General features: G+C 68.4%; 57 protein-coding genes and 2 tRNA genes (1 of these 59 running past the window's edge). 37 read left to right on the top strand and 22 right to left on the bottom strand.

All coding sequences use genetic code 11. From position 1 onward, the window contains the following. Positions 1–90 precede the first annotated feature (90 nt). The 7 genes from ACWAT3_RS03145 to ACWAT3_RS03115 all read left to right on the top strand — a co-directional run bounded on the left by ACWAT3_RS03145 (position 91) and on the right by ACWAT3_RS03115 (position 5,905). Complete coding sequence (locus ACWAT3_RS03145; protein WP_460795787.1) at positions 91–813, top strand: FadR/GntR family transcriptional regulator; 723 nt, start codon at positions 91–93, stop codon at positions 811–813. Next, entirely contained in the window at positions 810–1,475 is a 666-nt protein-coding gene (locus tag ACWAT3_RS03140) for a YoaK family protein (protein WP_460795786.1), read from the top strand. The genes ACWAT3_RS03145 and ACWAT3_RS03140 overlap by 4 nt, the downstream gene beginning before the upstream one ends. Before the next feature lie 29 nt (positions 1,476–1,504). Continuing rightward, on the top strand, positions 1,505–2,284 hold the full coding sequence (locus ACWAT3_RS03135; RefSeq protein ID WP_460795784.1) for a fumarylacetoacetate hydrolase family protein: 780 nt from the start codon (positions 1,505–1,507) through the stop codon (positions 2,282–2,284). Further along, on the top strand, positions 2,281–3,549 hold the full coding sequence (locus ACWAT3_RS03130) for an MFS transporter (RefSeq protein ID WP_460795782.1): 1,269 nt from the start codon (positions 2,281–2,283) through the stop codon (positions 3,547–3,549). The genes ACWAT3_RS03135 and ACWAT3_RS03130 overlap by 4 nt, the downstream gene beginning before the upstream one ends. Positions 3,550–3,727: 178 nt before the next feature. Then, entirely contained in the window at positions 3,728–5,233 is a 1,506-nt protein-coding gene (gltX, locus tag ACWAT3_RS03125) for a glutamate--tRNA ligase (RefSeq protein ID WP_460795781.1), read from the top strand. 89 nt (positions 5,234–5,322) lie between these two features. Continuing rightward, positions 5,323–5,394 (top strand) — tRNA-Gln (locus ACWAT3_RS03120). A 61-nt stretch (positions 5,395–5,455) separates the two neighbouring features. After that, positions 5,456–5,905 carry a VOC family protein gene (locus ACWAT3_RS03115; protein ID WP_460795779.1) on the top strand — a complete coding sequence of 150 codons (450 nt, stop codon included), beginning with the start codon at positions 5,456–5,458 and terminating at the stop codon, positions 5,903–5,905. Positions 5,906–6,247: 342 nt separating this feature from the next. Here ACWAT3_RS03115 and ACWAT3_RS03110 read toward each other — a convergent pair whose 3' ends face one another. Next, on the bottom strand, positions 6,248–6,451 hold the full coding sequence (locus ACWAT3_RS03110; protein WP_264157619.1) for a cold-shock protein: 204 nt from the start codon (positions 6,449–6,451) through the stop codon (positions 6,248–6,250). Between the two features lie 293 nt (positions 6,452–6,744). Here ACWAT3_RS03110 and pepN point away from each other — a divergent pair, with 293 nt between their 5' ends. After that, entirely contained in the window at positions 6,745–9,231 is a 2,487-nt protein-coding gene (gene pepN / locus ACWAT3_RS03105; protein WP_460795777.1) for an aminopeptidase N, read from the top strand. Here pepN and ACWAT3_RS03100 read toward each other — a convergent pair. Both ACWAT3_RS03100 and ACWAT3_RS03095 read right to left on the bottom strand, forming a co-directional pair. Continuing rightward, positions 9,203–10,105 carry an aminoglycoside phosphotransferase family protein gene (locus tag ACWAT3_RS03100; protein ID WP_460795776.1) on the bottom strand — a complete coding sequence of 301 codons (903 nt, stop codon included), beginning with the start codon at positions 10,103–10,105 and terminating at the stop codon, positions 9,203–9,205. The two genes, pepN and ACWAT3_RS03100, sit on opposite strands and share 29 nt — an antisense overlap. A gap of 1 nt (position 10,106) precedes the next feature. Further along, entirely contained in the window at positions 10,107–10,745 is a 639-nt protein-coding gene (locus ACWAT3_RS03095; RefSeq protein WP_460795774.1) for an MBL fold metallo-hydrolase, read from the bottom strand. Between the two features lie 152 nt (positions 10,746–10,897). Here ACWAT3_RS03095 and ACWAT3_RS03090 point away from each other — a divergent pair. Further along, a tRNA-Glu gene (locus ACWAT3_RS03090) sits at positions 10,898–10,970 on the top strand. A gap of 172 nt (positions 10,971–11,142) precedes the next feature. On the opposite strand, the gene ACWAT3_RS03085 is transcribed toward ACWAT3_RS03090, so the two are convergent. From ACWAT3_RS03085 to ACWAT3_RS03065, 5 genes are all read right to left on the bottom strand, one after another. After that, complete coding sequence (locus ACWAT3_RS03085; protein WP_460795772.1) at positions 11,143–12,393, bottom strand: MFS transporter; 1,251 nt, start codon at positions 12,391–12,393, stop codon at positions 11,143–11,145. A 1-nt stretch (position 12,394) separates the two neighbouring features. Next, entirely contained in the window at positions 12,395–12,931 is a 537-nt protein-coding gene (locus tag ACWAT3_RS03080; RefSeq protein WP_460795771.1) for an ArsR/SmtB family transcription factor, read from the bottom strand. Between the two features lie 59 nt (positions 12,932–12,990). Continuing rightward, positions 12,991–14,079 (bottom strand): DUF4349 domain-containing protein, encoded by a 1,089-nt coding sequence (locus tag ACWAT3_RS03075; protein ID WP_460795769.1) that lies wholly within the window; start codon positions 14,077–14,079, stop codon positions 12,991–12,993. Then, positions 14,076–14,633, bottom strand: a complete 558-nt coding sequence (locus ACWAT3_RS03070; protein WP_460795767.1) for an RNA polymerase sigma factor — start codon at positions 14,631–14,633, stop codon at positions 14,076–14,078. The genes ACWAT3_RS03075 and ACWAT3_RS03070 overlap by 4 nt, the downstream gene beginning before the upstream one ends. A gap of 70 nt (positions 14,634–14,703) precedes the next feature. Beyond that, a complete protein-coding gene (locus ACWAT3_RS03065) occupies positions 14,704–15,333 on the bottom strand; it encodes a TIGR00645 family protein (protein ID WP_460795765.1) in 630 nt (209 codons plus the stop codon). Positions 15,334–15,526: 193 nt separating this feature from the next. Between ACWAT3_RS03065 and ACWAT3_RS03060 the strand changes: the two genes are divergently transcribed. From ACWAT3_RS03060 to ACWAT3_RS03030, 7 genes are all read left to right on the top strand, one after another. Then, complete coding sequence (locus ACWAT3_RS03060; protein WP_460795763.1) at positions 15,527–16,543, top strand: TerC family protein; 1,017 nt, start codon at positions 15,527–15,529, stop codon at positions 16,541–16,543. 161 nt (positions 16,544–16,704) lie between these two features. After that, positions 16,705–18,162 carry a 3-isopropylmalate dehydratase large subunit gene (gene leuC / locus ACWAT3_RS03055; RefSeq protein ID WP_460795762.1) on the top strand — a complete coding sequence of 486 codons (1,458 nt, stop codon included), beginning with the start codon at positions 16,705–16,707 and terminating at the stop codon, positions 18,160–18,162. A 2-nt stretch (positions 18,163–18,164) separates the two neighbouring features. Next, positions 18,165–18,800, top strand: a complete 636-nt coding sequence (leuD, locus tag ACWAT3_RS03050; RefSeq protein ID WP_460795761.1) for a 3-isopropylmalate dehydratase small subunit — start codon at positions 18,165–18,167, stop codon at positions 18,798–18,800. Positions 18,801–18,874: 74 nt separating this feature from the next. Continuing rightward, positions 18,875–20,239, top strand: a complete 1,365-nt coding sequence (gene murA / locus ACWAT3_RS03045) for a UDP-N-acetylglucosamine 1-carboxyvinyltransferase (RefSeq protein ID WP_460795759.1) — start codon at positions 18,875–18,877, stop codon at positions 20,237–20,239. Between the two features lie 5 nt (positions 20,240–20,244). Then, the gene (locus tag ACWAT3_RS03040; protein WP_460795757.1) at positions 20,245–21,000 is read left to right on the top strand and encodes a lysophospholipid acyltransferase family protein; all 756 of its coding nucleotides are present in this window, start codon (positions 20,245–20,247) and stop codon (positions 20,998–21,000) included. After that, on the top strand, positions 20,990–22,132 hold the full coding sequence (locus tag ACWAT3_RS03035; protein ID WP_460795755.1) for an NAD(P)H-dependent glycerol-3-phosphate dehydrogenase: 1,143 nt from the start codon (positions 20,990–20,992) through the stop codon (positions 22,130–22,132). The genes ACWAT3_RS03040 and ACWAT3_RS03035 overlap by 11 nt, the downstream gene beginning before the upstream one ends. Further along, positions 22,032–23,120, top strand: coding sequence for a D-alanine--D-alanine ligase family protein (locus ACWAT3_RS03030; RefSeq protein WP_460795754.1), 1,089 nt, complete (start codon positions 22,032–22,034; stop codon positions 23,118–23,120). The genes ACWAT3_RS03035 and ACWAT3_RS03030 overlap by 101 nt, the downstream gene beginning before the upstream one ends. Before the next feature lie 6 nt (positions 23,121–23,126). On the opposite strand, the gene ACWAT3_RS03025 is transcribed toward ACWAT3_RS03030, so the two are convergent. Further along, positions 23,127–23,636 carry a DUF3515 family protein gene (locus ACWAT3_RS03025; RefSeq protein ID WP_460795752.1) on the bottom strand — a complete coding sequence of 170 codons (510 nt, stop codon included), beginning with the start codon at positions 23,634–23,636 and terminating at the stop codon, positions 23,127–23,129. Between the two features lie 23 nt (positions 23,637–23,659). Between ACWAT3_RS03025 and thiL the strand changes: the two genes are divergently transcribed. Then, a complete protein-coding gene (thiL, locus tag ACWAT3_RS03020; RefSeq protein ID WP_460795750.1) occupies positions 23,660–24,655 on the top strand; it encodes a thiamine-phosphate kinase in 996 nt (331 codons plus the stop codon). Here thiL and rsmD read toward each other — a convergent pair. Further along, positions 24,625–25,200 (bottom strand): 16S rRNA (guanine(966)-N(2))-methyltransferase RsmD, encoded by a 576-nt coding sequence (gene rsmD, locus ACWAT3_RS03015; RefSeq protein ID WP_460795748.1) that lies wholly within the window; start codon positions 25,198–25,200, stop codon positions 24,625–24,627. The two genes, thiL and rsmD, sit on opposite strands and share 31 nt — an antisense overlap. A 51-nt stretch (positions 25,201–25,251) precedes the next feature. On the opposite strand from rsmD, the gene ACWAT3_RS03010 reads away from it, so the two are divergent. The 6 genes from ACWAT3_RS03010 (at position 25,252) to mutM (ending at position 30,350) form a co-directional block, all read left to right on the top strand. Next, positions 25,252–27,423 (top strand): ATP-dependent DNA helicase RecG, encoded by a 2,172-nt coding sequence (locus ACWAT3_RS03010; RefSeq protein ID WP_460795746.1) that lies wholly within the window; start codon positions 25,252–25,254, stop codon positions 27,421–27,423. A gap of 61 nt (positions 27,424–27,484) precedes the next feature. After that, positions 27,485–27,982 (top strand): pantetheine-phosphate adenylyltransferase, encoded by a 498-nt coding sequence (coaD, locus tag ACWAT3_RS03005; protein WP_460795744.1) that lies wholly within the window; start codon positions 27,485–27,487, stop codon positions 27,980–27,982. Between the two features lie 83 nt (positions 27,983–28,065). Then, on the top strand, positions 28,066–28,563 hold the full coding sequence (locus ACWAT3_RS03000; protein WP_460795877.1) for a YceD family protein: 498 nt from the start codon (positions 28,066–28,068) through the stop codon (positions 28,561–28,563). A 2-nt stretch (positions 28,564–28,565) separates the two neighbouring features. After that, complete coding sequence (gene rpmF / locus ACWAT3_RS02995; RefSeq protein ID WP_429456420.1) at positions 28,566–28,775, top strand: 50S ribosomal protein L32; 210 nt, start codon at positions 28,566–28,568, stop codon at positions 28,773–28,775. Between the two features lie 17 nt (positions 28,776–28,792). After that, a complete protein-coding gene (gene rnc, locus ACWAT3_RS02990; RefSeq protein ID WP_460795742.1) occupies positions 28,793–29,485 on the top strand; it encodes a ribonuclease III in 693 nt (230 codons plus the stop codon). After that, the gene (mutM, locus tag ACWAT3_RS02985; protein ID WP_460795740.1) at positions 29,478–30,350 is read left to right on the top strand and encodes a bifunctional DNA-formamidopyrimidine glycosylase/DNA-(apurinic or apyrimidinic site) lyase; all 873 of its coding nucleotides are present in this window, start codon (positions 29,478–29,480) and stop codon (positions 30,348–30,350) included. Before rnc ends, mutM begins: the two co-directional genes overlap by 8 nt. Before the next feature lie 18 nt (positions 30,351–30,368). Here mutM and ACWAT3_RS02980 read toward each other — a convergent pair whose 3' ends face one another. From ACWAT3_RS02980 to ACWAT3_RS02960, 5 genes are all read right to left on the bottom strand, one after another. Then, on the bottom strand, positions 30,369–31,688 hold the full coding sequence (locus ACWAT3_RS02980; protein ID WP_460795738.1) for an FtsX-like permease family protein: 1,320 nt from the start codon (positions 31,686–31,688) through the stop codon (positions 30,369–30,371). Then, entirely contained in the window at positions 31,685–32,380 is a 696-nt protein-coding gene (locus ACWAT3_RS02975; protein WP_460795736.1) for an ABC transporter ATP-binding protein, read from the bottom strand. The genes ACWAT3_RS02980 and ACWAT3_RS02975 overlap by 4 nt, the downstream gene beginning before the upstream one ends. A gap of 101 nt (positions 32,381–32,481) precedes the next feature. Continuing rightward, a complete protein-coding gene (locus ACWAT3_RS02970) occupies positions 32,482–33,558 on the bottom strand; it encodes a GNAT family N-acetyltransferase (protein WP_460795734.1) in 1,077 nt (358 codons plus the stop codon). Beyond that, the gene (locus ACWAT3_RS02965) at positions 33,555–34,649 is read right to left on the bottom strand and encodes a GNAT family N-acetyltransferase (protein WP_460795733.1); all 1,095 of its coding nucleotides are present in this window, start codon (positions 34,647–34,649) and stop codon (positions 33,555–33,557) included. The genes ACWAT3_RS02970 and ACWAT3_RS02965 overlap by 4 nt, the downstream gene beginning before the upstream one ends. A 13-nt stretch (positions 34,650–34,662) precedes the next feature. Beyond that, positions 34,663–34,938 carry a hypothetical protein gene (locus tag ACWAT3_RS02960; RefSeq protein WP_460795731.1) on the bottom strand — a complete coding sequence of 92 codons (276 nt, stop codon included), beginning with the start codon at positions 34,936–34,938 and terminating at the stop codon, positions 34,663–34,665. A gap of 544 nt (positions 34,939–35,482) precedes the next feature. On the opposite strand from ACWAT3_RS02960, the gene smc reads away from it, so the two are divergent. Further along, positions 35,483–39,022 (top strand): chromosome segregation protein SMC, encoded by a 3,540-nt coding sequence (gene smc, locus ACWAT3_RS02955; protein ID WP_460795729.1) that lies wholly within the window; start codon positions 35,483–35,485, stop codon positions 39,020–39,022. Positions 39,023–39,027: 5 nt separating this feature from the next. On the opposite strand, the gene ACWAT3_RS02950 is transcribed toward smc, so the two are convergent. After that, the gene (locus ACWAT3_RS02950) at positions 39,028–39,684 is read right to left on the bottom strand and encodes a hypothetical protein (protein WP_460795728.1); all 657 of its coding nucleotides are present in this window, start codon (positions 39,682–39,684) and stop codon (positions 39,028–39,030) included. Positions 39,685–39,717: 33 nt separating this feature from the next. Between ACWAT3_RS02950 and ftsY the strand changes: the two genes are divergently transcribed. Further along, a complete protein-coding gene (gene ftsY, locus ACWAT3_RS02945; protein ID WP_460795726.1) occupies positions 39,718–40,593 on the top strand; it encodes a signal recognition particle-docking protein FtsY in 876 nt (291 codons plus the stop codon). Between the two features lie 42 nt (positions 40,594–40,635). After that, the gene (locus ACWAT3_RS02940; RefSeq protein WP_460795725.1) at positions 40,636–41,136 is read left to right on the top strand and encodes a DUF2004 domain-containing protein; all 501 of its coding nucleotides are present in this window, start codon (positions 40,636–40,638) and stop codon (positions 41,134–41,136) included. A gap of 8 nt (positions 41,137–41,144) precedes the next feature. On the opposite strand, the gene lipA is transcribed toward ACWAT3_RS02940, so the two are convergent. Further along, positions 41,145–42,137: a lipoyl synthase gene (gene lipA / locus ACWAT3_RS02935; protein WP_460795723.1), complete on the bottom strand. Its 993-nt coding sequence runs from the start codon at positions 42,135–42,137 to the stop codon at positions 41,145–41,147. Further along, complete coding sequence (gene lipB / locus ACWAT3_RS02930) at positions 42,134–42,772, bottom strand: lipoyl(octanoyl) transferase LipB (protein WP_460795721.1); 639 nt, start codon at positions 42,770–42,772, stop codon at positions 42,134–42,136. Before lipB ends, lipA begins: the two co-directional genes overlap by 4 nt. Before the next feature lie 88 nt (positions 42,773–42,860). On the opposite strand from lipB, the gene ACWAT3_RS02925 reads away from it, so the two are divergent. The 4 genes from ACWAT3_RS02925 (at position 42,861) to ffh (ending at position 45,738) form a co-directional block, all read left to right on the top strand. Next, complete coding sequence (locus ACWAT3_RS02925; RefSeq protein WP_460795720.1) at positions 42,861–43,448, top strand: TetR/AcrR family transcriptional regulator; 588 nt, start codon at positions 42,861–42,863, stop codon at positions 43,446–43,448. A 67-nt stretch (positions 43,449–43,515) separates the two neighbouring features. Next, positions 43,516–43,794: a hypothetical protein gene (locus ACWAT3_RS02920; protein ID WP_460795719.1), complete on the top strand. Its 279-nt coding sequence runs from the start codon at positions 43,516–43,518 to the stop codon at positions 43,792–43,794. 179 nt (positions 43,795–43,973) lie between these two features. Continuing rightward, on the top strand, positions 43,974–44,162 hold the full coding sequence (locus ACWAT3_RS02915; RefSeq protein ID WP_460795718.1) for an RNA polymerase sigma factor: 189 nt from the start codon (positions 43,974–43,976) through the stop codon (positions 44,160–44,162). Between the two features lie 13 nt (positions 44,163–44,175). Continuing rightward, positions 44,176–45,738, top strand: coding sequence for a signal recognition particle protein (gene ffh, locus ACWAT3_RS02910; protein WP_460795716.1), 1,563 nt, complete (start codon positions 44,176–44,178; stop codon positions 45,736–45,738). 10 nt (positions 45,739–45,748) lie between these two features. Here the strand turns inward: ffh and ACWAT3_RS02905 are convergent, their stop codons facing one another. Continuing rightward, the gene (locus tag ACWAT3_RS02905; RefSeq protein WP_460795715.1) at positions 45,749–47,449 is read right to left on the bottom strand and encodes a glycerol-3-phosphate dehydrogenase/oxidase; all 1,701 of its coding nucleotides are present in this window, start codon (positions 47,447–47,449) and stop codon (positions 45,749–45,751) included. A gap of 86 nt (positions 47,450–47,535) precedes the next feature. On the opposite strand from ACWAT3_RS02905, the gene ACWAT3_RS02900 reads away from it, so the two are divergent. Then, positions 47,536–48,501, top strand: a complete 966-nt coding sequence (locus tag ACWAT3_RS02900; RefSeq protein ID WP_460795714.1) for a sugar-binding transcriptional regulator — start codon at positions 47,536–47,538, stop codon at positions 48,499–48,501. Positions 48,502–48,599: 98 nt separating this feature from the next. Further along, positions 48,600–50,096, top strand: a complete 1,497-nt coding sequence (gene glpK, locus ACWAT3_RS02895; protein ID WP_460795712.1) for a glycerol kinase GlpK — start codon at positions 48,600–48,602, stop codon at positions 50,094–50,096. Positions 50,097–50,109: 13 nt separating this feature from the next. Here the strand turns inward: glpK and ACWAT3_RS02890 are convergent, their stop codons facing one another. Next, the gene (locus tag ACWAT3_RS02890; RefSeq protein WP_460795711.1) at positions 50,110–51,255 is read right to left on the bottom strand and encodes a glutamate--cysteine ligase; all 1,146 of its coding nucleotides are present in this window, start codon (positions 51,253–51,255) and stop codon (positions 50,110–50,112) included. Positions 51,256–51,466: 211 nt separating this feature from the next. On the opposite strand from ACWAT3_RS02890, the gene rpsP reads away from it, so the two are divergent. Genes rpsP through trmD form a run of 4 tightly spaced genes read left to right on the top strand, consistent with a single transcriptional unit; the run spans position 51,467 to position 53,456 of the window. Next, the gene (gene rpsP / locus ACWAT3_RS02885) at positions 51,467–51,898 is read left to right on the top strand and encodes a 30S ribosomal protein S16 (RefSeq protein WP_460795710.1); all 432 of its coding nucleotides are present in this window, start codon (positions 51,467–51,469) and stop codon (positions 51,896–51,898) included. Positions 51,899–51,904: 6 nt separating this feature from the next. Further along, positions 51,905–52,135 carry an RNA-binding protein gene (locus tag ACWAT3_RS02880; RefSeq protein ID WP_264157661.1) on the top strand — a complete coding sequence of 77 codons (231 nt, stop codon included), beginning with the start codon at positions 51,905–51,907 and terminating at the stop codon, positions 52,133–52,135. Position 52,136: 1 nt separating this feature from the next. Beyond that, on the top strand, positions 52,137–52,736 hold the full coding sequence (gene rimM / locus ACWAT3_RS02875) for a ribosome maturation factor RimM (RefSeq protein ID WP_460795708.1): 600 nt from the start codon (positions 52,137–52,139) through the stop codon (positions 52,734–52,736). A gap of 18 nt (positions 52,737–52,754) precedes the next feature. Further along, complete coding sequence (trmD, locus tag ACWAT3_RS02870; protein ID WP_460795706.1) at positions 52,755–53,456, top strand: tRNA (guanosine(37)-N1)-methyltransferase TrmD; 702 nt, start codon at positions 52,755–52,757, stop codon at positions 53,454–53,456. A 6-nt stretch (positions 53,457–53,462) separates the two neighbouring features. On the opposite strand, the gene ACWAT3_RS02865 is transcribed toward trmD, so the two are convergent. Beyond that, on the bottom strand, positions 53,463–54,056 hold the full coding sequence (locus ACWAT3_RS02865) for a histidine phosphatase family protein (RefSeq protein ID WP_460795705.1): 594 nt from the start codon (positions 54,054–54,056) through the stop codon (positions 53,463–53,465). Positions 54,057–54,118: 62 nt separating this feature from the next. Here ACWAT3_RS02865 and ACWAT3_RS02860 point away from each other — a divergent pair, with 62 nt between their 5' ends. After that, positions 54,119–54,565, top strand: coding sequence for a pyrimidine dimer DNA glycosylase/endonuclease V (locus tag ACWAT3_RS02860; protein WP_460795703.1), 447 nt, complete (start codon positions 54,119–54,121; stop codon positions 54,563–54,565). A gap of 8 nt (positions 54,566–54,573) precedes the next feature. Here the strand turns inward: ACWAT3_RS02860 and map are convergent, their stop codons facing one another. Continuing rightward, positions 54,574–55,017: the 3' portion of a type I methionyl aminopeptidase gene (gene map / locus ACWAT3_RS02855; protein ID WP_460795701.1), read on the bottom strand. 339 nt of this gene lie beyond the right edge of the window; the window shows 444 of its 783 coding nt (coding positions 340–783); its start codon lies off the right edge, out of view; it ends in the stop codon at positions 54,574–54,576.

Raw genomic sequence — 55,017 nt, 5'->3', positions numbered from 1 at the left:
GTCGAAACATTGCGTATGAGCATCGGCCTAATGGTCTGACCAACGCCTCGAGGGCTGCTAGCCTGTTGGCATTCTTGCGGAAGGATCACCATGTCAGCGCAGATTCCTCTGCCATCGCGACGTCCCGAGAGGGAGTCCGTCGCCGTGACGGCTCACCTCGAGCGCCTCATCGCCACCGGTGCGGTCGCGCCAGGAGAGCGGCTGCCCCCTGAACGCGCGCTGGCCGAGCAACTCTCCGTGTCGCGGACGACTGTTCGGGAGGCGATGCACGAACTCGAGAACAAGCGCCTCATCGAGCGCACCCGAGGCCGCGGAACCAGAGTGAGAGAACTCGGAGCCGAGGCACGTGATCTCGATGCGCTCGTCGCTTCAGCCGGTCGGCACGATGATGTCGCAGAGCTCCGGTTCGCGGTCGAGCCGCTGCTCGCGCGACTCGCAGCGCAGCGCGCCACCAGCGCCTCCATCGCAGCACTCGAAGAACTGGTTCTCGCGTCGACGGGGCCGATCACGGCCGCCCGCTCGCTGGAGCTCGACACGACGTTCCACCAAACGCTCGCAAGCGCTGCAGGCAACCCGTTGCTCAGCGAACTCCAGCGCCTTGTGGTGACGTGGACGACGCCTCTGCGTCGAGACTCCCATGCCCACCGCAGTGGTCGCGCGATGTCGTCGGCGGGCCATCTCGCGATCCTCGTCGCGGTGCGCGCGGGAGATCCGGACGAGGCTCAGCGCGCGATGGAAGATCATCTGCGCGAGGTGGGCGAGGCCATCGCGGTCGAGAGTGATCGCAGGGTCCGCTCGGAGGAAGACGCGTGACGCGGCTTGCGCGCGACCTCGGCGCTCTTCTCGCCCTGACGTTCGCCACCGGGCTGCTGGACGCCGTGAGCTATCTCGCGCTCGACGGTGTGTTCACCGGGAACATGACCGGTAACGTGCTGTTCATCGGCTTCGCGGCGACCGGTGTCGACGGCATCCCGCTGCTCAACAACGTCGTCGCACTCGCCGGTTTCGTCGTCGGATCCATCCTCAGCGGACGGATCGTGCCTCGGGGACGGGCCGACCACTTGGAGCGCAGAGCCCTGGGAACACTGCTCGGCTGCTCACTCGTGATCGCAGCCGTCGCGCTGCTCTGGCTCCTCGTCGGAACTGAGCCGCTCGCCGTCGAGCTCGGCATGACCGCTGCACTCGCGGCGGCCATGGGGGCGCAGGTGTCGGCCGTCAAGCCTTTGGGCAACAGCGATGTCACCACCATCGTGGTCACGAATACGCTCGCGAACCTCGCGAGGGACAGCCGCCTCGGGGGAGGGCGTGGCCAGGCATGGTTCCAGAGGCTGGGGGCCGTTGTGAGCATGGGGGCTGGTGCAGCCGCCGGTTCGCTGCTGCTCGCCGTCGGTGACGGCCCGCTGGCCGTCGGCGCGGCCGCGATCCTCGTCGCCGCCGTCGCGCTGCTGCTCTGCTGGCACCCGCGGGAGGTGTGAGATCAGGGGGTGCTGAGTAGGCTGGAGGGGTGAAGATCGCTCGGTTCAGCCACAACGAAGCCATCCGCTACGGCATCCTCGACGAAGGCGAGCTCGTCGTCCTCGCCGGAGACCCGATGTTCGCCGGTTACGAGACCACGGGCGAGCGCGTTCCCCTCGCGGATGCGGCGCTGCTCGCACCGGTGATTCCACGTTCGAAGGTGGTCTGCGTGGGCAAGAACTACCACGATCACGCGAAGGAGATGGGCGGCGAAGCTCCGGAGGAGCCGCTGCTGTTCCTCAAGCCGAACACCTCGGTGATCGGGCCCGGCGACACCATCATCCGCCCGGTCGCCCTCTCGGAGCAGACCGATTTCGAGGGCGAGCTGGCGGTGGTGATCGGGCGGATCGCGAAGAACGTGCCGGCCGATCGCGCCCACGAGTACGTCTTCGGCTACACGATCGCCAACGACGTCACCGCGCGTGACCTGCAGCGTCGGGACGGCCAGTGGACCCGCGGCAAGGGCTTCGACACGTTCTGCCCGCTGGGGCCGGTCATCGAGACCGAGTTCGATGCGGATGCCGCGACCATCGAGACGCGCGTCAACGGCGAGGTGCGGCAGCAGGCGCCGCTGACCGACATGATCCACTCGGTCGCCGACATCATCGCGTACGCCTCTGCCGTGTTCACGCTGCTGCCGGGCGATGTGATCCTCACCGGAACTCCTGCCGGGGTCGGGCCGTTCAACGCCGGCGACACGGTCGAGGTCGAGGTCACGGGCCTCGGCATCCTCCGCAACCCGAGCCGCGACGCGACACCCGCCGCATGACCGCGCTGACGGCGGCCGAGCAGGCGGTCGTCCAGCGCCGTACGGTTCTCATCCTGTCGATCGGGCAGGTGCTCGGCGGTATCGCGTTCGGCGCGACCGTCTCGCTGGGGGCGCTGCTCGCCGCCGATATCTCGGGGAACGATGCGCTCTCCGGCCTGGCGACGGCATCGGTCACGCTCGGTGCGGCGCTGTGCGCCATCCCGCTTGCCCGGCTCGCCGGTCGAGTCGGACGCCGTCGGGCGTTGACCCTCGGCAACCTCTTCGCTCTGGTCGGGATCGCGGTTCTGATCCTCGCGGCGGCCCTGCGTGTCTTCCCGCTTCTGCTCGCCGGCATTCTGCTGATCGGCGCCGGCAATGCCGGGAACCTGCAGTCTCGTTTCGCCGCCACCGACCTGGCTGCTCCGCAGCACCGCGGTCGGGATCTGTCGATCGTGGTGTGGGCGACGACGATCGGCGGCGTCGCCGGGCCGCTGCTGCTGGGGCCGGGGGAGATCGTCGGCCAGGCCGTCGGCATGCCGCCGCAGACCGGCTCGTACCTGTTCTCGCTCGTCGCGCAGTCGGCAGCCCTCGTGCTGTATCTCGTCGCGCTGCGTCCGGACCCGCTGCTGGCCGCGCAGCGCCTGACATCGGATGCCGCGGCGAACGCCTCAGCGGCCCTGATCGTCGACCGCCCTGTCGTGGCCCGCTACGCGATGTTCGCCGTTGCCGGCTCGCATGTGGTGATGGCGTCTGTCATGGCCATGACGCCGATCCACCTGTCGCACATGGCGCACGCCTCGCATGGCGGTCACGCGACGAGCGCGGACGTCTCCCTGCTGGTCGGCGTCACGATCGCCCTCCACGTCGCGGGGATGTATGCGCTCTCACCCGTGTTCGGGATCCTCGCCGATCACTGGGGCCGGCTGCGTGTCGTCCTGCTCGGACAAGCGCTGCTCGCGGCATCGCTGGTGTTCGCGATCGTCGCCAACGATCAGGCATGGGGCGTGATGACCGCGCTCATCCTGCTGGGGCTCGGTTGGAGTGCAGCGACCGTCGCCGGCGCGGCGCTGCTCACCGAGGCATCCGCCCCGCAGCTGCGCACCCGGCGGCAGGGCAGAAGCGACTCGCTCATGAGCCTGTCGGCGGCCGCAGGCGCCGTGCTCGCCGGAATCGTTCTGTCGAACTTTCAGTACGCGGGCCTCGGTATCGCGGCATTCGTGCTCGTCATCGCGATCACCGCGCTGGCTCCGTTCGGACGCACGTCACAGGGCCGCGCGGTTCGGTGACGGACTGGGCGGGCTGGGCGCGAGGAGCGCGCGCGATTCCGCACGGGCTTCGACGAGGTGTGCGCGCGGCGCGACGACGGCGGGGCGATCCCGCTCGAGCACGTGGCTGCGGTGGCCTTCGGTCGACGCGGCATCCCGCGCTGATCGGGCCACCCGCGCCCCGTAGAATCGAAGGGCTATGGCTACTCCGCATCCTCTCACCACGACCGCAAGTGGTGCCGACGTCCGTGTCCGCTTCTGCCCTTCGCCGACCGGCCTGCCGCACGTCGGTCTGGTGCGCACGGCGCTGTACAACTGGGCGTACGCCCGGCACAACGGCGGCAAGCTGGTCTTCCGCATCGAGGACACCGATGCTGCCCGCGACAGCGAGGAGAGCTACCAGCAGCTGCTCGATGCGCTGCGCTGGCTCGAGATCGACTGGGACGAGGGCGTCGAGGTCGGCGGCCCGCACGCGCCGTACCGCCAGTCGCAGCGCCACGACATCTACCGAGGCGTCATCGACAAGCTGACGGCGAGTGGGGCGCTGTACGAGAGCTACTCGACGGCGGAGGAGATCGACGCGCGCAATGAGGCGAACGGTCGTGCCAAGCAGCTGGGCTACGACAACTTCGACCGCGATCTCACGGACGAGCAGAAGGCCGCATTCCGCGCCGAGGGGCGCGAGCCGGCTCTGCGGCTTCGCGTTCCGGATGAGGACCTCACCTATGTCGACCTCATCCGCGGCGAGGTGACCTTCCCCGCCGGGTCCTTCCCGGACTTCGTGGTCGTGCGTCCGAACGGTGTGCCGCTGTACACCTTCGTCAACCCGGTCGATGACGCGCTGATGGGCATCACCCACGTGCTGCGCGGCGAGGACCTCATGCCCTCGACCGCCAGGCAGCTGTCGCTGTACGCCGCGCTCATCGACGCCGGCGTCACGACGTTCGTGCCGCGTTTCGCCCACATGCCGCTCGTGCTGGGGGAGACCGGCAACAAGAAGCTCTCCAAGCGCGACCCGCAGGCCGATCTGTTCCTGCACCGAGAGCGCGGCTTCATCCACGAGGGCCTGCTGAACTATCTGGCGCTGCTGGGCTGGTCCATCGGCCCCGACCGCGACATCTTCTCGCTGGACGAGTTCACCGCGGCGTTCGACATCGAGAACGTGAACCCGAACCCGGCCCGCTTCGACCAGAAGAAGGCGGAGTCGATCAACGGCGACCACATCCGGATGCTGCCGGAGAAGGACTTCGCCGAGCGGATCGTCCCATATCTGGCCGCTGCCGGCCTGTTCGACCAGCCCACGCACGAGCAGCTCGTGCTGGCGTTCCGCGCCGCGCCTCTCGTTCAGGAGCGCGTCCAGCTGCTGGGCGACGTCCCCGGCATGCTCGGCTTCCTGTTCACGGAGGAGATCTCTTACGATGCGGATGCCCTCAAGGGTCTTCCGGCGAATGCGGCCGAGGTGCTGAACGCCTGCGTCACAGCGCTCGAGCCCGTCACCGATTTCACTCCGCAGACGATTCAGGATGCTCTCGCGAAGGCCCTGGTCGAAGACCTCGAACTCAAGCCGCGCGTCGCTTACGGTCCACCTCGCGTCGCGATCACGGGGCGCCGCGTGTCGCCGCCGCTGTTCGAGTCGATGGAGCTGATCGGCAAGGACGCGACCCTTTTGCGCCTGCGCGCGCTCGCGGAGTTCGTCGCGGCGTGACGACTCGCCCGGGCGGTGCGCCGCGTTTTGGCGTTATGGCCGCCGCTCGGGTAAGCTTGAACCTCGGTGCGAGGCTCACGTTTCGCCCTTGGGGTATGGTGTAATTGGCAACACAGCGGTTTCTGGTACCGCCATTCTTGGTTCGAGTCCAGGTACCCCAGCACTGATGAGATCCCCGCTTCGGCGGGGATTTCGTGCATTCGGCCCGATACGATCCTGCGTATGGCCATCAAGCTGGAGAACGTCGGCATCGCCGTCCGCGACCTGGACGAGGCGATCTCGTTCTTCACCGATCTCGGGCTCAGCGTGCTCGGGCGTGACACGATCAGCGGCGAGTGGGCGGACACCGCCGTCGGGCTCGACGGCAATCACGCGAGGATCGCAGTGCTCCAGACGCCGGACGGGCACGGGCAGCTCGAACTGTTCGAGTACCTCCGCCCTGACGCCATCGAGACCGAACCGACGCTGCCGAACGAGATCGGCATGCATCGCGTCGCGTTCTCGGTCGATGACATCGACGCGGCCCTCGAGATCGCGGCGCGGCACGGCTGCCATCCGCTGCGCGGCGTCGCGAGCTACGAGGACGTCTACAAGCTGACGTACCTCCGCGGGCCGAGCGGAATTCTCGTGATGCTCGCGCAGGATCTGCGCGCGACCCGATCGTCGTCCTAGCGACTCGCGCGTCGGGTTCCCACGCCGGGGATGTCATTCTGCGGCGACTGATCGGGGATCTCGCCCAACTGGTCGTCGCTGACCTCCACAGCGTCTACCGCCCCGCTGTCCGCGCCCTCGCCACCCGGCGGGACCTCCGCGCGGGGGCCCTCGGGCTTCGCGGCGCTCCGTTCCTTCGGCATTGTGCACCTTCTTCGCAGCAACGGTACGGATTCGTGCAGGTGTCGGAAGCGCCTTGACATGGGACTGGAGGGCACGGCATCCGCGGCAGGTCCGGGGCCGTGTCGGGGAACACGAAAGGACCCGGTCGCACGAACGGCGACCGGGTCCTTTCGGATCAGATCAGAGGGCGCGGATGTTCGTCGCCTGGGGGCCCTTGGGGCCCTGCTCCGTGTCGAACTCGACCTTCTGCGCTTCCTCGAGGTTACGGTGTCCGCTGCCCGCGATCGCGCTGAAGTGCGCGAACAGGTCGGCGGAGCCGTCATCGGGAGCGATGAAGCCGTAGCCCTTGTCGGAGTTGAACCATTTGACAGTGCCAGTGGCCATGCTGTGTTTTCCTTTGTTGTTCGTGGGCCAGTATGCGGCCCGTCATACTCTGCCGAATGATTCGACGGAGCAGTCTGTGTGCCCTCGAGCTGACGGCGGCGGTCGTTGCGGCCGTGACGATGAGGGATGAGGCGGAGGATGAGGGAGAAGCAGCCACCCTGCGTGATACGCATTCGGGCTGATGGACAGCCGGAGAGCCCGACAGCCATCGTGTAGTTGTGGGTTCAGCCTAGCCCATGCTCACTGCGAACTTCCCTGGCTTGCCGAGAACGTCGTCATGAAACGATATGAGCATGACCTCAGCGAACCTGAACCGCCAGGAGACAGCAGCGCGATCCGCGAATGTCACCGTCCGCAGCATCCGTGTCGATCTCGATCTCACCGGCGCACCCGATCAGGCGCGGACCGGGTTCCCGAGCACGACGACCCTTGTGTTCGACGCCACGACCGATGCCACCTGGCTCGATTTCATCGGGGAATCCGTCGACGCGGTGATCGTGAACGGGGCGGAACAGGCCATCGCCTATGACGGCGCTCGCATCCGCGTCACCGGGCTCGCGGCATCCAATGAGGTCACAATCCGCGCGACGGGGGCGTACAGCCGATCGGGCGAGGGGCTGCATCGGTTCGTCGACCCGGTGGACGGCGCGACCTATCTGTACACGCAGTACGAACCAGCGGACTCCCGGCGGGTGATGGCGTGCTTCGAACAGCCGGACATGAAGGCGTCGTACACGTTCGTGGTCCACGCGCCGGAGGGATGGCAGGTGCTGTCGAATCAGGCACCGGCGTCGACGATCGCTGACGGCGGCAGCCAGACGGTCGAGTTCGCCCCGACGCTGCCGATCTCCAGCTACATCACCGCCGTGGCGGCCGGTCCGTATCACCGCGTCGATGGATCCTGGCGGCGGGAGGGGCAGGTCGTGGATCTCGGCATCCTGTGCCGCGCATCTCTCGCCGCGCACCTCGAAGCGGAGGAGATCCTGATGATCACGCAGCAGGGGCTCGACTTCTTCACCGACGCATTCGCCTATCCGTACCCCTGGGGCAAGTACGACCAGATCTTCGTGCCGGAGTACAACCTCGGTGCGATGGAGAACCCGGGCCTCGTGACCTTCACCGAGGGGTACATTCCGCGCGGGGCAGCGACCGAGGCCCAGCGAGCGGGTCGGGCGAACACGATCCTGCACGAGATGGCGCACATGTGGTTCGGGGATCTCGTCACGATGCGCTGGTGGGACGACCTGTGGCTGAAGGAGTCCTTCGCCGACTACATGGGTTCGCACGCCTCCGCGGCGGCGACCCGCTTCACGGATGCCTGGGTGACATTCGCCAATCGGCGCAAGGCGTGGGCCTATCTGCAGGATCAGCTTCCGACGACGCATCCGATCGTCGCGGACATCCCCGATCTCGAGGCGGCGAAGCTGAACTTCGACGGCATCACGTACGCGAAGGGCGCCTCGGTGCTGAAGCAGCTCGTCGCGTTCGTCGGGGAGGACGCGTTCTTCGAAGGTGCGCGTCGATACTTCGCGGCGCACGCGTTCGGGAACACCAGCCTGGAAGACCTGCTCTCCGAGTTGGAAGCCGTCTCGGGGCGGGATGTTCGCCCGTGGTCTCGTGTGTGGCTCGAGACCACCGGCGTCTCGACGCTGTGGCTGGAGACGGATGCTGATGGCAAGCGGGTGCTGGTGCAGACCGATCCGCGTCCGCACCTGCTCCGCATCGGGCTGTATGACCTGCGCGATGGGCGCCTCGTGCTCCGGGAGAAGGTCGCGGTCGACATCGCCGATGAGCGCACGGTCATCGACCTGGCCGATGCCGATCTGACACTGCTCAACGACGACGATCTCACGTACGCAAAGGCGCGGCTGGATGATCGATCGTTGGACGCTGCAGCAAGCGGACTCTCGACGATCGACGACGACCTGGCCCGGGGGCTGGTGTGGTCGTCGCTGTGGAACGCGACGCGGGACGGTGAGCTCGCGGCATCCCGGTATCTGGAGATCGTGCGTCTGCACGCGGCGTCCGAGTCGAGCCCGGCGTTGCTTGCCGGCGTGCTCGCCAATGCCGCGTTCACGCTGTCCCACTACGTCTCCGATGCAGGTCGTGATGCGGAGCGTGCCGCGTGGCTGCGCGCGGCCGAGGCGGCCATGGATGCTGCGGAGGCCGGCAGCGACGCGCAGCTGACCTGGGCGCGGGCGTTCGCCGCGGCATCGGCCTATGAGGTGTCGGCGACGGATCGCATCCGCAGCATCCTGGGCGGCGCGAGCCCGGCTGGTCTCCCGCTCGACCCCGACCTGCGCTGGGCCTTCATCACCGCGTTGGCGACGACAGGGCAGACGGATGAGGCGACGATTCTCGCAGAGCTGGAACGGGACGACACCGCCGATGGGCGCACGGCCTCGATCCGCGCGCTGGCTTCGCGTCCGGTCGAGGCGGTGCGGGATGCGGCGTGGCTCACGGCGTGGAATGATCCGTCGCTGTCGAACGACCACTTGGATGCAACGGTCGCTGGGTTCCGCGCGGGGGGCCGGCGGGATCTCATCGCCGATCACGACGCGGAGTACTTCAGCCGGATCGTCCCGGCGTGGGATCAGCGCAGCATCGAGATCGCGAAGCGGCTGGTCCTGGGGCTGTTCCCGGCGTCCGAATCGCTCGGTCTGGTGGATGCATGGCTGGCGGAGAATCCGGATGCCGCAGGTGCACTGCGTCGCCTGGTGATCGAGCAGCGCGACCACCTGGCGCGAGATCTCAGAGTGCGGGCAGCGCAGGCTCGCTGAGAAGTTCGAGGGCCGTTGAGCGACCCAGCTCGCCGTAGTCCGGCCGATCGTCGCTTGCGTCGTGCAGGATGGCGGCGACTGCTGCCGCCCACGCCTTGGCGCGCACCCAGGTCGCTGCGTCGTATCGGTCACCCGTGGCGGCTGTGAAGCGTTCCCGCCCTGCGGTGTCGAAGGCGAGCCAGGACCCGGCCAGGTCGTACGCCGGGTCGCCTGCGGTCACGTCACCGAAGTCGATCAGCGCGATGAGGTCGTCGTCGTGCACCAGGAGATTTCCGGGATGGAGATCGCCGTGGACCCATACGCGCTCGCAGCTCGAGTCGGCTGACAGGCCCTGTTCCCACAGAACGGTGAGACCGTCGCGCTGCGGTGCGGGTACCGCGGCGAGGCGACGTCGGATCGCGGCATCCCGCCGACGCAGCGGAACGCCCCGCACCGGATTCTGTGGAGCGTGGTCCGGAGCAGGCCGGTGCAGCGCCATGAGCGCCTGGGCAAGGTGTGGAGCCCATGCGGTGTTGCGGTGCCGGGCGCGGCCGAGCGCGTGGTCGCCCTCGATCCACGGCACGATCGACCACGGCCAGGGAAAGCTGTCCGTCGGCGTACCACGAAATGCGGGCACCGGTATGCGAATACCGAGCGCTGCCAGTCGCGGTGCGATCATCGGCAGGGCGAACTGCTCATGCTGGATCAGCGGTGCGGCGCGTTCGCGGCGGGGGACGCGTACGGCGAGCTCTGAACCGAGCTTCCAGATCGCGTTGTCCCACCCTTCGGCGATCATGGTGAGCGGCAGATGCGCGAGCTCGCCCACTGCCGAGCGAAGGAGTTCCCGGAGCTCGTCTTCGGTGAGCGTGCGTTCGGCGGCTGGAGAGTTCGCCATGTCAGAGGTCGAGCGACTCGCCGGGCTCGAGCACGAAGAACTCGCCGCCGTTCTGCTCGGTCGCCCACTGCAGACGCTGACGATGCATGTTCTTGCCGATGACAGACAGGGTCATGTCGTGCACGCCGAACGCGCGACGCGGCTTGACTGCGAGCACGAAGTCCATGGCCTCGCCGATCTTGAGCCAGGGAGCGCCGAGCGGTGCGGCCAATGCATCCACTGTGATGTCCTCGGGAACCGCGTACGAGTCGCCGGGGTAGTACAGCCCGTCGTTCACGAGCACACCGACGTTCTGGATCTGGGGGAGCGACGCGTGGATCACGGCATGCTCGCCGCCGAAGAAACGGAGCGTGAAGTCCCCGGCGGTGACGGTGTCACCGGGGCCTATGACGGTGATCTCGAAATCGGCCGCCGCGGCCGCGACGCCGGCGGGGGCGAAGATCGGCGTGCCGGGAGCTGCGCGCAGGATGCGACTGAGGTGCTCCGGTGTCCAGTGGTCGGGGTGCTCGTGGGTGATGACGACGGCAACGACAGCTGTGAGCTCGTCCAGCGGCGTCGTGAATGATCCTGGGTCGATGATCAGAGTGTCGCCGCCCTCGTCGATGCGGAGGGTGGCATGTTCGAACTTCGTGACGCGCATGGGATGAGTCAACTCCGTCCGGTCGCCGTCGGCAAACCCGGTTTCGTCGCGCCACGCCCGAGATCCCCGTCGGTCCTGCCTCGATTTGGCGGAGGGAGAAATGCCGTGGCATACTTGAACGGTTGTCGCGGGACGGAAACGCTCCGCAAGACGGCCCCATCGTATAGCGGCCTAGTACGCCGCCCTCTCACGGCGGTAACGCGGGTTCGAATCCCGCTGGGGTCACACAACACCGAGAACCCCCGGCTTTCGCCGGGGGTTTTCGCGTATCCGGTGTCGTCGCGCTCGTTCACTTCGTTGGAGAAACAGGCGGCGTCGGACCGAAAGCATGCACTGCGTCCGACCGCGGGATCTCTCCGACGCACGCGCGCGGAACGGCAAGCGCGGCGTCGCCCACTCATTCGGCGGGGTCGGGCGCGCGCAGGGTCATCCGACGGAACGCCGGATTGCTCAACGGCACGATCATGAGCAGGGCCATCGCGCCGCCGTACAGCGCGAACGGCATCCACAGCGGCAGGATGCCGGCCAGTCCGCCGAACGCGGCCATGGCCACCGGCATAAGGCAGTCATCGCCCAGACGGAGGATCGATCCGAGCCGCCCGAGGAAATCGGGAGCCGCCGTCGCCGCGAAGGTGGCGCTGAGCAGCGCGGACGCGAAACCCGCCGTGAGACCGATCATCAGAGCGCCCGCTCCCACGATGAACGGTGAGCCGATGCCCAAAGCGATGATCCCCGCACCCTGCACGATGAGCGCCAGGAAAGCGCCGCGTGCCTCGTGGCGCGGCCGCCACTTCACGACCGCGAGCGCTCCGATCATCGCGCCCCCGCCGACCAGTGCCTCCAAGATCCCCACGGCACCGGCGCCCCAGCCGTGCTCGGTGGCCTGCAGAGGGATGCCGATGGCGATCGCCGGTCCGACGGCGAGGTTCAGGCCGGACAGTGCGATGACGAGCGTCCGTGTGGAGCGCTCCGTGCGCAGGTGACGGAACCCGTCTGCGACGCCCCGCAGCACGCTCTGCTCGGTCGACGCGCGCGGCAGCGCGAACCGCGGTCGCATCCACAGCACGATGAAGACGATGACGATCGTGTACGTCAGTGTGTTGATCGCCGCGCTCCCGGCGATGCCGAACAGCGCGACGAGGAAGCCGCCGGCAGCCGAACCCGCCATGGTGCCCAGGCGGGACAGTGTCTGGCTCAGCGCGGAGTAGGCCGGCAGGTCGGCCGGAGCGACGAGCTGGCGCGGCATCGTGCCGGCGGCCGGTTCGAAGAACGCATCGCACAGGCCGAAGGCGACGCTCGCGATCAGCAGCAGCGCCACGGTGGGCGGCGTCGCCAGACACCAGATCGCGACGGATACGAGCACGAAGACCCGGAGCACGTTGAAGATCACCATCAGCCGTCTGGCGTTGCCTCGGTCGGCATAGGCGCCGCCGATCAGCAGCACGACAGCCCGCGGTACAGTGCCGGCGGCGATCACGAGTCCTGCGACGGCCGGTGACGCGATCTGCACGGCCGTCCACGCGAACGCGATCGTGAAGATCGCATCGCCGGCATCCGACAGCGCCTTCACGACCAGCCAGGTCTGCACCATCCGGTCACCGCGGAAGGCTGGCGGCTGCCGCAGCATCCGCGGTTCGGCCGTCGTCACCTCACACCTCCGTCGGGAAGCCGTGCGCGAAGAAGAAGACCGGCAGGCGCTCCTGGCCGTCCTGCAGATCGATCGACGCGCGCCAGTCGTCCAGCATCGCGGTCAGCCGCTGTCCGAGCTCGCGCAGCTCGGCGGGCGTGGCCCAGTTCAGGCTGTCCGTTGCGAATCCCTCGACATCGCTGTCCCGTGAGACGCGGTGCCAGCGCTGCAGCAGTTCGAGCTGATGGCGCACATTGGCTCGCTGCGCTTCGCGCGCCATCAGCGCATCGGCGGGGGACTCGAAATCGGACTCCGACCAAGTGATCGTGCGCCGTGCGAGCCTCCACCAGCTGGTGCGCTTGTCGCCGGTCGGATCGTCCGCCTGCTCGACGATGCCCGCTTTCTGCAGCATCCGGAGGTGGTGGCTGATGCTGCCGACCTGGGCCTCGAAGCCGCGTGCCAGCGTGCCGACCTGGGTTGATCCGTGCAGGTGCAGGTAGTCGATGATGCGCCGGCGCAAGGGGTGATGCACGGCGGTGATGACGCTGATCTCTTCCACGCAGGCAACGCTAGGCGTGAAGTGTGAAACTCACAAGAGTTCTTGTATACCCCGGAAAATCAGCGTTCCTGTGATACGCGATCGCGTCGGCGCGCCCGGCGGATGAGCCAGATGATGACGAACACGACTGCGGCCACGGCGATCCAGGGGAGCAAGAACCCGAGGGAGATCACGAGCGCGTTCATCGACGCGATCAGGCCGTTCCAGCCCGCCATCAGACCGTCGGAGAAGCCGGCCGGGTCCGCCTTCGCGGTCGTCGCCTCCGGCACGAGTTCGACTTGCAGCGATGACATCGCGACCTGATCCTCGAGCGCCGCCAGCTGCTGCTGGTACGACTCGAGCTCGGCCTGGCGGTTCGTCAGGGCGACCTCGGCCTCGATGAGCTCCGTGACGGACGCGGACTGCGCCATCAGATCGGTCAGGCGCGTCACGGAGGCTTCGAGCGTCTCGATGCGCGCCCGCAGATCGATCGCGGTCGTGGTGACGTCCTGCTTCGTGAGCGAGGAGGACTGCACCGCGCCGACGTCGCCGAGCTGAGCGATGACGGCGGTGAGATCGGCCGAGGGCACCCGGATGCTCACCCAGCCGTAACCGTCGACCGGAGGCACCGGCATGGAGACGTCGGCGCCTTCGGTCGCAGACGCCTTCGAGACGCTCGTGCTCTCGACGTACCCGCCGTGCTCCTCGGCGATGTCGCCGATCGCGCTGACGGATGCCGCCACATCCGGGACTTCGACGATCGCCGACGCGGAGGCGATGATCTCGCGGTCCGCGTCGACCTCCGTACTCGTCTGGAGCTCCGTATCGACGGATCCGACATCCTGCGTCGCACTCTCCGGCTGGAGAGCCGAAGATTCCGGCCCGATGTCGGCCGCAGACCCAGCCGACGAGCTCATGTCCGCACCCTGGTCGGCCGTGGTGGATGCCGGGGCCACGGCGTTCAGGATCGGGGGAGTGATCAGGATGCCGAGCGCGAATGCGGCGGCGATCCCGACACCGGTCATCCAGCGGCGACGCCGCCGCCGCGCGCGTGCGGATGCCGGTGTGACCCGTGACGGTTCGTCGGCGATCCGATCGAACACGGCATCCTCGATGCGGGCCACGGCTTCGTCCGACAGCTCGGGAAGAGCGGTGCTCTGCTCGTTCATGCGTCTCTCACTTCCTGGACGGCGCCACGCAGCTGCGTGCGCACTCGGGAGAGACGGTTGCGAACGACCGCGTGGCTGACGCCGAGCTCGTCGGCCGCGGCCTGGTAGGCGTAACCCTCGGTCGCGCACAGCCGGAAGATCTCGCGATCGAGATCGCTCAGCGTGCCGATCTCGGCGGCGATGCGCTCGGCGAGCTCCGCCGAGATGACCTGGTCCTCCACGTTCACCGTGTCGACGATCGTCTCGTCGGGGGCGTCTGCGGTGTGGTCGCGGTCGCGGATCCGTCGGCGCAGACGATTGGCCGCCTGGAAGCGGCAGATCGTCGCCAGCCACGGCAGGATCGAATCTCCCACGAGCTGGAGCTTCGGAAGCTTGCGCCAGGCGACGACGAACGTCTCCTGGGTCACATCCTCGGCATCCACGACCGATCCGAGGATCCCATGGGCGATCCAGTAGACCGGGCGGACGTGCGCGCGGTAGATCGCGCGGAAGGCGCTCTCGTCACCTGCCGCGGCCCTGGCCGCCCATTCCTGGTCTTCCGATCGCTCAGACATCCTGCTCCGTTCGGTGTCTCTCACCTCGGAAGTGTCGAAGGATGCCCCATCGTCTCAGATCGATCTGGGATCAGTGGGCGGCCTCGCGATGCGCGGCGATCGCGGTCTGCTGCGACATCCGGTCGATCCAGGCCAGCGCGAGGGCGGAGACGATGAAGACCATGTGGATGACGACCTGCCAGAGCACGCCCGTCGGCGTGTAGCTGCCGATCTCGGTCTTCGTGCCATCCGCGTCCATGTTGCCGACCGCGATGAAGGTCTTCAGCAGATGGATCGACGAGATGCCGATGATGGCCATCGCGAGCTTGACCTTGAGGACGTTCGCGTTGACGTGCGAGAGCCATTCCGGCTGATCGGGGTGGCCGTCGGTGTTGATCCTGGACACGAACGTCTCGTACCCGCCGATGATGACCATGATGAGCAGATTCGCGATCATGACGACGTCGATCAGCCCGAGCACGCTGAGCATGATCGTTGCTTCATCGATGTGGGTGAAGTCGCCGAAGACGTCTTCGGCGATCAGATGCCACAGCTCGACCATGAAGACGATGACGTACACCACCTGGGCGACGATCAGGCCGAGGTACAGCGGCGCCTGCAGCCAGCGGCTCACGAAGATGAGCGACGCGATGGCCCTGGCCCAGCCGTTGCGCGGGGTGGTCTCGAGCGGGTCGGCGGAGGTGTCGATCTGGGAGGTCACGGCGACTATTCCATCACGTCCGGCCGGCCGGTCGAACCTCCGCTAACATGGATATCTGCGAGAGGGAGTATCCCGTCTTCGCACCCTCGTCATCACGAGCATCGAAAGCGCTGCTCCGGGGGTGCGGCGCACATCGTGCGAGGGAGAGACTTTCGGTCCTTTTCCCTACCCTCTCGAAAGGTGCCGTGCGCCCTTGAACATCCCCGTCTGGTTCGAGGTCACCTCCCTGGTGGTCCTGACTCTCATCCTCATCGGAGACCTTCTGCTGGTGCGGCTGCGACCGCACATCCCCTCGACGAAGGAGTCCTCCCTCTGGGTGGCCTTCTACGTCGGACTGGCGCTCATCTTCGCCGTCCTGCTGTACTTCATTGCCGGCGGGCAGTTCGCGGGCGAGTTCCTCACCGGCTGGGCTCTCGAGTACAGCCTGTCGATCGACAACCTCTTCGTGTTCGTGCTGATCATGGCGCAGTTCGCGGTGCCGCGTCGCCTGCAGCAGCAGGTGCTGATGGTCGGCATCATCATCGCGCTGGTGCTCCGAGGGATCTTCATCCTCCTCGGCGTCGCGATCATCGACAACTTCTCGCCCATCTTCTACCTGTTCGGCGCCTTCCTCATCTGGACCGCGATCCGACAGGCCATGCCGGAGGGCGACCACGAGGGCGAGGCCAAGCGCGAGAACTTCATCGTTCGTCTGCTGCGCCGGCGCATCGACATCAGCGACGAGTACGACCAGGGCAAGCTCCGCACCGTCGTGGACGGCAAGCGGATGTGGACGCCGATGATCATCGTGTTCGTCGCAATCGGCGTCACCGACCTGATGTTCGCGATCGACTCGATCCCGGCGATCTTCAGCATCACCCAGAACAGCTTCCTGGTGTTCACGGCCAACATCTTCGCCCTGATGGGACTGCGCCAGCTCTACTTCCTCCTCGGCGACCTGCTCGACCGGCTGCGCTACCTTCACTACGGCATCGCCGTCATCCTCGGCTTCATCGGCATCAAGTTGATCCTGCACGCGATGCACGTCAACGAGCTGCCGTTCATCAACGGCGGAGAGCACATCGAGTGGGCGCCGGACATCCCGATCTGGCTGTCGCTGACGGTGATCGTGGCGTCGATGGGCGTCGCGACGATCGCGAGCCTCGTCGCATCCGCGAACGAGAAGCGCCGCGCCCCGGAGGAGCTGCACCCCGAGCCTCCGACGCACTGACCCGGCGTCACAGGACAGAGCCACCTGTCGCAGCGGTGTAAACTGACCGCATGCGGCAGGTTGTGCTCCTTCTTAGCAGCCGCGACGAGACCTCGATCTAGGCCTTTCTCGTCGCGGAGTCCAGCGTGGGCCGCCCTGCGAATCCCGGAGACGAAAGACGCATGACCATCGACGCTTCAGACATTCCCGCCCGCCCGCGCACGCTCGCCGAGAAGGTCTGGGATGACCACCTCGTCGTCAAGGGCGAGAACGGCGAACCCGATCTCATCTACATCGACCTGCACCTGGTGCACGAGGTCACGAGCCCGCAGGCCTTCGACGGGCTGCGTTCCGAGGGGCGTCCGCTCCGCCGCCTCGACCTGACGATCGCGACCGAGGACCACAACACCCCGACGCTCGAGATCGACAAGCCGATCGCCGACCTCACCAGCCGCACGCAGATCGAGACGCTGCGTCGCAACGCCGCGGAGTTCGGCGTACGGCTGCACTCGCTCGGTGACGCCGAGCAGGGCATCGTGCACGTGGTCGGTCCACAGCTGGGCCTGACGATGCCGGGCATCACCGTCGTGTGCGGCGACTCGCACACCTCGACGCACGGCGCGTTCGGCGCGATGGCGTTCGGCATCGGCACGAGCGAGGTCGAGCACGTCATGGCCACGCAGACGCTGCCGCTCAAGCCCTTCAGGACAATGGCCATCACGGTCGAGGGCGAGCTGAAACCCGGCGTGAGCGCCAAGGACATCATCCTCGCCGTGATCGCGAAGATCGGCACAGGTGGCGGGCAGGGCTACGTGCTCGAATTCCGCGGCAGCGCGATCCGAGCCCTCTCGATGGAGGGCCGCATGACGATCTGCAACATGTCGATCGAGGCAGGCGCACGCGCAGGCATGGTCGCGCCGGACGAGACGACCTTCGCCTACGTCAAGGACAAGCCCCACGCGCCGCAGGGCCAGGACTGGGAGGATGCCGTCGCCTACTGGCGGACGCTGCCCACCGACGAGGGCGCCGTCTACGACGCAGAGGTGTTCATCGACGCGAACGAGCTCGAGCCGTTCGTCACCTGGGGGACGAATCCCGGCCAGGGCAGCTCGCTCTCGGCATCCGTGCCGGATCCGGCCGGCATCGCCGACCCGAACGAGCGCGCCGCCGCCGAGCGCGCACTGGAGTACATGGCGCTCACCCCTGGCACGCCGCTCAAGGACGTGCCGGTGGATGCCGTGTTCATGGGCTCCTGCACCAACAGCCGCATCGAGGACCTGCGCGCCTTCGCATCGATCGTGAAGGGGCGCAAGAAGGCCGAAGGCGTGCGCGTGATGGTCGTACCGGGCTCGGCGCGCGTGCGTCTGGAAGCCGAGGCCGAAGGCCTGGACAAGGTGTTCATCGATTTCGGCGCCGAGTGGCGCTTCGCCGGCTGCTCGATGTGCCTCGGTATGAACCCGGACCAGCTGGCTCCGGGGGAGCGCTGCGCGTCGACATCCAACCGCAACTTCGAAGGCCGGCAGGGCAAGGGCGGACGCACCCACCTCGTGTCCCCGCTGGTCGCCGCGGCCACGGCCGTGCGCGGCACACTGTCCAGCCCGAGCGATCTGTCGCCCGCCGACGAACTGATCGGAGCCTGATCATGGAGAAGTTCACCACCCACACCGGGATCGCGGCTCCCCTCAAGCGCTCGAACGTCGACACCGACCAGATCATCCCCGCGGTCTTCCTGAAGCGGGTGACCAAGACCGGGTTCGACGACGCGCTGTTCCACGCCTGGCGCCAGGACCCGGAGTTCGTGCTCAATCAGGACGCGTTCCAGGGAGCATCCGTGCTCGTGGCCGGAGCCGACTTCGGCACTGGGTCGAGCCGTGAGCACGCCGTGTGGGCGCTGCGCGACTTCGGCTTCTCCGTCGTGCTGAGCCCGCGCTTCGCGGACATCTTCCGCGGCAACGCCGGCAAGCAGGGGCTCCTCGCCGCCACCATCTCGGAGGAGGACCTCGAGACGATCTGGGCGCTGATCGACGAGGAGCCGGGCCGCTCGATCACGGTCGACCTCGAGGCGCGCACCGCCACGATCGGCCCTGCGGCAGGCGCGGGGCAGCCGACAGGCGGAGAGGCTGTCTTCCAGGCCAGCATCGGCGTGGACGATTACACTAGATGGCGGCTCCTCGAAGGGCTCGATGACATCGGGCTCACGCTGCGCAACGAAGAGAAGATCGCGCAGTTCGAGGCCCGTCGCGAATCGTGGCGGCCACGGACCATCCCCGCTCGCTGAACGGGGACCGTGAGCCCGGGGCATCCGCCCCAGCGGCACGCGCCGTGATCCGTGGAAATGAAGTGAGGCCCCGAATGACGACACCCCTGCGCGACGTACTCCAGGACGGCCTTCCCGCTCTGAGCGGAGATGTCATCGCCATCCGCGGAGGACAACCGCTGCGGGGACGCGTCGACGTGAAGGGCGCGAAGAACCTCGCCACCAAGGCGATGGTCGCCACGCTCCTCGGTGAGACCGCCAGCACGCTGCGCGATGTGCCCGATCTCAGTGACGTCGCCGTCGTGCGCTCGCTGCTCGAGGTCCACGGCGTGCGCGTCGAGGAGGGCGACGAACCCGGTTCGCTGATCTTCGACCCCAGCGGCGTCGAGTCCGCCCACATGGAGGAGATCGACGCGCATGCCGGTGCGTCACGCATTCCGATCCTGTTCTGCGGACCCCTGCTGCACCGGCTCGGTCAGGCTTTCATCCCCGACCTCGGCGGGTGCCGCATCGGCGACCGTCCGATCGACTTCCACCTCGACGCGCTCCGCAAGTTCGGCGCCGTGGTGGAGAAGCTGCCCAGCGGCATCCGCCTCTCGGCTCCGCAGCGTCTGCACGGCGCGAGCATCCACCTGCCGTACCCGAGCGTCGGTGCGACCGAGCAGGTCCTGCTGACGGCCGTGCGCGCCAAGGGGACGACCGAGCTGCGCAACGCGGCCATCGAGCCGGAGATCATGGACCTGATCGCCGTGCTGCAGAAGATGGGCGCGATCATCTCCTACGAGCCGAACCGCGTCATCCTCATCGAAGGCGTGGAGACGCTGCGCGGGTACGACCACCGCTCGATCTTCGACCGCAACGAGGCGGCCTCCTGGGCCTCCGCTGCGCTCGCGACCGACGGCGAGATCTTCGTCGGCGGTGCGAAGCAGCAGGAGATGCTGACGTTCCTCAACGTCTTCCGCAAGGCCGGCGGATGGTTCGACATCCAGGAGGACGGCATCCTGTTCCGCCGCGGCGGGGACCTGCAGCCGGTCATCGTCGAGACCGATGTGCACCCCGGTTTCATGACGGACTGGCAGCAGCCGCTCATCGTCGCGCTGACGCAGGCCGAGGGTCGATCCATCGTGCACGAGACCGTCTATGAGAACCGGTTCGGGTTCACTCAGGCCCTCGTCAAGATGGGCGCCGACATCGTCGTGCACCCGCACGGTCTCCAGAACGGACCGCGTCGCGTTCCGCGTCGCGAACTCGAGCAGGCCGCCGTCATCACGGGGCCGACGCCCTTGCACGGTGCCGACATCGTCGTGCCGGACCTCCGCGGCGGCTACAGCCACGTGATCGCCGCGCTGACGGCATCCGGCCAGTCGCAGGTCTCCGGCGTGGACATCCTCAGCCGCGGCTACGAGAAGTTCCTGGACAAGCTGCACGCCCTCGGCGCCGACTTCGACGTCGTCCGGTGAGCGCCATGGGCTCCCGGTCACCCGAGAAGTCCCGCCCGAGCCTGTGGTGGCTGCTCGCGGCCATCGTCCTCCCGTTCGTCTCCTACCTGTCGAAGATGACCTTCGTCGGCAAGGAGAAGCTCCCGAAGGACGGCGCGTTCGTCCTCGCGCCGAATCACTATTCGGAGTTCGATCCGCTGATCGTCGCGGTCGCGGTCTGGCGCATCGGGCGAGCCCCCCGTTTCATGGCCAAGGAAAGCCTCTTCCGCGTGCCGGTTGTCGGCGCCGCGCTGCGCGCGACCGGCATGATTCCGGTCGCTAGGGCCGCCTCCGCGGCCGCAGCCAAGCAGACCATGGTGCAGGCCCAGGAACTGGTCGAGCACGGGCGGGGTGTCATCGTCTACCCCGAGGGAACCCTCACGCGCGACCCTGAGCTCTGGCCGATGCGCGGCAAGTCCGGTGCCGTGCGCCTCGCGCTGGCCGGCGACATCCCGCTCATTCCGATGGCCCAGTGGGGCACTCAGGAGATCATGGGCCGCTATCAGAAGGGCCTGAAGCTGTGGCCGCCGCGCAAGCCGGTGCAGGTCATGATCGGCGACCCGATCGATCTGTCGGATCTGAAGGGGCGCGCCGGCGATCAGACGGCCCTGAACGAGGCGACCAACCGGCTCATGGACGCGATCACCTCGTTGCTCGAGCAGGTCAGGAACGAGAAGGCTCCGACGCAGCGTTGGAATCCCACGGACCACGGCCAGAAGGAGACCGGTCGCCTTGACTCCTAGACGCACACCCGCCGCAACGGGACCCAGGGTCGTCGTCGTCGGCGCCGGCAGCTGGGGCACGACGTTCGGGAAGATCCTCGCCGACGGCGGTGCGGCGGTGACCATGTGGGCACGCCGTCCGGAACTCGCTCTCGAGATCGCCGAGGCGAAGCGCAACTCGCGCTACCTCCCCGGCATCAACCTGCCGCGCACGATCAACGCCACACATGATCTGGCGAAGGCGCTCGACGGGGCGGATCAGATCTATCTCTCGGTCCCCAGCCAGACGCTGCGCGAGAACCTGAAGACGCTGCGGCCGCTGGTGGAGAACAGCTCGGCGCCGATCATCAGTCTGATGAAGGGCGTCGAGCGCGGCACCGGACAGCGCATGAGCCAGGTCATCGAGCACGAGCTGGAGTGCGACCCCGCGCGCATCGCCGTGGCATCCGGACCGAACCTCGCGCTCGAGATCGCTCGGGAGCAGCCCACAGCGGCCGTGATCTCGTCGACCAGCCAGGAGACCGCCGAGATCGTCGCGCGCGCCGCGCGCAACGCGTACTTCCGCACGTTCGTCAACACGGATGTGATCGGCACCGAGTTCGGCGGCGTGCTGAAGAACCTCATCGCGGTCGCGATCGGCATCGTCGACGGTGTGGGGTACGGCGAGAACACCAAGGCGTCGATCATCACGCGCGGTCTCGTGGAGATGACGGATTTCGCCGTCGCCTACGGCGCGCAGCCGGAGACGCTGCAGGGTCTCGCGGGGCTCGGCGACCTGATCGCCACGTGCCAGTCGCCCCTGAGCCGCAACAACACCGCCGGCCGTCTGCTCGGACAGGGCTACGGCTTCCAGGACGTCGTGACGCAGATGCAGCAGACCGCTGAGGGTCTCGCCTCGGTGGCGCCGATCCTGCAGCTCGCGCACGAGGCCGACGTGGACATGCCCATCGTTCAGCAGGTGAAGATGGTGCTCGACGGCACCATGAACCCGCGCGACATCGCGCCTCACCTGACGACCGACGACGACACCCCTCAAGGGGAGAGGACCAATCATGGCAAAGCAGACGGTGGCGGTGCTCTTCGGAGGGCGTTCCAGCGAGCACTCGATCAGCTCCGCGACGGCGGGCGGAGTGCTGAACGCGATCGACCGTGACCGTTTCGACGTGATTCCGGTCGGGATCACGCGCGAGGGGGCGTTCGTGCTCGAGGAGGACGAGCCGGCCAAGTTCGCGCTGGATGCCGAGAAGCTTCCCGAAGTCGTCGACAACGGCACGCGCGTGCGCTGGCCGGAGCCGAACGGCGACCGCACGCTGCGCGTCGTGCACGCGGACGGCGAGGTCGCAGCTCTCGGTGAGATCGACGTCGTGCTGCCGCTGCTGCACGGACTTCACGGCGAGGACGGCGCGATCCAGGGCTTCTTCGACGTCCTCGACGTGCCGTACGCCGGGTGCGGCATCCTGGACTCCGCGGTGTGCCTGGACAAGCACTTCACCAAGCTCGCCCTCACGGCGGCCGGGATCGCCGTGTCGCCGGGGATCACGGTGCGACGCGCCCAGTGGGCAGCGGATCCCGAGTCGATCCGCGCGCAGATCGATGCGCTGGGGTCTGTGGTCTTCGTGAAGCCGGCCAGCGCGGGCTCGAGCGTCGGGGTGTCGCGCGTCGACGACGGGGAGGGACTGGACGCGGCACTCGAGCTCGCCTTCCACGAGGACGACAAGGTCCTGGTGGAGGCGCGGGTCGAAGGCCGCGAGATCGAGGTCGGCGTTCTGGCAGGCCGCAACGGGGACCGTGCGCGGGCATCGCTCCCCGGTGAGGTTGTTCTCACCTCGCGCAGCTTCTACGACTTCGAGGGGAAGTACCTGGGCGGCGACGGCGTCGAGATCGTCTGCCCCGCGCACATCGACGATGCCGTGATCGCGCAGCTGCAGGACGCCGCAGTCCGCGCCTTCGAAGCCGTCGACGGCAAGGGCCTGGCGCGGGTGGACTTCTTCGTCACGGCGGAGGGCGAGCTCATCGTGAACGAGCTGAACACCATGCCGGGGTTCACTCCGATCTCGATGTTCCCCAAGTGCTGGATCGCTTCGGGGCTCAGCTACGGCGAGCTGATCACCGAGCTCATCGAAGCGGGTCTGCAGGACTGAGACGCGTCAGTTCCCGGCATCCGCTTCGTAGTCGTCCGGGAGCTGATCCGGAGTGGTGCACTGACTGTCGGCCGGAATCGATGTAATCGCGCCGACGACTCCGCGGTTGCTGATCACGTCGTTCGAACTGACCGCTGTCGTGTCGATGTACATCTGGACCGCGGGCTCGCGGCCGTAGGTCGTCAGGCGGACGTACGGGGTCTCCGACGCGTCGACGAGCCAGTCGACGCCCTCCAGCGTGACGCACTGCAGGTCGGCGGTCGGCGCGGGCTTCTCCAGCCCGCACGTGAGCAGGATCGCCGAGGTCTCCTCGCCCCAGGCAGCCGTGGCCTGCGCGTCCGTCCAGCGTCGGTCCTGGCCGGCGAGGGTCTGGGTGTTCTGCAGACTGACGATGACGTCGGCGCACAGCGGGTTGTTCGCGTCGGCCGCCGGTTCCAGGTGGACGGTGGGTGCGCACCCGCCGAGGAGGGCCGTTCCGAGGAGCAGAACAGCGGCGGCGGCGAGACGGGAACGCATGCTTCCAGGCTACCTTTGTCAGCATGCCCTCCCGTTCAGCCGACGATGATCCGCGCCTTTCCGAACTCTCCGAAGGGCAGATCCTGCGGGCCATTCTGACGCGCACACCGCCGGCGGGCCACACGCTGATCGGGCCCGGTGACGACGCGGCGGTGATCGCGGCTCCGAGCGGATCCGTCGTCGCCACGACCGACACTCTCGTGCACGGTCCGGACTTCCGGCTCGCGTGGTCGAGCGGATACGACCTCGGGTGGAAGGCGGCGGCCGTGAATCTGGCGGATGTCGCGGCGATGGGCGCTCGTCCGACGGCGCTGCTGGTGGCACTGGCCGCACCGCGCGACCTGCGGCTGTCGTTCGTCGAACGCCTCGCCGACGGTCTCAGAGACGCCTGTGAGGCGCTCGCTCCCGGCTGTGCCGTCGTCGGGGGAGACCTGACCACCTCCGATGTCCTCACGGTCGCGGTGACGGCGCTGGGCGACCTGGAGGGGCGCGCTGCGGTCACGCGCGCGGGGGCTCGGCCCGGCGACGTGGTCGCGGTTGCCGGTGAGCTGGGCCACGCCGCCCACGGCCTTGCTGTGCTGTTCGGCCGTTTCCGCGACGGAGACACCCCGACTCCGGTCGACCGGACGCTTCTGGCGGAAGGCGAGACGGATGCCGTCGCCGCACAGCTGCGTCCTCGCCCGCCGATCGGGCTGGGGGCGGTGGCCGCGGTCGCGGGGGCGACGGCGATGATGGACATCTCGGACGGGCTCGCTCTGGATGCCGGACGCATGGCGGATGCGTCGACGGTCACGCTCGATCTGCAGCGCGATCAGCTCGGTGCCGACCCGATGCGCGCTCTCGCCGGCGGCGAGGACCACGCGCTGCTGGCGACGTTCCCGCCGGATCGGCTCGCACCGGGGTTCCGGGTGATCGGCGTCGTGCGCGAGCGCGGCAACCACGGAGTGCTGTGCGACGGCGCGCCGGCGGACGTCGCAGGCTGGGACCCCTACCGGGACTGGGATTCCGCGGCGGGCTGAGCCCACCACAGGGCGGTGTCGCCGTAGACCTTCGTGCGGACCTCTTCGAGACCTGCGGCGTCGAGCGAAGGCGGCGTGGAGCGCTTCGCACGCTCGATGACGACGAGCGCATCGTCGGAGAGCAACGGGGCGAGAGCCACGAGGTCCGCGGTCATCGCCGCATCGTCCATGTCGTAGGGCGGGTCGGAGAACACCAGGTCGAACGGCCCGGTCGCGCGCAGAAGGTACGCGTGCACCCCGAGATGGTGCACCTGCGCCGCGCGACCGGTCGCGCGCGACACCGCTTGGGCGTTGCGCCGCACGACGACGGCCGCGGCCTTCGAGAGCTCGACGAGGTCGACGGATGCCGCGCCGCGACTGAGCGCTTCGAGACCCAGTGCGCCTGAGCCGGCGTACAGGTCGAGCACACGGGCACCGACGATCGCGTCGGCGGCCTCCAGGGCGCCGAACAGCGATTCGCGCACGCGATCGCTCGTGGGCCGGGTTCCCGCGGCGGGGACGGTGAGCCGCATCCCGCCTGCGTCTCCCGCGATGATCCTCGTCACCCGTTCACCCTATGACACGCGGCGTCCGCGGCCCCTTCTAGACTCGATGCCATGTCCTTGAGTCTCGACGCGCCCCTGACGCTGGCGCTCGGCGACAAGGCGGCGAAGCCGCTGGAGCGCGCCTTCGGCATGGTGACGGTCGGGGATCTCGTCTCGCACTACCCGCGCAGATACGCCGACCCCGGCGAGCTCACGCCGATCCTCGAACTGCCGCCTGGCGAGATGGTGACGATCGTCGCGCAGATCGTCTCGTCCAGCGTCCGCGTGATGCGCAACCGTTCCGGTGCGATGGTCGAGGTGACCATCAGCGACGGGGTCGGTCAGGTCAACCTGACGTTCTTCGCGAAGAACAAGCAGCAGGCCGATTGGCGCAAGGGACAGCTCGAGCAGGGGCGCCGGGGCATCTTCTCCGGCAAGGTGGGCTTCTACCGCGAGACCATGCAGCTCGCGCATCCGGACTACGAGCTGTTCGACGACGAGCTCGAGGCGCGCAAGCGCGCCGACATCCGCTCGACTAGGCCGATCCCCATCTACCCGGCAACCGCCACGGTCGCCAGCATGACCCTGCAGAAGCACATGGAGCGGGTGCTGCCCGAGCTCACAGACATCCCCGATCCGCTGCCCGCGGATGTCCGCGCGGCGGAGGGGCTGCTCGATGCGCGAACCGCGCTCCTGCAGATCCATCGCCCAGAGACGAAGAACGACATCGATCCGGCTGTGCGCACCCTGCGGATGCACGAGGCGATCGTGCTGCAGACGGCACTGCTGCAGCAGCGAGCGTTCGTGCGGATGCTCAGTGCCACGCGACGACCGGCGGCATCGGGCGGCCTGCTCGAGCGGTTCGACGCAGCGCTGCCGTACGAGCTGACCGCCGATCAGCAGACGGTCGGCGCTCAGGTGGCGACCGATCTCGTCGGCGACTGGCCGATGAACCGGCTCGTGCAGGGCGAGGTCGGCTCCGGCAAGACGCTCGTGGCACTGCGCGCAATGCTGCAGGTCGCCGAATCCGGTGGTCAGTCCGCCCTGATCGCGCCGACCGAGGTGCTGGCTGGCCAGCATCTGCGCTCGATCACCAAGATGCTGGGGCCCGAACTCGCTCCGCTCGTCATGCCGACGCTGCTGACCGGGCAGATGTCCGCACCCGACCGACGCAGAGCCGCGCTGCGCGTGGCGAGCGGGCAGGCCCTGATCGTCGTCGGCACGCACGCGCTGCTGGGGGAGAAGACGACGTTCGCCGACCTGGGTCTCGTCGTGGTCGATGAGCAGCACCGGTTCGGCGTTGAGCAACGCGAGGCGCTGCGCGCGAAGGGCTCGAGCCCGCATGCACTTGTGCTGACCGCGACCCCGATTCCGCGCACCGTCGCGATGACCGTCTTCGGGGACCTCGACACGTCCGTCATCCGGACAATGCCGGCCGGCAGAGCGGGCATCGAGACGTTCGTGGCGCCGCTCGCGGAGCACCCTGGATGGTTCGCCAGGGTGTTCGAGCGCGCTGCGGAAGAGGTCGCGCAGGGGCGCCAGGTCTTCGTCGTGTGCGCGGCGATCGATACCGCCGCGAAGACGGCAGAGGTCGGCGACCAGCCGCCGTCGCCGGAGGGCGCCTCAGGGCCGCGGTGGGGCGTCGTGCAGCTGGACGAGGCGCTCTCGACGCATCCGCGGATCGCCGGGCTGCGTCGCGCCGTCCTGCACGGCCGCATGCCGGCGGACGAGAAAGATGCCGTGATGCAGTCGTTCGCCCGAGGCGAGATCGACGTGCTCATCGCGACGACCGTGATCGAGGTCGGCGTCGACGTGCCGAACGCGTCGACCATGATCATCCTCGACGCCGATCGGTTCGGCGTCTCCCAGCTGCACCAGCTGCGCGGGCGCGTCGGTCGTGGCGGCGTCCCCGGACTGTGCCTGCTCGTGACCGAGGCCGAGGAGGGCACGCTCGCGCGCGATCGGGTGGAGGCGGTGGCCGCGACGCTGGACGGCTTCGCCCTCGCCGAGGTCGATCTCGAGCTGCGCGGGGAAGGGGATGTGCTCGGATCGACGCAATCGGGCATCCGCTCGTCCCTCAAGCTGCTGCGCGTCGTGAAGGACACCGCTCTGATCGCGAGAGCGCGCGGCCTGGCCGAAGACATCCTGGATTCGGATCCTCTGCTGGATCGGCATCCGGGACTGCAAGCGGCCATCGGACGCCGTGTCAGCGCCGAGGATCGCGCGGCGCTGGCGAAGAACTGACGCACCGGCCGTGCCATAGGCTGGGTGGCATGCGTCGTACTGAGCGATCGAAGGAGACGAAGTGAGCAGTCGGATCGCCGTCGTTCCCGGGTCGTTCGACCCGCCGACTCATGGTCATCTCGACGTGATCCGTCGTGCGGCGAAACTGTACGACGAAGTGCACGTGCTCGTGGTGCACAACCCGGGCAAGGAGGCGATGCTCCCGATCGCGCAGCGGCTGAGCCTGCTGGAGCGCTCGATCGAGGACGACGGCATGCCCGGCGACATCGTGGTGGGCGCCTGGAGCATGGGCCTGCTCGTCGACTACGCGCGCGACGTCGGCGCCGGCGTGCTCGTCAAGGGCATCCGGTCGCAGATCGATGTCGCCTACGAGACGCCCATGGCGATCGTGAACCGGCACCTCGCCGACATCGAGACGGTGTTCCTGCTTCCCGATCCGTCGCACGCGCTCGTGTCGAGTTCTCTGGTGCGTCAGGTCGCGAGTCTCGGCGGCGATGTCTCGCCCTTCGTCCCGCCGGCGGTCGCCGAGTTCCTCGACACCGGAGCGCGCGACATCTGAGCCGGTAGACTCGAAGCGTGAGATCCCGACTGAACGGTCCCTTCGTGCTGCCCGTCCGCGACATCGTCCGGCGCCCGGGCGAGATGCGCGAGCATGCCTTCGCCGTGAAGCTGCGCGAGCAGTGGGGCGAGGGCATCGTGTCGCTGCCCTCGGGCTCCGAACTCGAGCTGGACGTCCGCCTGGAGTCCGTTCACGAGGGCATCCTCGTGTCCGGAACGGCGGACGGAACATACGTCGGAGTGTGCGGACGATGCCTCACAGACATCTCTGCGCCTGTCGAAGTCGAGTTCCAGGAGCTTTTCGCGTATCCTGGTGAGGAAGAAACTGACTTCGAGGTTCAAGACGACCACGTGGATCTTGAAACTCTGGTCAGGGATGCGGCGGTTCTGTCGCTTCCATTTCAGCCGGTGTGTCAGCCGGATTGCCCGGGTCTTGACCCGATCACGGGTGAGCGACTGGCCGAGAGCACCGGGGCAGAGACTGCCGCTCCCATCGATCCTCGATGGAGTGCGCTCCAACAGATCGCAGACCAGGGGAGCGCGGAAGACAACCGCGCGCCCGAGAACACAGAAGAGAGTTAGCCATGGCCGGTAACCCCCCGAAGCGCAAGGTTTCCCGTTCCAACACCCGCTCGCGTCGCGCGCAGTGGAAGGCGGCGCCCATCGCGCTCGTCAAGACCGTTGAGAACGGCCAGACCGTCTACAGCCGTCCGCACCAGGCGAAGGTCGTCACCGACTCGCAGGGCACCGAGCTGTTCCTCGAGTACAAGGGCCGCAAGGTCGCAGACGTCTGAATCACGGTCTCACGATCGTGACGGATGTCCCCGGTGGGACAACGCCTCTCATCGCCAAGCTCAGGGTCGATATCGACCCTGAGCTTCTGGCGTTGGCGCTGACCCACCGCTCCTACGCGTACGAGCACGGCGGCATCCCGCACAACGAGCGCCTGGAGTTCCTCGGCGACTCGGTGCTCGGTCAGGCCGTGACCGTGATGCTGTTCACCACGCATCCCGACCTGAACGAGGGGCAGCTCGCCAAGCGACGTGCGAGCGTGGTCTCGACCGTCGCGCTGGCCGAGGTCGCCCGTGGGATCGGGCTTGGAGAGTTCATCCTGCTCGGCCGCGGCGAGGAGCAGACCGGTGGTCGCGACAAGGACTCGATCCTCGCGGACACGACCGAAGCGCTGATCGGCGCGACGTATCTCTCCGCCGGAGCGGATGCCGCGACCGAGCTCGTCCTGCGTCTCGTCGAGCCGCTTCTCGCCGACCCGGAGCGCTACGGTGCCGCCATGGATCCCAAGACGAGTCTGCAGGAGCTGGCCGCCCGGGTGGGGTCGCCCCCGCCGCTGTACTCGGTGCAGTCGGATGGACCCGATCACGATCGTCGCTTCACCGCGACCGTGGTCGTGGGCGACGTGACCACCACGGGCGACGGCACGAGCAAGAAGACCGCAGAGATGGCCGCGGCGCTCACTGCGTGGCGGGTGCTCAGCGACCGTGCCTGAGCTGCCAGAGGTCGAGGTCGTCCGTGCCGGCCTCGCCCCGGCTGTCATCGGCGCGACGATCACCTCGGTCGCGGTGCTCGACGAGCGAGCGCTCACGCGGCATCCCGCCGGGGCGGCCGACTTCGCCGGCCAGCTCGAAGGCGCCACGCTCGCCGGGGCTTCGCGACGCGGCAAGTTCCTTTGGATGCCGCTGGCCGATGCGGACCGCGCTCTGACCGCACACCTCGGCATGAGCGGGCAGATGCTGCTCCGCTCTCCGGATGCCGCGCCCGAGCGCCACGAGCGCATCCGCCTCGGTATCCACCACCCGCACCACGGCGACCTCGCGGTGGTGTTCGCGGATCAGCGCACTTTCGGTTCCCTCGCCGTCGATGCGCTCGTCGCCGACCGCGATGATCTCGTCCCCACCCAGGTGCGTCACATCGCACGCGATCCACTGGACTCGCTGTTCGACGAGGCGGCCTTCATCGTCGCCGTTCGTCGTCGCTCGAGCGCGATCAAGCGCATCCTGCTGGATCAGACCGTGGTCAGCGGCATCGGCAACATCTATGCCGATGAATCGCTGTGGGCCGCGCGCATCCACCCCGAGACGGAGGGGCGCGCGCTGTCCGTGCCGGCCGTTCGCCGATTGCTGGGCGAAGTGCGACTGGTGCTCGAGAAGGCGCTGGCCGAGGGCGGCACGAGCTTCGATGCGCAGTACGTGAACGTCAACGGACAGGCCGGCTACTTCGCGCACTCGCTGAACGCCTATGGACGCGGAGGCGAACCGTGCCAGCGGTGCGGTGGCGAGATCCGGCGGGAGGGCTTCATGAACCGCTCCAGCCACTACTGCCCGCGGTGCCAGCGCCGGAAGACGGCCGCCTGACACCACGGGCGACGGCGCTCACGCCTCGACGAAGCTCCGAGCGAGGATCGGACGCGTCGCGCGCGTCGAGGCCCACACCAACGCGATACCAGCCGCGATCACGACCACCATCGTCACCACCGAGATCGGGGCGATGATCAGCGCGATTCCGAGCAGCGGGAAGATCAGCACCGCGGCGCACAGAGCGGCGCCGATCGTGGTCAGCAGCAGGGGCGACATGACCGCGCGGACGCGCGCGGTGTCGAGGGTATGCAGCGGCATCCCGAGGTGATGCAGACTCCGGTGCAGTTCGCGCTGATCCAGGATCTCGGCCGCCTGATTGACTCCGACCGCCGCGGCGACCATGAGGAACGATCCGACCAGCGTGATGATCAGGCCGGTCCGAATGTCGACCATCAGCGCGAGGGTGGCGGGGTCCGACGAGGCGCTCATGGTGTCCATTACGGCGACACCGGTTCCGGCGAACACCGCCATGAAGCTCGCCATGCTCACACCGCTGATCTGGCGCCACGCCGCCTTCGGCGACTCGAGAACGAGGCGCGCCGACAGCAGGCGCTCCGGACGATCGGCTCGGCGCAGCTGGCGTCGCGCCTGGACCGCGACCGCCCAGGGGCCGATGAGGTTCAGGACCGCGAGGCCGACCCCGAACAGCCCGGCCACGACGAGGATCGTCACGACGATGCCGCCGATCCCCGGGAAGATCTGCATGGCGAGGAACGCGGCGGCAAGGACGAGCACCGCGGCGACCGCACGCATCCAGTGCATCCGGGGCGCATCGGTCCGCATGCGCACGCCGAGCGGCGAGATGACGACACGGCGCAGCCCGATCACGGCGCTGATCGCCGCGAGCAGCAGGATGCCGAGCGCGACGAGAGCGATGATCCAGACAGGCAGCAGGACGCCGGCCCACCCGAGCGGCTCTCCACGGAACGGGATCAGCCCGATCGCCGGGGAGAGCGCCAGGTACACGAGCACGCCGGCAGCCGCCCCGACAGCGGCGACGAGGACCGACTCCAGCACGGTCGCCGTGACGACCCCGGTGGGCGAGACGCCCAGCAGTCGCAGCGTCGACAGCCGTTCGTCGCGACGGCGGGCAGACAGCCGAGCGGCCGCGCCACCGAGACCGGCCAGCGGGACGACGAGCAGCACGAGGGCGATCGCCGCGAGTCCTTGGTAGACGAGGCCGTCCGGATCGGTCCAGGTCCAGAACGTCTGCGCACCGCCGACGACGGTGAGCACGAGCGCCGTCACGATGCCGAAGGCCACGACGGGCAGCGCGATGACGGCGCCGCTGCCGCGCGTCGGCCGAAGCAGCAGGGCGAGTACGCGGGGATTCATGCGGCCACCTCCGTGGGGATCACGCGGCCATCGCGCACGTGCACGATCCGGGAGCAGCGCTGGGCGACATGCGCGTCGTGGGTGACGACCACGAGCGTTCGCCCCTGACCGGTCGTCGACCACAGCAGCGCGTCCATCACCTCGGAAGAGGTGTGCGAGTCCAGAGCGCCGGTCGGTTCGTCGGCGAAGACGATCTGCGCGCCCGTCACCTGCGCACGGGCGATCGCGACACGCTGCGCCTGGCCACCGGACAGTTCTCCGATGCGACGCTGCTCCATCCCGCCGAGGCCCAGCGAGGCCAGCCATCCCGCGGCATGCTCTTCGGCGGCTCGGCGCGGCGTGCCGGTGATCATCAGTGCGATCGCGACGTTCTCGATCGCCGTGAGCTCCGGGAGCAGCAGCCCCTGCTGGAACACAAACCCGAAGGCTTCGCGTCGCAATCGGGAACGCTCGGATTCGCCGAGCGCGGTGACCTCGAGGGACGCGCCGGATGCGGGGGCGAACGTCACGTGGCCGGCATCCGGAGCCGTGATGCCGGCGAGCACGTGCAGCAGGGTCGTCTTGCCCGAGCCGGACGCACCCATGATCGCGACGGACTCGCCGCGAGCGATGGCGAGATCGACGCCGGCGAGAGCGCGGGTGGGACCGAAGGACTTCTGCAGGGCAGTGGCGGTGAGGACGGGAGCGTTCATGCTTCCAGCCTCGTCGGACAGCGCACGGCGGGCATCGGCCCAGCGATGCAGATGGGTCGGCTCGGATCATCCTTGCGGATGATCCGAGCCGACCCGCGCGATCAGTCGAGTCTCTTCTGCCACGCGCCGGCGTACGACACCGGGGTGAAACCGATCTGCTCGTTGATGTCGAGCATCGGACGGTTCTCCTCGGCGTTGAACGTCGACACGCGAGGCGACCCGGGGGCGATCTCGCGCCAGCGCAGCAGATTCGCGCACTTCACGAGCATTCCCAGGCGATGGCCGCGGTGCTCGCGCAGCACGAGGGTGCAGAAGTTGTGCGTGACCTCGGTGCGGTCCTCGCCGATCACCAGTTCGTTGAAGGCGGCGAGCCGGCCGGACGGCACGTGCTGGGCGGCGGAGACCGACAGGGTCTGGCCGCCCTCGATCAGCTGCGCTTCGCGCCGACGCACCCGCTCGGCATCCCACGTCTCCTCGTCGATGGCGAGTGCCCCGGAGGGGACGTCCGTCGACATCCGGGAGAGTGCCCAGGCGTATCCGTCGATGTGCGGGTCCGGCGTCGGGATGGTCCACTCCACGAGGCGGTAGTCGTCGCCCGCCGCGGCGAGCGACTCGTCACGGCGTCGACGCACGTCATCCATCGCTCCCGTCAGATCGAACGCGCTGTTGCGCTCCACCTGCTCGAGTGTGTGGCCGGCGTCTCGGAGCAGGCGGGACAGCGGCGTGTCGGCGACGACGCCCCACCCGGTCGCCGGCGTCACCGTCGGGCCGTCGGTGCGCCCCGGATGTAGCGTCCAGGTCTGCATGACCTTGCGGCCGAGCGCTCTGGTCTCCTCCTCGGCGCGCGCGAGCAGAGCATCTTCGATCCCGCAGCCCCAGTGCGCCGGGAGCACCATCAGGTCGAACTGGGTGCTCGTCGGCTCGGCCGTCGCATGCCCGACGCTGACGCTGCCGACGATCGCGCCGTGCTCGCGCACCACGAAGATGCGTTGGATCTGATCAGCGGTGTCCCGCAGCCCGGACAGCAGCTCGGCGGCCGACTGGGCGAGGTCGTCGGTACCGGCGTCGTTCGCGCAGACGGCGTTGTTCAGTTCGAGCATCGCGAGGAAGTCTCCGGCGTCGTCGGCATCCGGGCTCGCGGGCAGCGCGAGCTCTTCGATGACGATCGTGTGGTTCATGACAGGTCCTTCCGCCACGCGCCTTCGTACGTGAAGGCGGTGAAGCCGATCTTCTCGTTGATCGAGAGCATCGGCCGATTCTCTTCCGCGTTGTAGGTGATCACCCGGGCGGATGCCGGGTGCTGCGCATGCCAGGCGATGAGGCCGGCGGTCTTCACGAGCATGCCCAGACGGTGCCCCCGATGCTCGGCCAGCACGAGAGTGTCGTACTGGTGAGTGACGGCGGAGGGATCCGGTCCGATCGTCAGTTCGTTGAACGCGCAGAGCTGGCCGGTGCCGATGCGCTGCGCGGCCGTCACCTGCCAGGACCAGCCCTTCTGCGCGATTCGCTCATCCTGTCGCGCAACGCGGGCAGCGTCCCAGATCTCCTCGGGCTGGCCGAGTCCGGCATCCGGAGCATCGGTGGACATGCGGGACTTCATCCACGCGTACCCGTCGACGTGCTCGGCGGGTGTGGGAAGCATCCAGCGAACGATCCGGTAATCGGAGGCGTGCGCGGCGGCATCATCGCGGAGCGCACTCAACCGATCGATGCTGTCGCCGGTCCAGAGGTACTCGCTGGCGCGCTCCACCTGTTCGAGATGGAACCCGTTGCGGATGAGGAAACGCGCGGAGCGGTCGGCGGGAACGGTCCCGAAACCGGTCGGCGATGCAAGCCGCTCGGCATCAGATCCGTCGTCGTGGTGCGCTTCCCAGTGCAGGAGCCTGTGCACTCCGGCGTCGCGGGCGACGGCCTCGACATGCGCGTACAGGGCGCGCCCGATGCCGCGGCCCTCCGCCTCGCGGAGCACCGCCATGCCGACCAGAGCGGTTTCGCCCGCGTCATCCTGCGAGATGTCCAGGGCGGCGCACCCGAGCATCCGACCCTCCGAGGCGACATACCACTGGCGGCGCGAGCGATCGGGCGTGCTGAAGAGCGCGGGGAGCAGCCCTTCGGCCTCGAGGACGTCGTCGTCTCGGCCTGTGCTCTCGCGGACGGTGGCGTTGCGCAGGTCCGCGTACTCGCCCACGAGGGGAGTCGGGGCTGCACCCGCCCGTGCCGGAAGCACGAGCGGGTGCAGAGTGGCGGTTTCGGTGAGCGGAATGCTCATGTCGGCTCCTCGGTCAGCGTATCTGGTGGTGCAGATCGAACGCGATCAGGGCGAGGGCCTCGCTCTGGCTCAGGTTCGGAGCGCCGGGGAAGAACGACGGCACGTCCACGTCGGCCGGCACGGGCCGGCGGCGTTGCGTCCGCAGAAGCAGCCAGAGGCCGATCCGCAGAGAGAGACGATCGGCCAGAGCGAGCTCCGAGCGGTCGACCGGGACGGGAATCTCGAGGATTTCGCGACCCTCGGGACAGGGCGGGTGTGCGGTGCTGCGATGCAGCTGCGCGATGGTCACAGTGAACTCCAGTGATGGTGATGGTGATGGTGGACGTTGCCCGAAAGCGGCACCGGGCCGCCGGAACGACCCGGGGCCGCGCGGTGGGCGAGGGAGGCCGAAGGCGACCGGCCGCGAAGGCTGCCGGCCGAATACGGCGGAGAGAGAGGACGGCCGTGACGGGAATGTCAGAGGGACGTGGCGCGCGGAATGCGGCGGAGCAGGACCCGGAATGGGCCCACGATCTCAGGCTGCGGTTCTACGAGAGCGCGCTGCGGAAGCCGGAAAACGCGGTTACCGAATGCGCTGGACGCGGCGCCGTGGCGGCGCGCATATCGAGGCCATTGGCCTGTGCGATGAGCTGAATCATGATCGGTAACCTCCTTCCGAGTGGCGTTCCGGATTGCAACCGTAGCGAACGGGCCGGAGCGCGTCAAGCATTCTCCCAGGAACACGGCGTGTCGCCATTCGGCCGATCCGTCCTCGTACCGTGTGGGATGCCGGTTCTGCCGCGGAATTCCGGTAGCGTAGCGGCCGTGATTCTCCCCGGACGAGTGGTGCGCGCATGCATCTGAAGAGCCTGACGCTCAAGGGCTTCAAGTCGTTCGCGCAACCGACCACGTTCGTGTTCGAACCGGGGGTCACCTGCATCGTCGGTCCGAACGGATCGGGCAAGTCGAACGTCGTCGATGCACTCGCGTGGGTCATGGGCGAGCAGGGGGCCAAGACCCTTCGCGGCGGGAAGATGGAGGACGTCATCTTCGCCGGCACGTCGACGCGCGGGCCGCTCGGCCGCGCCGAGGTGCAGCTGACGATCGACAACGGCGACGGTGCGCTGCCCATCGAGTACGCCGAGGTGACGATCAGTCGCACGCTGTTCCGCAACGGCTCGAGCGAGTACGCGATCAACGGATCCAGTTGCCGTCTGCTGGATGTGCAGGAGCTGCTGAGCGACTCCGGCCTCGGGCGCGAGATGCACGTGATCGTCGGACAGGGACGTCTGGACACGGTGCTGCAGGCCTCGCCGGAGGACCGTCGCGGATTCATCGAAGAAGCAGCCGGCATCCTGAAGCACCGTCGTCGCAAGGAGAAGACGCTCCGCAAGCTCGACGCGATGGAGACCAACCTCACGCGCCTGAGCGATCTGGCGGGGGAGATCCGGCGACAGCTCAAGCCCCTGGGCCGCCAGGCCGAGATCGCGCGCGAGGCGCAGACGATCGCCGCCGTGGTGCGGGACGCGAAGGCGCGCATCTTCGCCGACGACGTCGTCGCGCTGCGAACCGCGCTGGCCGACCACACCAGGACAGAGCAGGAACGCCACACCGAGCGGCTCGTACTGAGCGATCAGGCCGATCAGGTCAGGGCGGAGATCGCACGACTCGAAGCCGATCAGAACTCCGCGGCGGTGGATGCCGCGCGCGGTGTGGCGTTCGGTCTCGAGCAGGTCCAGGAGCGCATGCGCGGCCTGTACACGCTCGCGAACCAGCGACTCGCGCTGCTCGGCTCGGAGGAGGACGACGCCGCAGTGACGGCGGTCACGGTCACGCAGTCGACGATCGACGAGGCGAAGGACGAGATCACTCGGATCTCGGAGGGTCTGGGCGATGCCCAGGATGCCGCGGTCACCGCGAGTCGCGAAGTGATGCAGGCACGGGCAGAACTCGACACGCTTGACGTGGACATCGCCGAGCAGAGCGCGCTCGTGTCCGAGTACGACATGCGGGTGACGGCGCTGCGGGGCAACGCTGAGGCCGCGGCCTCCGCTCTCGCCGCCGTCCGCGGTGCGGTTCTGCGCCAGGAGAACGCGCTGGAAGCCGCGCACACGCGCCGCCGCGAAGCGGCCGAGGCGCTGGACGCGATCGAGGAGGCCGAGGCGCCTGAGGGCACCGCCGCGGAGCATGCGGCCGCGTACGATGCGGCGCAGGCCGAGGCGACCGCCGCCGAGACCGAGCGCGATGGTCTGCGCGAGCGGCTGCACGCGGCCGAGCGCGAGGTCGATTCGCTCACCGCCAAGACGGCGGCCCTGACGAGCGCGCTGTCGTTGTCCGGGGGCGCTGCGGAGATCGTGAAGGCAGGAGCCCACGGCGTCCGCGGCCTGGTCGGCGACGCTGTGCAGGTGCGCGCCGGCTTCGAGGCCGCCGTCGCCGCGGTGCTCGGCTCTCTCGCTGAGGGCGTGCTCGTCGACAGGCTCGACGACGCGATCGCCCTGATCGAGGCGGCGGACCGCGGCGTGGTCGACTTCGTGATCGCCGATGCCGCTCGGCCGACGAGCGATGTCCGCATCGACGGCGTCACCCCGGCGGTCGACGTCGTCACCGCGCCCGATGGCGTGCTCGGCATCCTGGCGCATGTGCTGATCGCCGAGGATCTCGTCGGCGCGCGCGCGGCGCGCGCCGCCCTGGATGCGCTGTCCGACACGACGACGACGGTCGTGACGACAGCGGGCGAGGTGCTCACCGCCCACACGCTCCGCTCGGGTTCCGGATCGGAGCGCTCGCGTCTGGAACTGGCCGCGGAGCGCGATTCGGCCGCGGAGCGCCTGGACGAGGTGCGGGTGATCGTGGATTCGCTGCGCGACGCGCGCGAGGATGCGACCGAGCGCGTCGAGAACGCGCGTCGCCACGCCAAGGAGGCGCTGCGCGCCCTTCGCGAGCACGATGCAGCGCTGGCCGGCTACGCCGAGCAGGTCAACCGGGTGACCGTGCAGCACGAATCGGCTGTCGCCGAGTGCGAGCGCCTGGAGACAGGGCTCGCCCAGGCGCAGGCCGCCGTCGCGGATGCCGAGACCAACGCGGCATCGGCCAAGGCCGAGGTCGAGGCCGCCGAGTCGGCGCCGCGCCCCGTGCTGGACGCCTCAGCGCGCGACGGCCTGCTGGAGGCGCTCGAAGCGGCGCGCGAAGGAGAGGTCACGGCCCGCCTCGAGATCGAGACGCTCCGCGAGCGCGTCCGCGCGGCCCAGGCGCGTGTCGCCTCGCTCGAGCGCCAGCGCGAGCAGGAACGGGATGCGGCAGCCGAGGCCGCTCGTCGCGCCGTGATCCGACGCGCGCAGCGCGAGGCCGCGTCCGGTGTCGCAGAAGAGCTGCCGCGGATCCTCGATTCGCTGGACCGCTCCGTGGCCGAGGCGCGGTTGGCGCTGGGCGAGGCCGAGGCCGCGCGATCCGCGCAGAATGAGGAGCTCACGGCCCTGCGCACCCAGGAGAACGTGCTCCGCGACCGGCTCGCCGGCCTCACCGAGAGCGTCCACGGGCTCGAACTGCAGATCCACGAGAAGAAGCTGCATCTGTCCAGTCTGCTCGAGAGAGTGGCCAGCGAACTCGCCCTCGACGAAGATATTCTCGTTGCGGAATATGGCCCGGATCAGTGGGTGCCGCACGACACGGGGGAGCGGGCGGATGACGCCGATGACGCGCTCACCGAGCCCGCCGGGGTGCCGTACGATCGGCGTGTCCAGGAGCGCCGGCTGCGGGAGGCGGAGCGTAAGCTCGGCCAGCTCGGGCGCGTCAACCCGTTGGCGCTGGAGGAGTTCGCCGCGCTCGAACAGCGGCACGCCTTCCTCACCGAGCAGCTCGCCGACCTCACGAAGACACGGCAGGATCTGCTGACGATCATCGCGGATCTCGACGAGCGGATGCAGACGATCTTCGCGAGCGCGTTCGAGGACACTCGCCAGGCGTTCACTGAGGTCTTTCCGCTGCTGTTCCCCGGTGGCGCCGGAAGCATCTCGCTCACCGACCCGGAGAACATGCTCACCACGGGCATCGAGGTCGCGGTGCGGCCGGTCGGCAAGAAGATCGAGCGCCTGTCGCTGCTGTCCGGCGGGGAGCGCTCGCTCGCCGCGGTCGCGCTGCTCGTCGCGATCTTCAAAGCGCGACCCAGCCCGTTTTACATCCTCGATGAGGTGGAGGCGGCGCTCGACGATGCCAACCTCGGTCGCCTGCTGACCGTGTTCGAGCAGCTGCGCGAGAGCTCCCAGCTGCTGGTCATCACGCACCAGAAGCGCACGATGGAGATCGCCGACGCCCTGTACGGAGTCTCGATGCGCCAGGACGGCGTCTCGGCGGTCGTCGGTCAGCGCGTCGGAGACCGCGCCGCGGCCGCGAGCTGACCCTCCTACGGCAATACAGCCTCGAACTCGGCGACGACGTCCGCGAATCCTTCGAGATCCTGCGGGCGGTGCTGAGCCCCCGGTAGGACGACGTGTCCCGCTCCGCGGCCCGCGAGCACAGCCGCGATCACCTCGTACTCGTCGTTCCACCCGCCCGTCACCACCAGGGTCGGGATGCCGTCGAGCATGTCCGCGCGTACGCCGTGCCCCCAGGGCAGGTTCGTCGCCGCCCATCGTTCGGCGATCGGATGCTCGTCCTCCCACCGGGCCTCATCGAACGGGCCGCCGAACATGAGGGGACGCAGGATCGCCCAGAATCCGCGCAGGTTGCCGGCATCCGCCTGCGCCCGTGCCTCCGTGACGATCCCGATGTGACGTTCGATCTCGGGATGCGCGCGGGCGATGTCGTACAGCGCTGGTTCGACCAGGACGAGACCGGACGGACGCATCGCGGCAGCGGCGAGCACCGCAGGGACGGCACCGATCGAGTGCGCGAAGACGAGTGCGCCGCTGGGGCGCTCACCGAGCAGACGGACCTGTTCGTCGATGCTCGCCGTTCCGAAGCTGACGAACTCGCCGGCGGCATCCGCCTGCGATGGCCAAGCCGATGCGCCCTGCCGACCTCCGCCGTGGATGTGGAGCCGGCTGAGCGCTGTCTGCATCTCGCGATCGTAGCGTGGCCGTAGGCTGGACGCATGGCGGAGAAGTCCTGGTCCCTCGGTCGCGCACTGCGTGGCATGTTCGTCAAGCCCACGATCGATGAGACGACGTGGGAGGACCTCGAGACCGCTCTGATCACCGCCGACTTCGGCCCCGACATCACCGAGCGCGTCGTCGACGAGCTTCAGGGGAAGGTGGAGAAGTACCGCACCACCGACCCGAAGGACCTGCAGCGGATGCTGCGCGAGACGCTCGAGGAGCACTTCGCCAAGTTCGACACGACCCTCAAGCTCACCGAGCGCCCCGCTGTCGTGCTCGTCGTCGGGGTGAACGGCGTCGGCAAGACGACCACGATCGGCAAGTTCACCAAGTTCCTGCGCCGCTACGAGCGCAGCGTCGTCGTCGGCGCGGCGGACACCTTCCGCGCCGCGGCCGTCGACCAGCTCGCGACCTGGGCGCAGCGCGCCGGCGCCGCGATCGTCCGTCCGCAGCAGGAGGGTCAGGACCCGGCATCCGTCGCGTTCCAGACGGTCGAGTACGCGAAGAACCAGGGGGTCGAGATCGCGATCATCGACACAGCTGGGCGGCTGCACACCAAGGGCGGGCTGATGGACGAGCTCGGCAAGATCCGCCGGGTGGTCGAGAAGCAGGCGCCGATCAGCGAGGTGCTGCTCGTGCTCGACGCGACCACCGGACAGAACGGCGTGATGCAGGCCGAGTCGTTCCTGCAGCACGCCGGGGTCACCGGACTCGTCATCACGAAGCTCGACGGATCGGCCAAAGCGGGGTTCGTGCTCGCCGTGCAGGAGCGCACCGGTATCCCTGTCAAACTGCTCGGTCAGGGCGAGGGCATCGACGACCTCACCGGCTTCACCCCGCACGCCTTCGTCCAGGCGCTGGTCGGGCAATGATCGGGACTACCGCCAGCGCGCGGGGACTGGTTTCATAGCGGTATGGCGATCGAACACGACTACTTCGGGCTCCTGTCCTCAGGCCCCGACGGATCGATCTTCTGGTCGGAGACCGTCGATCTGGGCGACCAGTCGGTCACCGTCGACCTCACGGCGCCGGACCAGGATGACGTCTCGCCTGACGCGCTCGACATCGCCGCCGCCCTCATCTCCGGTCTCGAGGACGTCGACGCCACGGCCCGCCGCGGCATGCTCGCCGAAGTGGACGATCGCACCAGCGAGGTGACCGAGTACATCCTGCAGCAGCAGGAGGCCTACGGTGAGGAGCTCACGGACGTCCTGGTGGATGTCTCGGGCGACGCCGCCGTCGACATCATCCGTTCGCTGCGACTCATGAGCATGACGATCCTGGCCGACGAGCACGGCGGTTCGGAGCCGTTCGCGGTTCTCGAGTACGCCCTGGATGCCGACGACACCGACGACGTGCTGCTGGTGAACCTGTCGTCCGACGGCACCGTCCAGTCGGTGATGAGCGCGGACTAGCCTCGGGCTCACACCGCCTGGGCGAAGCCCAGGTCGGCGCTCTCCGCGATGTGCGCGAGGTGCGGCGGGATCTCCCGCCCCTTCGACACCATCGACTGCGCCCACAGGCGTCCAGCCCGATACGACGAGCGGACCAGAGGCCCGGCCAGCACGCCGAGGAATCCGATGCGCTCGGCCTCCTCCTTGAACTCGACGAACTCCGCAGGCTTCACCCAGCGCGCCACCGGCAGGTGCCGCGGCGTCGGCCGCAGGTACTGCGTGATGGTGATGATGTCGCACCCGGCGTCGTGGAGATCCTGCAGCGCCTGAACGACCTCCTCCGGCTCCTCGCCCATGCCCAGGATCAGGTTGGACTTCGTGATGAGTCCGGCATCCCGGCCCTGCGTGAGCACGTTCAGCGAGCGCTCGTATTTGAACGCGGGACGGATCCGCTTGAAGATCCGAGGCACGGTCTCGACGTTGTGCGCGAACACCTCGGGGCGTGCGTCGAAGATCTGACCGAGGAAAGCGGGGTCGGCGTTGTGCTCGTTCGCGAGCAGCTCGACGCCCGTTCTCGGGTTGAGCTCATGGATCTTCCGCACGGTCTCGGCGTTCAGCCATGCACCCGTGTCCGGCAGATCATCACGCGCCACACTCGTGACGGTCGCGTAGCGCAGACCCATCTGCTGAACGCTTTCCGCGACGCGGCGGGGCTCATCCGTGTCGTACGCATCCGGCTTGCCGGTGTCGATCTGGCAGAAGTCGCAGCGGCGCGTGCACTGCGATCCGCCGATCAGGAACGTCGCCTCCTTGTCCTCCCAGCATTCGAAGATGTTGGGGCAGCCGGCCTCCTGGCAGACCGTGTGCAGGCCCTCGTCCTTCACGAGGGCGTGCAGCGCCTGGTACTCGGGCCCCAGCTTCGCCTTCGTCTTGATCCACTCCGGCTTGCGCTCGATCGGCGTCTCGGCATTGCGGATCTCCAGACGCAGGAGCTTGCGTCCATCGGGGGCGGCCGCGCTCATGCCGTCACCCCCGCGTACTCGGCCGTGAACGCTTCGGCGACCCCGGCCGCGATGTCGACGGGGGAGACGTCCGCACCGGTCACCTCGCTGACGGTCGTGACGCCGGCGTCCGTGATCCCGCACGGGATGATGCCGCGGAAGCCCGCCAGCGTGTTGTCGCAGTTGATCGCGAAGCCGTGCATCGTGACGCCCTGCTGGACGCGCACGCCGATCGCGGCGACCTTGTCCTCGCGAAGGGGCCGTCGCACCCAGACGCCGCTGCGGCCCTCGACCTGGTAGCCGTCGACCCCGATCGGGCGCAACACGTCGATGAGGAGACGTTCGAGTCGTCGCACGTGCGCCACGACATCCATCGGCTCCGGCAGGCGCACGATCGGGTAACCGACCAGCTGACCTGGGCCGTGCCACGTGATCTTGCCGCCGCGGTCGACGTCGACCACCGGCGTGCCGTCCTGCGGGCGCTCCTGGGGCTCGGTGCGCTTCCCGGCGGTGTACACGGCCTCGTGCTCGAGCAGGATGAGCGTGTCGGGGCGGGCTCCGGACACGACATCGGCATGGATGCGCCTCTGCAGGTCCCAGCCATCGAGATAGGGAACGAACTCGGGGTCGAGTCCGGCGATCTGGATATCGAGCATGCTCGTCCTTCATCTGTTGTTGGATGCGGTCCAACAATACGCCCGATCGCACGCGGAGGCGCGGGTCGGCACGCGGTACGGTGAAGGGATGACCACCGACAGCCGTGCAGGGCGCCCCCGCGCGTCGTCTCGGGAGACCCTGGCCGAGGCGGCCTGCGAACTGTTCCTCGAGCGGGGGTACGAGGCGACATCGGTCGCCGACATCACACGTCGTGCCGGCGTGAGCCGCTCGAGCTTCTTCAACTACTTCTCGTCGAAGAGCGACGTGCTCTGGTCAGGGATCGATGAGCGCATCGATCAGGCCGTCACCGCTCTCCGTGCGCTCGGAGCGGATGCCGATGGCGACGCCGTGCGCGGCATCCTGCTCCGGATCGTTCACGACTTCGCCCCGGATCCTCTCGCGCTGGCGCTGCGCAACTCGGCCGTGATGGGGCTCGATGACGAGCTCGTCGGCGATACTGGTCTGCGCCTTGCGCAGTTGGCTTCAGCGGTCTCGGAGTCCGCGAAGGCATCGGGCATCGATGTGATCAGGGCGGACATCCTGGGAGCCGCGCACGCGGCAGCCGTGCTCTCCGCGCTGCGGGTGTGGGCGGAGCAGGGCGCAGGTCAGCTGTCCGTCGAGTCCGTGTTGCTGGAGGCGCTCGGCACGATCCACGACCTTCCCTGGGCGATCTGAACGCCGCGCGGACGAAACGCCCGGTGCCGGACATGTCATGAGTGAAGCGACCGAGGAGGAGGAACTCATGACCAGGGATCAGCTGGACGAGCTGCTGGATGCCGCAGCTCCCGCTGCGCGGACGATCGCGCCGGAAGAGGTGCGAGTCCTGGTGCTCGATGCGCGGGCACAGGCCGCACCACAGCCGCCGCGGGCGAAGAAGACCGCGCTCGTCACGGGTGTGCTCGCGCTGCTGATGGTGGGTGGTGCTCGGGTGGCGACGGCGTCTTCCGACTGGTATCTCTCCCGCCGGACGAACCCCGATGACGCGCCCGACCTGCTCGGCGAGACGATGGTCGTGGCCTGACGTCGGGCCAAGAAGCTGCCGACTGATCCTGAACGGGCGCGGATGCGGCTGTTCGGCATCGCCCGCGGCACGCTGAAGAACCATGCGCGTGCGAGCGTCGCCGCTGGGCACTGGCCGATCGTGTCCGCGGGAGCGTCGGAGCGGACGCGACCGCACCCGCCGCGGATGCCGAAACCGAGGTGCGCGACGCGATCGGGCGGCTCGAGCCCGACCTCGCCGAACTGGTGCGTCTGGTGCACTGGGACCGGCTGAGCCTCACCGATGCGGCCGAGCTGCTCGGCATCCCGGCATCCACCGCCCGGGGCCGTTACCAGCGCGCGAAGGAGCAGCTGCGGGCCGCGCTGAGCGTGGAGCTTCCGCTCGCGTAGAATCGAGAGCACCATGGCTACCTTTGGCACGCTCTCCGATCGGCTCACCGAGACCTTCCGCAACCTGCGCACGAAGGGAAAGCTCACTGCGGCCGACGTCGACGGCACCGTCCGCGAGATCCGTCGCGCGCTGCTGGATGCCGACGTCGCGCTCGTCGTCGTCAAGGAATTCACCGCGAAGGTGCGCGAGCGCGCACTCGGCGATGAGGTCAACAAGGCGCTGAACCCCGCGCAGCAGGTCGTGCAGATCGTGAACGAGGAGCTCGTCGCCATCCTCGGCGGCGAGCAGCGCCGGCTCGAGTTCGCGAAGACCCCGCCGACCGTCATCATGCTCGCCGGCTTGCAGGGGTCGGGTAAGACGACCTTCGCCGGCAAGCTCGCCAAGATGCTCGAGAAGGACGGGCACACGCCGCTTCTCGTCGCAGCCGATCTGCAGCGCCCCAACGCCGTCAATCAGCTCCAGGTCGTGGCTGAGCAGGCCGGGGCGACGATCTACGCGCCGGAGCCGGGCAACGGCGTCGGTGACCCCGTGAAGGTCTCGCGCGACGGCGTCGATTATGCACGACGCCAGCAGCACGACGTCGTCATCATCGACACCGCCGGCCGTCTCGGCGTCGATGCCGAGCTCATGAAGCAGGCGGCGGACATCCGCAAGGCCACCACGCCGGACGAGGTCCTGTTCGTCATCGACGCGATGATCGGTCAGGATGCCGTCAACACAGCCAAGGCGTTCCAGGAGGGCGTCGACTTCACCGGCGTCGTGCTGTCGAAGCTCGACGGTGATGCCCGCGGTGGAGCGGCACTGTCCGTGGCATCGGTCACCGGACGCCCGATCATCTTCGCGTCGACAGGTGAAGGGCTCGACGATCTTGAAGCCTTCCACCCCGACCGCATGGCGAGCCGAATCCTCGACCTCGGCGACGTCCTGACCCTCATCGAGCAGGCGCAGCAGGCGTTCGACGAGGAAGAGGCGATGAAGGTCGCCGAGAAGCTCGCGAACGAGGCCTTCACGCTCGAGGACTTCCTCGAGCAGCTTCAGCAGATGAAGAAGATGGGCTCGATGAAGAAGATGCTCGGGATGCTCCCGGGCATGGGCCAGATGAAGCAGCAGCTGGATGACTTCGACGAGCGCGAGATCGATCGCACCGAGGCCATCATCCGCTCGATGACTCCGGGAGAGCGCCGCAACCCGAAGGTGCTCAACGGTTCGCGCCGTCTGCGCATCGCACGCGGTTCCGGCATGACCGTCACGGACGTCAACCAGCTCGTGCAGCGTTTCGAGCAGGCCGCCAAGATGATGAAGACCGTCGCCCGGGGCGGCACGCCGCAGATCCCCGGCATGGGGCCGATGCCCGGCATGGGACGCACCGGGGCGTCGGCGAAGCGCGGCAGGAAGGGCGCCAAGGCCAAGGGCCCGTCGCGCTCGGGGAACCCGGCGAAGCGCGCGGCCGAGAACGCGGGTGCCCCTGCTGCTTCGGCTGTCGGCACCGGTTCCGGCTTCGGGCTCGGCGGCGGTCAGTCCGCGCCGAGCGAAGCCGATTTCGCCGAGATCCAGAAGCTGTTCGGCAAGGGCTGAGCCCCGCGGATCAGCGCGCCGACGCGGTCTCCGCGTCCACGCCGTGCGCCTCGCGCAGTGTCGTGAGCGCGTCGTCGACCTCGGCATCCGTGCGTACGGAGTCCCAGCCGAGGAGGGGCGCGAGAGCGTCGGCGATCACGCGGATCGCCGCGGCATCCGCATCACCCGTGAAGGCGAGGCTGGTGCGACGGAAGACGACATCGCCGACGTGCTGCACCTTCTCGTGTGCGACCATCCAGGCGAGCTCGCGGGTCGACAGCGCGTCGTCCAGCAGCGGCTCATCGTTCTCGAGTGCGAGGAAGTCCGAGACCTCCGCCGCCCGCGTCCCGTAGCGAAGGAAGAGCACGCGTCCTCTGGCATCGTCGCCGACGTTCTGCCTCAGCCATTCCAGGCGCCGCCGGGGCGTCCGCGGATAGCCGACGCCCCCGCCGATCCGGACGCCCTTCGTGCTGAGCACTCGATCGCGGCCGAGCTCGGCCAGCACACGATCGGCCAACGTCTCGCCGAGGGCCCTGAACGTCGTCCACTTCCCCCCGACGAGGCTGAGCACAGCGGGCATACCCGGGTCCTGTCGCCGCTCGATCCGGTAGTCGCGGGAGACGAAGCCAGGGGCTTCGTCGTCGTGGTGCGGAAGAGGGCGGATGCCGGCGTAGCGGTACACGATCTGCGAACGGTCGACTTCGATCGTCGGGAACACGTGCGCGATGAGTGCGAAGAAGTAGTCGACTTCCTCTTCCGTGCATCGCGCTGGTTCACGCGGATCCGCCTCGATGTCGGTGGTGCCGACGAGCACGCGGTCCTTCAGAGGGTAGATGAGGACGATGCGTCCGTCCTCATGCTCGAAGAAGATCTCGCGACCACCGGTCGCGTCCAGCAGCTCGGGGTGGTCGAGCACGATGTGCGAGCCCTTCGTGCCGCCCATGAAGGTCGTCTCGGTGCCGAGCGCCTCGTTGGTGAGGTCGGTCCAGGGACCTGAGGCATTCACCACGACGTCGGCGTCGATCCGGAACTCGTCTCCGGTCTCCCTGTCGCGCAGCAGGACGCCGGCGGCGTCGAGACCGATCGCCTCCACGTAGTTCAGTGCGTGAGCGCCTGTGTGTGCGGCCTCGCCATCGCGGAGCACATCGAGCGCGAGGCGTTCGGGGTCGTGCACCGAGGCGTCGTAGTACGTGGCGGTGTACTTCACGTTCGGGTCGAGCTTCGGGAGCGCGGCGAGCGACTTCTTCCGTCCGTGGAAGCGGTGCCGCTGGACCGTGCCGCCGTCGCGGGAGAACGTGTCGTAGAGTGTCAGCCCGGCCTTGATGAGGAACGCGCCTCGCTCGGTCGGCTTTCCCTGGCGGTGGGTCAGGAACCGCAGCGGGGCGGCCAGGATGCCGGAGAAGGTGGAGTAGATCGGAATGGTGGTCTCGAGCGGCTTGACGTAGTGCGGGGCGATCCTCAGCAGCCCGTTGCGCTCCTGCACGGACTCCTTGACGAGGCGGAACTCGCCGTTCTCGAGATAGCGGATTCCGCCGTGGATCATGTGGCTGGATGCCGCAGTGGCGCCGCTCGCGAAGTCGTCTCGCTCGACGAGCAGCACATCGACGCCCTGCATCGCGAGGTCGCGGAACGTCGAGATCCCGTTGATGCCCGCGCCGATGATGAGCACACTCGTGCGGCCGGATTCCCGTGCCGTGGTGACCTCGTCGCGCTCTCGAACCGTCTCGCCCATCGTGTGCCCTCCCAGACCTTCACGCTCTATCCTTGATGCACCAGCACACTCGCGCAAGCGGCGTGCACATACGTGCAGGAGGTGGGATGAGCGCGACCGGTCTCAACGATCCGCGGACCGCTTCCGCGTTGCGTGCCGCGCAGATGTACTACCTGCAGGACATGACGATGGATGCGATCGCCCGCGAACTCGGCACTTCCCGCTCCTCGATCTCGCGTCTGCTCAGTCACGCCAGGGAGACCGGGCTGGTCGAGATCCAGATCCATCAGCCGCAGGGGCAGGAACTGCTGCTCGAGGAGGAGATCCGCGGGCGATTCGGCATCGCAGCGCACGTCGTGCCGACGCCGAAGAGCCTCTCCGACGTGGAGCGGTTCGAACGCGTGGCGATGAGCGCGGCCCGGCTCCTGCCGCTCTACTTCGACTCGAACATGACGCTCGGCATCGGGTGGGGCTCCACGCTGGATGCGATCAGCCGCCACCTTCCGCGCAAGGAGACGCGCAACACCACGGTCGTGCAGCTCAACGGCGCGGGCAACACGTTCACGACCGGCGTCGACTACGCCAGCGAGATCCTGCAGCGCTTCGGGCAGGCGTTCGGCTCCGGCATCCAGCAGTTCCCTGTGCCGGCGTTCTTCGACGACCCGCTGACGAAGCAGGCGATGTGGCGCGAGCGCAGCATGCGACGAGTGCTGGAGCTGCAGACCCGCGCCGACGTGGTGCTGTTCGGGCTCGGCTCGCCGTTCGCCGAGGTGCCCAGTCGGGTCTACATCGGCGGATATCTCAGCCGCGATGACTACCGGAGCCTTCGCGAGGACAAGGTGGTCGGGGACATCGCGACCGTGTTCTACCGGCAGGACGGCACGTGGCAGGACATCGAGCTCAATGCGCGAGCGACCGGGCCGGGCTTCGGCGTGCTGGAACGGGTCGCCCGGCGGATCTGCGTCGTCTCGGGGCTGCAGAAGCTCGCCAGTGTGCGTGGAGCCATCGCCACGGGGCTCGTGACCGACCTGGTTCTGGACGAGCATCTGGCGGAGCGCCTCGTCGAGCGCTGATGCACGTTCGTGCACGGCGGACGTCGGGACGCGCGGGGATCTCCTAGGCTGTCGTCGACACGGACATCGCCGTCACGACGCGGGAGAACACCACCGACATGCACATCGTCGCCATCGATCAGGGCACCACCAGTACGCGGGCGATCGTCTTCGACGCGCGCGGCGAGATCGTCTCCAGTGGCCAGCTGGAGCACGAGCAGATCCTTCCGAACGCCGGATGGGTCGAGCACGATGCGGCCGAGATCTGGCGCAATACGCAGTCCGCGATCGAGACGGCCCTCGAGCAGGGGAAAGTGTCGGCCGACGACGTCGCCGGCATCGGCATCACCAACCAGCGGGAGACGGCGGTCGTGTGGGACCGCCGCACGGGCGAGGCGGTGTGCAACGCGATCGTGTGGCAGGACACCCGCACGCAGCGCTTCATCGATGAGCTGGCAGCCGGGGGCGGGGTGCGCCGATTCGCCGAGAAGACCGGTCTGCCGCTGGCGACGTACTTCTCGGCATCCAAGATCACCTGGATCCTCGACAACGTCGATGGTGCGCGCGAGCGCGCGGAGGCGGGCGATCTGCTGTTCGGGACGCCGGACACCTGGCTGCTGTGGAATCTCACCGGGGGAGTCGACGGCGGAGTGCACGCCACCGACGTCACGAACGCGAGCCGCACGCTCCTCATGGATCTGCACACGCTCGACTGGGACGACGAGCTGCTGAGCGCGTTCGACGTTCCGCGCTCGATGCTGCCGGAGATCCGATCGTCGTCCGAGGTGTACGGCACCACCGTGGGCACCGCGCTCGACGGGGTGCCGATCGCGGCGATCCTCGGCGATCAGCAGGCAGCGACGTTCGGTCAGGTCGCGTTCGAGGCGGGGGAGTCGAAGAATACCTACGGCACGGGGAACTTCCTCATCGTCGGCACGGGCGAGGAGATCGTCACCAGCGACAACGGGTTGATCACCACGGTCGCCTACCGGCTCGGCGACGCGGCACCGCGATACGCCCTGGAGGGTTCGATCGCGGTCACCGGTTCGCTCGTGCAGTGGCTGCGCGACAACCTCGGGATCATCTCGCGCTCCCCGGAGGTCGAAGAGCTCGCCCTCACCGTCGAGGACAACGGCGGCGTGTATATCGTGCCCGCGTTCTCCGGGCTCTTCGCGCCGTACTGGCGGCCGGATGCGCGTGGCGCCATCCTCGGGCTCACCCGTTTCGCGAACAAGGGTCATATCGCGCGTGCGGCTCTGGAGGCCGTCGCGTTCCAGACCCGTGAGGTCGTGGATGCCGTGGCCGCCGACACAGGAATAGCACTGTCGGAGATGCGCGTCGACGGGGGTATGGCCGCGAACGCCACCCTCCTGCAATTCCAGGCCGATGTGCTCGGCATCCCCGTCGTCCGACCGGCCATCACGGAGACCACAGCGCTGGGCGCCGCGTACGCGGCCGGGCTCGCGGTCGGCGTCTGGAAGGACCTGGACGAGCTGCGGGAGATGTGGCACGAGGACGCCCGCTTCGAGCCGGGCATCGACGAGGACGACCGCGCCGAGCGACTCGCGCGCTGGCGCAAGGCCGTGACCCGGACGTTCGACTGGGTCGACGCCTGAGTGCCGGAAGGGCTCAGGCGACCGAGCTCACCGGTCCGGAGCGGAACTCGCGGATCAGGTGTCTGACGACCTCATGCAGGTCGCCGTCGGATGCGTCGGCGACCGCGATCTGCCGCTCGTAGCTCGCACCGCCGGTGACGATCGAGCCGGCGCGGGCGAACTCGGCGGCGCACCCGAGGTCGACAGCGATGGGCGCGAGGTCGGCCAGAAGTGCCGAGACGTGCTCGCGCACCGGGGCCTGCGTTCCGTCCGCATCGACGATCAGCCGGGCGTCGAGGCCGTATCGGGCGGCGCGCCACTTGTTCTCGCGGTGAAACCACGCCGGCATGATCGGCAGTCGTTCACCGGCATCCAGCAGCCGGGAGAAATGCTCGACGAGCACCTGGACGACGGCGGCGACCGATGCGAGCTCGGCGAGGGTCGACAGGCCGTCGCAGGCGCGGACCTCGATCGTGCCCCAGCGCGGTGCCGGCCGGATGTCCCAGCGCACCTCGGTCGCGTCCGCCATCACGCCCGTGCGCACCATGTCGTCGAGATAGTTCTCGAAGGCCGTCCAGTCGTGCAGAGCCCAGGGGAGCCCTGCCGTCGGCAGCTGCTGGAACACGAGGGCCCTGTTCGAGGCGTAGCCGGTGCGCTCTCCCGCCCAGAACGGGCTCGACGCTGCCAGTGCCTGCAGGTGCGGGAGATACCCTGTCAGCGCGCCGATGATCGGGAACACCTTGTCGCGGTCCTCCACGCCGATGTGCACGTGGATGCCCCAGATCATCATGTTGCGCCCCCACCACTGGGTGCGCTCGATGAGCGTGTGGTACCGGGTCTTGTCGGTGACCTGCTGGTCGTACCACTGCGCGAACGGGTGGCTGCCGGCGGAGAGCAGCTCGACACCTGCGGGGTCTGTGGCGGCGCGCACCGCGGAGATGGCTGCGGCGATGTCCTCGACCGCGTGCGCGACGGAGGTGCCCACTCCGCTGGTTACCTCGATCGTGTTGGTCAGCAGCTCGCCGGTCACCGTGTGCCGCTCGCTCTCGCTCTCCTCTTCCAGCGCGGAGAGCAGCTCCGGCGCGCGTCCGACGAGGTCTCCGGAGTCCGGATCGGCCAGCATGATCTCCCACTCCAGCCCCACCGTGGAGCGAGCGGATTCGGCGAAAGCGACGGTCACGACGACAGTCTGACACGGCCGACCGCGCGAACCGACGCGCGGAGTCACAACACGTTTCGCGCCAGCGGATCGGATCTGGCAGAATAGAAGGTCGGACGGCTCGCTCGACCCTCTATCCAGCGAGAACGTCCTCCCGCAGAGCTTCCGCCGGGTGTGCACCCCACTCTCCAGGCGATCGGTTCAAACTTCCTTCACACAATTCAGGAGAATCGTGGCTGTCAAGATTCGTCTCAAGCGCCTGGGCAAGATCCGCGCGCCTTACTACCGCATCGTCGTCGCCGACTCGCGCACCAAGCGCGATGGTCGTGTCATCGAGGAGATCGGCAAGTACCACCCCACCGAGGAGCCCTCGTTCATCGAGATCGACTCCGAGCGTGCGCAGTACTGGCTGTCCGTCGGCGCGCAGCCGACCGAGCAGGTCACCGCGCTGCTGAAGATCACGGGCGACTGGGGAACCTTCAAGGGCGACAAGGACGCGAAGTCCACGCTCAAGGTCGCCGAGCCCAAGACCGCGTTCGAGGTCGACGCGTCCAAGAAGTCGGTCGTCAAGCCGAAGGCGGAGAAGAAGGAGGCTCCCGCTGAGGAGGCTCCCGCCGCTGCCGACGCGGAGGCCGCTGAGGCCCCCGCCGCCGACGCCGAGTAATTCGCCGTGCTGGCCGCCGCGCTCGAACACGTCGTCAAGGGGATCGTCGATCACCCGGACGATGTCCGCATCACCGAATCCACGTCGCCGCGAGGCGATCTGCTCGAGGTGCGCGTGCACCCCGATGACCGTGGACGCGTGATCGGGCGCGGCGGTCGCACCGCCAAGGCGCTGCGCACCCTCATCTCCGCCCTCGCCGACGGGCGTCGCGTTCGCGTCGACGTCGCGGACGACTGACGTGGTGGCGAGCGACAAGGCCCAGGGGCGCAATCAGCTGCGTGTCGGCCGTCTGGTCAAAGCGCACGGGCTCAAGGGCGCCCTCAAGCTCGAGCTGTACACCGACAACCCCGGGGCGCGCTTCGTCACGGGGGCCGAGTTCACGTTGCAGGTGCCGGAGGCATCTCCGTGGCACGGCAAGACCATCAAGGTCCGCGAGTACCGCGTCATGAACGGCAACTCGGTCGTCTTCTTCGATGACATCGAGGACCGCACGGCAGCCGAAGGGCTGGTGCGTGCCATCCTGTGGATCGACCAGGATGACGCCGAACCCGAGGACGACGCCTGGTACGACCATCAGCTCACCGGACTCGACGTCGTGCGCGACGGCGAGATCGTTGGACGCGTCGTGCGCATCGAGCACCTCCCGGCGCAGGACCTGCTCATCGTTCGGCCGACCGGCGCGGATGCCGAGACGGAGATCATGGTTCCGTTCGTCCAGGCGATCGTTCCGACGGTCGACATCGAGGCCGGCCGCGTGATCGTCACTCCTCCCGCCGGGCTCTTCGAAGAGCTTCCCGAGGCGGACGCCGACGAGCAGCCGCCCGCCGAAGCATCCTGACCCGCCTATCCTGATCACGTGCGCTTCGACGTCGTCTCGATCTTCCCGTCGTACTTCGACGGGTTGACGCTGTCCCTGCTCGGCAAGGCGCAGGATGCCGGGATCATCGATCTGCGCATCCGGGATCTCCGCGACTGGACCAGCGATCGGCACCGCACGGTCGACGACACGCCGTACGGCGGCGGCGCGGGCATGGTCATGAAGCCGGAGCCGTGGGGGCTCGCGCTCGACGAGCTCACCGGTGCGGAACCGGCTGCCCGGCCGACCATCATCTTCCCGTCGCCCGCCGGTGAGGTCTTCACACAGGCCACGGCACGCGATCTCGCGACGCGCGAGCATCTCATCTTCGGCTGCGGCCGCTATGAGGGCATCGACGAGCGCGTCTTCGAGTACGCGGCCGACCTCGGCGAGGTCCGGCTGGTGAGCCTCGGTGATTACGTGCTGAACGGGGGAGAGGTCGCGGTCATGGCGATGATCGAGGCGATCGGTCGGCTCATCCCTGGTGTGGTCGGGAACCCCGAGAGCCTCGTCGAGGAATCGCATGAGGACGGCCTGCTCGAGTACCCGTCGTATACGAAGCCGGCCTCCTGGCGCGAACGCGACGTTCCCGCGATCCTGCTCAGCGGCAACCATGGCGCGATAGCCTCATGGCGTCGCGAGCAGCAGCTCGAGCGGACGCGGACGCGTCGCCCTGATCTGCTCGGGGACGCCTCGGCCTGACCGCTGTCAGACCACGCGCTCAGTGCGGCCATCGATCTCGAACACGAGGCCGTGCGGATGCCGCAGCGACAGCGCCTGCGCGGCGTCGAGTCCGCGCAGCTCTGCCCGCAGCATCCGCCCGATCATCTCGTGCGAGACGAGCAGCGGTGGGCCATCCGTCGACCAGCCGCATTCGCTGAGCGCTCGGCGGGCGCGCAGGCGCGCCTGCGCATAGCTCTCACCGCCGGGGAACGCCCATCCGTAGCGGTTCTCCGCGCGCTCGGCGCGAGCTCCGGGGAAGGCCGTCTCGATCTCGGCCCACGTCATGCCGGCCATCTCGCCGTGATCGATCTCGGTGAGATCCGCGACCTCCACGACCGACGCGCCCAGTCGCTCGGCGATGATGACCGCGGTGGCGACCGCTCGGCCGAGTGGACTGGTGCACACTGTTCGGATCCCCGACCCGGCCAGCCGTTCGCCTGCGGTCCTCGCCTGAGCGATGCCCTCGGCGGTGAGCGGCGAGTCGAGCCGTCCGTGCAGCCGGCCCTCGAGACTCCATGACGACTGACCATGACGGGCGAGATATGCCCGCTGCGGCACATGGCGATCGCGCGGAATCATGTGCCCAGAATGGCACAGCGGTCCCGAACCGGGGGAGATGTTCCGAGCGATAGCATCGGTGGGTGAGGATCTGGTCTCTGCATCCGAGGTATCTCGATCGTCAGGGGCTGACCGCATCCTGGCGTGAGGCGCTGCTCGCGCAGGCGGTGCTGAACGGCGCGACCCGTGGTTACACCCGGCATCCGCAGCTGTCGCGGTTCCGCGCGAGCGACGACCCGCTCGCCTTCATCGGACAGTATCTGCAGGGCGTGGCGGCGGAGGCCGACGCGCGGGGATATCGCTTCGACCGCACGCGCATCGTCGCGTCAGGCGCCATCACGGGGCCGCTCGAAGTCACCGATGGGCAGCTCGCCCTGGAGTGGACGCACCTGATGGCCAAGCTCACCGTCCGCAGCCCCGAGGTGGGTGCACGGTGGACCGACGTCGTGGTGCCTGAGCCGCATCCGCTCTTCGCCGTGGTCCCCGGTCCGGTCGCCGAGTGGGAGCGTGCGGCGCCGCCGCACGGCTGACCTTCCGCTCAGTCGACGCCGAGGAAGGAGCGATCCGTCAGGATGATCGGCCCGTTGTCGGTGATGGCGATGGTGTGTTCGGAGTGCGCGCCGCGGGACCCGTCGGCGCTGCGCAGCGTCCAGCCGTCCGCATCCGTGACCAGCTCGTCCGTCGTCGCGAGGAACCACGGCTCGATCGCGAGCACCAGCCCGGCGCGCAGGGGGAAGCCGCGCCCGGCGCGCCCGTCGTTCGCGACGTGCGGGTCGCCGTGCATCGTGCGCCCGACGCCGTGCCCGCCGAAGTCGGTGTTGATGCTGTAGCCCTCCGCGTAGGCGATCTCGGCGATCGACGCGGACAGGTCTCCGATGCGGTGGCCGACCGTCGCCGCGGCGATCGCGGCATCCAGCGCACGCTCGGTGGTGTCGATCAGACGGAGATCCTCTTCGCGTGCGGCGCCGACCACGAAGGACAC

This window comes from Microbacterium sp. GXF0217 (assembly GCF_054798195.1).
Note: the sequence above shows the minus strand (reverse complement) of the source record. Positions and strands in the feature narration are given on the sequence as shown.

What these genes read in the sequence shown, in the direction of transcription:
- ACWAT3_RS03145 (WP_460795787.1), top strand. Translation starts at nt 91, where the DNA reads ATGTCAGCGCAGATTCCTCTGCCATCGCGACGTCCCGAGAGGGAGTCC.
- ACWAT3_RS03130 (WP_460795782.1), top strand. Translation starts at nt 2,281, where the DNA reads ATGACCGCGCTGACGGCGGCCGAGCAGGCGGTCGTCCAGCGCCGTACG.
- gltX (WP_460795781.1), top strand. Translation starts at nt 3,728, where the DNA reads ATGGCTACTCCGCATCCTCTCACCACGACCGCAAGTGGTGCCGACGTC.
- ACWAT3_RS03115 (WP_460795779.1), top strand. Translation starts at nt 5,456, where the DNA reads ATGGCCATCAAGCTGGAGAACGTCGGCATCGCCGTCCGCGACCTGGAC.
- ACWAT3_RS03110 (WP_264157619.1), bottom strand. Translation starts at nt 6,451, where the DNA reads ATGGCCACTGGCACTGTCAAATGGTTCAACTCCGACAAGGGCTACGGC.
- pepN (WP_460795777.1), top strand. Translation starts at nt 6,745, where the DNA reads ATGACCTCAGCGAACCTGAACCGCCAGGAGACAGCAGCGCGATCCGCG.
- ACWAT3_RS03100 (WP_460795776.1), bottom strand. Translation starts at nt 10,105, where the DNA reads ATGGCGAACTCTCCAGCCGCCGAACGCACGCTCACCGAAGACGAGCTC.
- ACWAT3_RS03095 (WP_460795774.1), bottom strand. Translation starts at nt 10,745, where the DNA reads ATGCGCGTCACGAAGTTCGAACATGCCACCCTCCGCATCGACGAGGGC.
- ACWAT3_RS03075 (WP_460795769.1), bottom strand. Translation starts at nt 14,079, where the DNA reads ATGAACGAGCAGAGCACCGCTCTTCCCGAGCTGTCGGACGAAGCCGTG.
- ACWAT3_RS03070 (WP_460795767.1), bottom strand. Translation starts at nt 14,633, where the DNA reads ATGTCTGAGCGATCGGAAGACCAGGAATGGGCGGCCAGGGCCGCGGCA.
- leuC (WP_460795762.1), top strand. Translation starts at nt 16,705, where the DNA reads ATGACCATCGACGCTTCAGACATTCCCGCCCGCCCGCGCACGCTCGCC.
- leuD (WP_460795761.1), top strand. Translation starts at nt 18,165, where the DNA reads ATGGAGAAGTTCACCACCCACACCGGGATCGCGGCTCCCCTCAAGCGC.
- murA (WP_460795759.1), top strand. Translation starts at nt 18,875, where the DNA reads ATGACGACACCCCTGCGCGACGTACTCCAGGACGGCCTTCCCGCTCTG.
- ACWAT3_RS03040 (WP_460795757.1), top strand. Translation starts at nt 20,245, where the DNA reads ATGGGCTCCCGGTCACCCGAGAAGTCCCGCCCGAGCCTGTGGTGGCTG.
- ACWAT3_RS03030 (WP_460795754.1), top strand. Translation starts at nt 22,032, where the DNA reads ATGGCAAAGCAGACGGTGGCGGTGCTCTTCGGAGGGCGTTCCAGCGAG.
- ACWAT3_RS03025 (WP_460795752.1), bottom strand. Translation starts at nt 23,636, where the DNA reads ATGCGTTCCCGTCTCGCCGCCGCCGCTGTTCTGCTCCTCGGAACGGCC.
- thiL (WP_460795750.1), top strand. Translation starts at nt 23,660, where the DNA reads ATGCCCTCCCGTTCAGCCGACGATGATCCGCGCCTTTCCGAACTCTCC.
- ACWAT3_RS03010 (WP_460795746.1), top strand. Translation starts at nt 25,252, where the DNA reads ATGTCCTTGAGTCTCGACGCGCCCCTGACGCTGGCGCTCGGCGACAAG.
- ACWAT3_RS03000 (WP_460795877.1), top strand. Translation starts at nt 28,066, where the DNA reads ATGCGCGAGCATGCCTTCGCCGTGAAGCTGCGCGAGCAGTGGGGCGAG.
- rpmF (WP_429456420.1), top strand. Translation starts at nt 28,566, where the DNA reads ATGGCCGGTAACCCCCCGAAGCGCAAGGTTTCCCGTTCCAACACCCGC.
- ACWAT3_RS02980 (WP_460795738.1), bottom strand. Translation starts at nt 31,688, where the DNA reads ATGAATCCCCGCGTACTCGCCCTGCTGCTTCGGCCGACGCGCGGCAGC.
- ACWAT3_RS02975 (WP_460795736.1), bottom strand. Translation starts at nt 32,380, where the DNA reads ATGAACGCTCCCGTCCTCACCGCCACTGCCCTGCAGAAGTCCTTCGGT.
- ACWAT3_RS02970 (WP_460795734.1), bottom strand. Translation starts at nt 33,558, where the DNA reads ATGAACCACACGATCGTCATCGAAGAGCTCGCGCTGCCCGCGAGCCCG.
- ACWAT3_RS02965 (WP_460795733.1), bottom strand. Translation starts at nt 34,649, where the DNA reads ATGAGCATTCCGCTCACCGAAACCGCCACTCTGCACCCGCTCGTGCTT.
- smc (WP_460795729.1), top strand. Translation starts at nt 35,483, where the DNA reads ATGCATCTGAAGAGCCTGACGCTCAAGGGCTTCAAGTCGTTCGCGCAA.
- ACWAT3_RS02950 (WP_460795728.1), bottom strand. Translation starts at nt 39,684, where the DNA reads ATGCAGACAGCGCTCAGCCGGCTCCACATCCACGGCGGAGGTCGGCAG.
- ftsY (WP_460795726.1), top strand. Translation starts at nt 39,718, where the DNA reads ATGGCGGAGAAGTCCTGGTCCCTCGGTCGCGCACTGCGTGGCATGTTC.
- ACWAT3_RS02940 (WP_460795725.1), top strand. Translation starts at nt 40,636, where the DNA reads ATGGCGATCGAACACGACTACTTCGGGCTCCTGTCCTCAGGCCCCGAC.
- lipA (WP_460795723.1), bottom strand. Translation starts at nt 42,137, where the DNA reads ATGAGCGCGGCCGCCCCCGATGGACGCAAGCTCCTGCGTCTGGAGATC.
- lipB (WP_460795721.1), bottom strand. Translation starts at nt 42,772, where the DNA reads ATGCTCGATATCCAGATCGCCGGACTCGACCCCGAGTTCGTTCCCTAT.
- ACWAT3_RS02925 (WP_460795720.1), top strand. Translation starts at nt 42,861, where the DNA reads ATGACCACCGACAGCCGTGCAGGGCGCCCCCGCGCGTCGTCTCGGGAG.
- ACWAT3_RS02920 (WP_460795719.1), top strand. Translation starts at nt 43,516, where the DNA reads ATGACCAGGGATCAGCTGGACGAGCTGCTGGATGCCGCAGCTCCCGCT.
- ffh (WP_460795716.1), top strand. Translation starts at nt 44,176, where the DNA reads ATGGCTACCTTTGGCACGCTCTCCGATCGGCTCACCGAGACCTTCCGC.
- ACWAT3_RS02905 (WP_460795715.1), bottom strand. Translation starts at nt 47,449, where the DNA reads ATGGGCGAGACGGTTCGAGAGCGCGACGAGGTCACCACGGCACGGGAA.
- ACWAT3_RS02900 (WP_460795714.1), top strand. Translation starts at nt 47,536, where the DNA reads ATGAGCGCGACCGGTCTCAACGATCCGCGGACCGCTTCCGCGTTGCGT.
- glpK (WP_460795712.1), top strand. Translation starts at nt 48,600, where the DNA reads ATGCACATCGTCGCCATCGATCAGGGCACCACCAGTACGCGGGCGATC.
- ACWAT3_RS02865 (WP_460795705.1), bottom strand. Translation starts at nt 54,056, where the DNA reads ATGATTCCGCGCGATCGCCATGTGCCGCAGCGGGCATATCTCGCCCGT.